General features: G+C 34.5%; 58 protein-coding genes, 2 other RNA genes, 6 pseudogenes and 3 riboswitches (1 of these 69 cut by a window edge). Of the genes and pseudogenes, 23 read left to right on the top strand and 43 right to left on the bottom strand.

From position 1 onward, the window contains the following. The 12 genes from AZF08_RS17565 to AZF08_RS30525 all read right to left on the bottom strand — a co-directional run. Positions 1-168, bottom strand: the beginning of a protein-coding gene (locus AZF08_RS17565) for a sigma factor-like helix-turn-helix DNA-binding protein (protein WP_033674089.1). The gene continues 288 nt to the left of window position 1, outside the view; only the first 168 of its 456 coding nucleotides appear in the window; the start codon lies at positions 166-168; the stop codon falls past the left edge of the window. Between the two features lie 57 nt (positions 169-225). Beyond that, on the bottom strand, positions 226-396 hold the full coding sequence (locus tag AZF08_RS30815) for a hypothetical protein (RefSeq protein WP_167332918.1): 171 nt from the start codon (positions 394-396) through the stop codon (positions 226-228). Positions 397-538: 142 nt separating this feature from the next. Then, a complete protein-coding gene (locus tag AZF08_RS17570; protein WP_033674090.1) occupies positions 539-754 on the bottom strand; it encodes a hypothetical protein in 216 nt (71 codons plus the stop codon). A 4-nt stretch (positions 755-758) separates the two neighbouring features. Next, a complete protein-coding gene (locus tag AZF08_RS17575) occupies positions 759-2,066 on the bottom strand; it encodes a replicative DNA helicase (RefSeq protein WP_033674091.1) in 1,308 nt (435 codons plus the stop codon). A 10-nt stretch (positions 2,067-2,076) separates the two neighbouring features. Further along, positions 2,077-2,817 (bottom strand): helix-turn-helix domain-containing protein, encoded by a 741-nt coding sequence (locus AZF08_RS17580; RefSeq protein ID WP_033674092.1) that lies wholly within the window; start codon positions 2,815-2,817, stop codon positions 2,077-2,079. Between the two features lie 132 nt (positions 2,818-2,949). Further along, positions 2,950-3,132 (bottom strand): hypothetical protein, encoded by a 183-nt coding sequence (locus AZF08_RS17585; protein WP_033674093.1) that lies wholly within the window; start codon positions 3,130-3,132, stop codon positions 2,950-2,952. Between the two features lies 1 nt (position 3,133). After that, the gene (locus AZF08_RS17590) at positions 3,134-3,334 is read right to left on the bottom strand and encodes a hypothetical protein (protein ID WP_033674164.1); all 201 of its coding nucleotides are present in this window, start codon (positions 3,332-3,334) and stop codon (positions 3,134-3,136) included. 91 nt (positions 3,335-3,425) lie between these two features. Further along, the gene (locus tag AZF08_RS17595) at positions 3,426-3,689 is read right to left on the bottom strand and encodes a hypothetical protein (RefSeq protein WP_033674094.1); all 264 of its coding nucleotides are present in this window, start codon (positions 3,687-3,689) and stop codon (positions 3,426-3,428) included. 76 nt (positions 3,690-3,765) lie between these two features. Further along, the gene (locus AZF08_RS17600) at positions 3,766-4,488 is read right to left on the bottom strand and encodes a Rha family transcriptional regulator (RefSeq protein WP_033674095.1); all 723 of its coding nucleotides are present in this window, start codon (positions 4,486-4,488) and stop codon (positions 3,766-3,768) included. Positions 4,489-4,532: 44 nt separating this feature from the next. Continuing rightward, the gene (locus tag AZF08_RS17605) at positions 4,533-4,733 is read right to left on the bottom strand and encodes a helix-turn-helix transcriptional regulator (protein ID WP_033674096.1); all 201 of its coding nucleotides are present in this window, start codon (positions 4,731-4,733) and stop codon (positions 4,533-4,535) included. A 175-nt stretch (positions 4,734-4,908) separates the two neighbouring features. Beyond that, a complete protein-coding gene (locus AZF08_RS31815; RefSeq protein WP_265182901.1) occupies positions 4,909-5,037 on the bottom strand; it encodes a hypothetical protein in 129 nt (42 codons plus the stop codon). Between the two features lie 162 nt (positions 5,038-5,199). Continuing rightward, positions 5,200-5,337, bottom strand: a complete 138-nt coding sequence (locus tag AZF08_RS30525) for a hypothetical protein (RefSeq protein WP_161486797.1) — start codon at positions 5,335-5,337, stop codon at positions 5,200-5,202. A gap of 941 nt (positions 5,338-6,278) precedes the next feature. Here AZF08_RS30525 and AZF08_RS17610 point away from each other — a divergent pair. The 3 genes from AZF08_RS17610 (at position 6,279) to AZF08_RS17620 (ending at position 8,336) form a co-directional block, all read left to right on the top strand. Next, positions 6,279-6,755, top strand: a complete 477-nt coding sequence (locus tag AZF08_RS17610) for a DUF5065 family protein (protein ID WP_033674097.1) — start codon at positions 6,279-6,281, stop codon at positions 6,753-6,755. 63 nt (positions 6,756-6,818) lie between these two features. Continuing rightward, on the top strand, positions 6,819-7,271 hold the full coding sequence (locus AZF08_RS17615) for a DUF5065 family protein (RefSeq protein ID WP_033674098.1): 453 nt from the start codon (positions 6,819-6,821) through the stop codon (positions 7,269-7,271). A 714-nt stretch (positions 7,272-7,985) separates the two neighbouring features. After that, positions 7,986-8,336 (top strand): helix-turn-helix domain-containing protein, encoded by a 351-nt coding sequence (locus tag AZF08_RS17620; protein WP_033674099.1) that lies wholly within the window; start codon positions 7,986-7,988, stop codon positions 8,334-8,336. 172 nt (positions 8,337-8,508) lie between these two features. Here the strand turns inward: AZF08_RS17620 and AZF08_RS28900 are convergent, their stop codons facing one another. Then, positions 8,509-8,742: a helix-turn-helix domain-containing protein gene (locus AZF08_RS28900; protein ID WP_082246040.1), complete on the bottom strand. Its 234-nt coding sequence runs from the start codon at positions 8,740-8,742 to the stop codon at positions 8,509-8,511. Between the two features lie 56 nt (positions 8,743-8,798). Continuing rightward, on the bottom strand, positions 8,799-9,932 hold the full coding sequence (locus AZF08_RS17625; RefSeq protein ID WP_033674101.1) for an AimR family lysis-lysogeny pheromone receptor: 1,134 nt from the start codon (positions 9,930-9,932) through the stop codon (positions 8,799-8,801). A gap of 1,368 nt (positions 9,933-11,300) precedes the next feature. Between AZF08_RS17625 and AZF08_RS17635 the strand changes: the two genes are divergently transcribed. Continuing rightward, on the top strand, positions 11,301-11,486 hold the full coding sequence (locus AZF08_RS17635) for a hypothetical protein (RefSeq protein ID WP_051725703.1): 186 nt from the start codon (positions 11,301-11,303) through the stop codon (positions 11,484-11,486). A gap of 93 nt (positions 11,487-11,579) precedes the next feature. On the opposite strand, the gene AZF08_RS17640 is transcribed toward AZF08_RS17635, so the two are convergent. Beyond that, entirely contained in the window at positions 11,580-12,308 is a 729-nt protein-coding gene (locus AZF08_RS17640; protein WP_033674102.1) for a YqcI/YcgG family protein, read from the bottom strand. A gap of 266 nt (positions 12,309-12,574) precedes the next feature. Between AZF08_RS17640 and cspB the strand changes: the two genes are divergently transcribed. Further along, positions 12,575-12,772, top strand: coding sequence for a cold shock-like protein CspB (gene cspB / locus AZF08_RS17645; RefSeq protein WP_033674105.1), 198 nt, complete (start codon positions 12,575-12,577; stop codon positions 12,770-12,772). Positions 12,773-12,893: 121 nt separating this feature from the next. After that, a complete protein-coding gene (locus AZF08_RS17650) occupies positions 12,894-13,142 on the top strand; it encodes a DUF2564 family protein (protein ID WP_033674106.1) in 249 nt (82 codons plus the stop codon). Positions 13,143-13,173: 31 nt separating this feature from the next. Here AZF08_RS17650 and AZF08_RS17655 read toward each other — a convergent pair whose 3' ends face one another. The 3 genes from AZF08_RS17655 to AZF08_RS17665 form a co-directional block, all read right to left on the bottom strand. Continuing rightward, a complete protein-coding gene (locus AZF08_RS17655; RefSeq protein ID WP_063177328.1) occupies positions 13,174-13,350 on the bottom strand; it encodes a zinc-finger domain-containing protein in 177 nt (58 codons plus the stop codon). 12 nt (positions 13,351-13,362) lie between these two features. Beyond that, positions 13,363-14,022 carry a ribonuclease H family protein gene (locus tag AZF08_RS17660; RefSeq protein WP_033674107.1) on the bottom strand — a complete coding sequence of 220 codons (660 nt, stop codon included), beginning with the start codon at positions 14,020-14,022 and terminating at the stop codon, positions 13,363-13,365. A gap of 153 nt (positions 14,023-14,175) precedes the next feature. Further along, on the bottom strand, positions 14,176-14,661 hold the full coding sequence (locus AZF08_RS17665; RefSeq protein ID WP_033674108.1) for a QueT transporter family protein: 486 nt from the start codon (positions 14,659-14,661) through the stop codon (positions 14,176-14,178). A gap of 6 nt (positions 14,662-14,667) precedes the next feature. Next, positions 14,668-14,712, bottom strand: a riboswitch (PreQ1 riboswitch). Between the two features lie 131 nt (positions 14,713-14,843). Here AZF08_RS17665 and AZF08_RS17670 point away from each other — a divergent pair. The 3 genes from AZF08_RS17670 to AZF08_RS17680 all read left to right on the top strand — a co-directional run bounded on the left by AZF08_RS17670 (position 14,844) and on the right by AZF08_RS17680 (position 17,111). Further along, positions 14,844-15,716: an aldose 1-epimerase family protein gene (locus tag AZF08_RS17670; RefSeq protein WP_033674109.1), complete on the top strand. Its 873-nt coding sequence runs from the start codon at positions 14,844-14,846 to the stop codon at positions 15,714-15,716. An 89-nt stretch (positions 15,717-15,805) separates the two neighbouring features. Beyond that, the gene (locus tag AZF08_RS17675; RefSeq protein ID WP_033674110.1) at positions 15,806-16,192 is read left to right on the top strand and encodes a reverse transcriptase-like protein; all 387 of its coding nucleotides are present in this window, start codon (positions 15,806-15,808) and stop codon (positions 16,190-16,192) included. Between the two features lie 13 nt (positions 16,193-16,205). Next, a complete protein-coding gene (locus tag AZF08_RS17680) occupies positions 16,206-17,111 on the top strand; it encodes a DMT family transporter (protein ID WP_033674111.1) in 906 nt (301 codons plus the stop codon). Between the two features lie 2 nt (positions 17,112-17,113). Here the strand turns inward: AZF08_RS17680 and AZF08_RS17685 are convergent, their stop codons facing one another. Further along, on the bottom strand, positions 17,114-17,374 hold the full coding sequence (locus AZF08_RS17685) for a DUF6123 family protein (RefSeq protein ID WP_033674112.1): 261 nt from the start codon (positions 17,372-17,374) through the stop codon (positions 17,114-17,116). A 246-nt stretch (positions 17,375-17,620) separates the two neighbouring features. On the opposite strand from AZF08_RS17685, the gene AZF08_RS17690 reads away from it, so the two are divergent. Next, positions 17,621-18,181 (top strand): cysteine hydrolase family protein, encoded by a 561-nt coding sequence (locus AZF08_RS17690; protein WP_033674113.1) that lies wholly within the window; start codon positions 17,621-17,623, stop codon positions 18,179-18,181. Between the two features lie 54 nt (positions 18,182-18,235). Here AZF08_RS17690 and AZF08_RS17695 read toward each other — a convergent pair whose 3' ends face one another. Then, positions 18,236-19,087 (bottom strand): GNAT family N-acetyltransferase, encoded by an 852-nt coding sequence (locus tag AZF08_RS17695; protein ID WP_082246044.1) that lies wholly within the window; start codon positions 19,085-19,087, stop codon positions 18,236-18,238. A 179-nt stretch (positions 19,088-19,266) separates the two neighbouring features. Here AZF08_RS17695 and AZF08_RS17700 point away from each other — a divergent pair, with 179 nt between their 5' ends. Continuing rightward, on the top strand, positions 19,267-19,722 hold the full coding sequence (locus tag AZF08_RS17700; protein WP_033674115.1) for a MarR family winged helix-turn-helix transcriptional regulator: 456 nt from the start codon (positions 19,267-19,269) through the stop codon (positions 19,720-19,722). A 314-nt stretch (positions 19,723-20,036) separates the two neighbouring features. Here the strand turns inward: AZF08_RS17700 and AZF08_RS17705 are convergent, their stop codons facing one another. The 7 genes from AZF08_RS17705 to AZF08_RS17740 all read right to left on the bottom strand — a co-directional run bounded on the left by AZF08_RS17705 (position 20,037) and on the right by AZF08_RS17740 (position 27,402). Further along, positions 20,037-22,016, bottom strand: coding sequence for an acetoacetate--CoA ligase (locus AZF08_RS17705; protein ID WP_033674116.1), 1,980 nt, complete (start codon positions 22,014-22,016; stop codon positions 20,037-20,039). A gap of 539 nt (positions 22,017-22,555) precedes the next feature. Next, complete coding sequence (locus AZF08_RS17715) at positions 22,556-22,696, bottom strand: FbpB family small basic protein (RefSeq protein WP_006094338.1); 141 nt, start codon at positions 22,694-22,696, stop codon at positions 22,556-22,558. A gap of 246 nt (positions 22,697-22,942) precedes the next feature. After that, entirely contained in the window at positions 22,943-23,809 is an 867-nt protein-coding gene (locus tag AZF08_RS17720; RefSeq protein ID WP_033674117.1) for a 5'-3' exonuclease, read from the bottom strand. A 132-nt stretch (positions 23,810-23,941) separates the two neighbouring features. Continuing rightward, on the bottom strand, positions 23,942-24,673 hold the full coding sequence (locus AZF08_RS17725) for a P-type ATPase (RefSeq protein WP_033674119.1): 732 nt from the start codon (positions 24,671-24,673) through the stop codon (positions 23,942-23,944). 396 nt (positions 24,674-25,069) lie between these two features. Next, positions 25,070-25,233: riboswitch (M-box (ykoK) riboswitch) on the bottom strand. A gap of 238 nt (positions 25,234-25,471) precedes the next feature. After that, entirely contained in the window at positions 25,472-25,858 is a 387-nt protein-coding gene (locus tag AZF08_RS17730; RefSeq protein ID WP_033674120.1) for a DUF350 domain-containing protein, read from the bottom strand. Then, entirely contained in the window at positions 25,855-27,087 is a 1,233-nt protein-coding gene (locus AZF08_RS17735) for a glutathionylspermidine synthase family protein (protein ID WP_033674121.1), read from the bottom strand. Before AZF08_RS17735 ends, AZF08_RS17730 begins: the two co-directional genes overlap by 4 nt. Positions 27,088-27,090: 3 nt before the next feature. After that, positions 27,091-27,402 carry a hypothetical protein gene (locus tag AZF08_RS17740; protein WP_033674122.1) on the bottom strand — a complete coding sequence of 104 codons (312 nt, stop codon included), beginning with the start codon at positions 27,400-27,402 and terminating at the stop codon, positions 27,091-27,093. A gap of 82 nt (positions 27,403-27,484) precedes the next feature. On the opposite strand from AZF08_RS17740, the gene AZF08_RS17745 reads away from it, so the two are divergent. After that, positions 27,485-27,934, top strand: a complete 450-nt coding sequence (locus AZF08_RS17745; protein ID WP_033674123.1) for a hypothetical protein — start codon at positions 27,485-27,487, stop codon at positions 27,932-27,934. A 270-nt stretch (positions 27,935-28,204) separates the two neighbouring features. On the opposite strand, the pseudogene AZF08_RS17750 reads toward AZF08_RS17745, so the two are convergent. The 6 genes and pseudogenes from AZF08_RS17750 to AZF08_RS17775 all read right to left on the bottom strand — a co-directional run bounded on the left by AZF08_RS17750 (position 28,205) and on the right by AZF08_RS17775 (position 31,137). Further along, positions 28,205-28,786 (bottom strand): annotated as a pseudogene (locus AZF08_RS17750) (hypothetical protein). Between the two features lie 223 nt (positions 28,787-29,009). After that, a non-coding RNA gene (gene ssrS, locus AZF08_RS17755) (6S RNA) lies at positions 29,010-29,193 on the bottom strand. A gap of 21 nt (positions 29,194-29,214) precedes the next feature. Further along, a non-coding RNA gene (ssrS, locus tag AZF08_RS17760) (6S RNA) lies at positions 29,215-29,398 on the bottom strand. Positions 29,399-29,513: 115 nt separating this feature from the next. Continuing rightward, on the bottom strand, positions 29,514-30,347 hold the full coding sequence (locus AZF08_RS17765) for a sulfurtransferase (protein WP_033674124.1): 834 nt from the start codon (positions 30,345-30,347) through the stop codon (positions 29,514-29,516). 2 nt (positions 30,348-30,349) lie between these two features. Further along, a complete protein-coding gene (locus AZF08_RS17770; protein ID WP_033674125.1) occupies positions 30,350-30,622 on the bottom strand; it encodes a YpbS family protein in 273 nt (90 codons plus the stop codon). 56 nt (positions 30,623-30,678) lie between these two features. Next, a complete protein-coding gene (locus AZF08_RS17775; RefSeq protein WP_033674126.1) occupies positions 30,679-31,137 on the bottom strand; it encodes a GNAT family N-acetyltransferase in 459 nt (152 codons plus the stop codon). 71 nt (positions 31,138-31,208) lie between these two features. On the opposite strand from AZF08_RS17775, the gene AZF08_RS17780 reads away from it, so the two are divergent. Next, a complete protein-coding gene (locus AZF08_RS17780; protein WP_017152456.1) occupies positions 31,209-31,463 on the top strand; it encodes a DUF3931 domain-containing protein in 255 nt (84 codons plus the stop codon). A gap of 3 nt (positions 31,464-31,466) precedes the next feature. Here the strand turns inward: AZF08_RS17780 and AZF08_RS17785 are convergent, their stop codons facing one another. Beyond that, the gene (locus AZF08_RS17785) at positions 31,467-35,126 is read right to left on the bottom strand and encodes a dynamin family protein (protein WP_033674127.1); all 3,660 of its coding nucleotides are present in this window, start codon (positions 35,124-35,126) and stop codon (positions 31,467-31,469) included. A 487-nt stretch (positions 35,127-35,613) separates the two neighbouring features. Between AZF08_RS17785 and AZF08_RS17790 the strand changes: the two genes are divergently transcribed. Continuing rightward, entirely contained in the window at positions 35,614-36,777 is a 1,164-nt protein-coding gene (locus AZF08_RS17790) for a DUF418 domain-containing protein (RefSeq protein WP_033674128.1), read from the top strand. Between the two features lie 20 nt (positions 36,778-36,797). Here the strand turns inward: AZF08_RS17790 and pbuX are convergent, their stop codons facing one another. The 3 genes from pbuX to AZF08_RS17805 form a co-directional block, all read right to left on the bottom strand. Beyond that, a complete protein-coding gene (gene pbuX, locus AZF08_RS17795) occupies positions 36,798-38,120 on the bottom strand; it encodes a xanthine permease PbuX (RefSeq protein ID WP_033674129.1) in 1,323 nt (440 codons plus the stop codon). A 2-nt stretch (positions 38,121-38,122) separates the two neighbouring features. Beyond that, complete coding sequence (locus AZF08_RS17800; protein WP_033674130.1) at positions 38,123-38,716, bottom strand: xanthine phosphoribosyltransferase; 594 nt, start codon at positions 38,714-38,716, stop codon at positions 38,123-38,125. 106 nt (positions 38,717-38,822) lie between these two features. Continuing rightward, positions 38,823-38,924: riboswitch (purine riboswitch) on the bottom strand. A 124-nt stretch (positions 38,925-39,048) separates the two neighbouring features. Further along, a complete protein-coding gene (locus AZF08_RS17805; RefSeq protein WP_033674131.1) occupies positions 39,049-39,795 on the bottom strand; it encodes a type I methionyl aminopeptidase in 747 nt (248 codons plus the stop codon). A 260-nt stretch (positions 39,796-40,055) separates the two neighbouring features. Between AZF08_RS17805 and AZF08_RS30020 the strand changes: the two genes are divergently transcribed. From AZF08_RS30020 to AZF08_RS28915, 3 genes and pseudogenes are all read left to right on the top strand, one after another. Then, positions 40,056-40,202 (top strand): cytochrome c oxidase subunit 2A, encoded by a 147-nt coding sequence (locus AZF08_RS30020; protein ID WP_153019549.1) that lies wholly within the window; start codon positions 40,056-40,058, stop codon positions 40,200-40,202. 29 nt (positions 40,203-40,231) lie between these two features. Beyond that, positions 40,232-40,705: a cytochrome c oxidase subunit II gene (locus AZF08_RS17810; RefSeq protein WP_033674132.1), complete on the top strand. Its 474-nt coding sequence runs from the start codon at positions 40,232-40,234 to the stop codon at positions 40,703-40,705. Then, positions 40,702-41,067 (top strand): annotated as a pseudogene (locus AZF08_RS28915) (cbb3-type cytochrome c oxidase subunit I); the annotation flags it as partial. The gene AZF08_RS17810 and the pseudogene AZF08_RS28915, both read left to right, overlap by 4 nt. Here AZF08_RS28915 and AZF08_RS17815 read toward each other — a convergent pair. From AZF08_RS17815 to AZF08_RS17830, 4 genes and pseudogenes are all read right to left on the bottom strand, one after another. Then, positions 41,049-41,498: pseudogene (locus AZF08_RS17815) on the bottom strand (GNAT family N-acetyltransferase); the annotation flags it as partial. The pseudogenes AZF08_RS28915 and AZF08_RS17815 sit on opposite strands and share 19 nt — an antisense overlap. Positions 41,499-41,633: 135 nt before the next feature. Then, positions 41,634-43,151 (bottom strand): carboxypeptidase M32, encoded by a 1,518-nt coding sequence (locus AZF08_RS17820; protein WP_033674133.1) that lies wholly within the window; start codon positions 43,149-43,151, stop codon positions 41,634-41,636. A gap of 206 nt (positions 43,152-43,357) precedes the next feature. Continuing rightward, entirely contained in the window at positions 43,358-43,744 is a 387-nt protein-coding gene (locus AZF08_RS17825; protein WP_033674134.1) for a hypothetical protein, read from the bottom strand. Between the two features lie 15 nt (positions 43,745-43,759). After that, complete coding sequence (locus AZF08_RS17830) at positions 43,760-44,587, bottom strand: hypothetical protein (RefSeq protein ID WP_033674135.1); 828 nt, start codon at positions 44,585-44,587, stop codon at positions 43,760-43,762. Positions 44,588-45,517: 930 nt separating this feature from the next. Between AZF08_RS17830 and AZF08_RS17835 the strand changes: the two genes are divergently transcribed. The 4 genes and pseudogenes from AZF08_RS17835 to AZF08_RS17845 all read left to right on the top strand — a co-directional run bounded on the left by AZF08_RS17835 (position 45,518) and on the right by AZF08_RS17845 (position 48,284). Next, entirely contained in the window at positions 45,518-45,853 is a 336-nt protein-coding gene (locus tag AZF08_RS17835; protein WP_063177329.1) for a PadR family transcriptional regulator, read from the top strand. A 256-nt stretch (positions 45,854-46,109) separates the two neighbouring features. Next, positions 46,110-46,451, top strand: a complete 342-nt coding sequence (locus tag AZF08_RS17840) for a DUF1048 domain-containing protein (protein WP_063177330.1) — start codon at positions 46,110-46,112, stop codon at positions 46,449-46,451. 170 nt (positions 46,452-46,621) lie between these two features. Then, a pseudogene (locus AZF08_RS28925) lies at positions 46,622-46,765 on the top strand (ATP-binding cassette domain-containing protein); the annotation flags it as partial. A gap of 289 nt (positions 46,766-47,054) precedes the next feature. Then, complete coding sequence (locus tag AZF08_RS17845) at positions 47,055-48,284, top strand: serine hydrolase domain-containing protein (RefSeq protein ID WP_033674139.1); 1,230 nt, start codon at positions 47,055-47,057, stop codon at positions 48,282-48,284. Between the two features lie 463 nt (positions 48,285-48,747). Here the strand turns inward: AZF08_RS17845 and AZF08_RS17850 are convergent. Both AZF08_RS17850 and AZF08_RS17855 read right to left on the bottom strand, forming a co-directional pair. Next, positions 48,748-49,239 (bottom strand): annotated as a pseudogene (locus AZF08_RS17850) (transposase); the annotation flags it as partial. Beyond that, positions 49,230-49,454: a hypothetical protein gene (locus AZF08_RS17855; protein WP_051725706.1), complete on the bottom strand. Its 225-nt coding sequence runs from the start codon at positions 49,452-49,454 to the stop codon at positions 49,230-49,232. The gene AZF08_RS17855 and the pseudogene AZF08_RS17850, both read right to left, overlap by 10 nt. A gap of 253 nt (positions 49,455-49,707) precedes the next feature. Between AZF08_RS17855 and AZF08_RS28935 the strand changes: the two are divergent. Then, positions 49,708-49,842, top strand: a pseudogene (locus AZF08_RS28935) (recombinase family protein); the annotation flags it as partial. 687 nt (positions 49,843-50,529) lie between these two features. Beyond that, positions 50,530-51,294 (top strand): serine hydrolase domain-containing protein (locus AZF08_RS17865; RefSeq protein ID WP_235604065.1); only part of this gene is annotated, 765 nt, incomplete at its 3' end.

Here is a 51,294-nt window from a genome sequence, read left to right on the forward strand (position 1 = left end):
TTTCCCACCTAATACACGTTCTTTCTCATAATTAACTACACCATTAAATTTAGGTGCGGTCATGTTCATATTTTTTATCAGAAACTTATGTTCTATCTCTAAATCTTGGATTTGAATCTTCAACATCTCAATTTCTTGCTCTAAATCCTGCATAAAAGATACTTGCATCTTACAGCCTCCTACTTGTATATATTCGTTTTATCTATTCATATTATTTCATTCTTTTTAATTTGTTTTATGCGCTTCATTCTCTCTTGATACATCATCAAATCGATCTATTTTTGTCATTATCAATTTTTCTAATTGTTTTTCACTAAGTTCCCATAATTGATAGTTATTAAATTTGTATACTCCGTTCTTAATTAAATACATAATTTTCTGATCTTTATTTACCATTTATCCTCCTAAGATTAAATTGTTATAACCCAATTTATTTATAAGGATATTAAGATTATAAATATAATTCTTTTGCTACTTTCCCCGTGAATTACACTACCTATTATCAAGATTTTGTATTCCTTCTAACATACACACTTATTTATAAGTTAGATACATCCATACCACGTTGTATCATATATTGAATTAAATATTGATTCATTCTTTTTCTAAATCTTGATTGATAATAGTAGTCGAGCTTACTAACATCCTCTAAAAAAGTTAGTACCTTTCGTTCAAATACAAGATATTCAATTAATAGCCATGCACTTACTATTCCATCTCTCTTTGCTTCTGTATAATAGTCTAATATTGTCATAACATCACATTCCTTTATCAAAATATAAATTTGTTTTTTTAACGAACTGAAATGGCAATGTCGCTACAAATCCATTACGGTTTTTTGCTATAATTAATTCAACATCATGGAATTCTTGTTCTTCTTGTTGCTCTCTATTGAAATATGCCGGACGATGAGGAAAAATAATTAGGTCAGCAATCTCCTCGATACTTCCAGATTCACGAATATCTGCCATTGTAGGTGCCTTGTCTTGCTTTCCCTCAATACTACGATTTAATTGCGCTACAAGTATAATTGGTACACTGTACTCTCTTTGTATTTCCTTTAACTGTTTCATAATGTATGTGAATTTGAGATGATTATTTTGAAACGATTCCTCTACATCGATATGACCTAGATGATCTATTGCAAAAAGATGCTTTTTACCAGGATTTTCCTTTACAATTTTACGAATTACCGTCCGAATTTGATTGATATTCTTTTCTGGACGAACGTTGATAGAAAGCTCTGCTAACTTACCACATGCTTTATGGTATTTCTCCCAGTATTGTTGCTTTCCATAAAAAAACTTATTCGGATTGTTCATTGTCGCAACAGGAATTTTTCCTTCTGCAGCAATCCATCTATCAATAATCTTATTTTCATCCATTTCACAAGAGAAAAATGTACCCATATAGTCCTTACTTTGATGTGCTCCACGCCGCATAGTTTCCAAAACAAATGCTGTTTTTCCTACTGATGGACGTGCTGCCACAATAATTAAATCTGATGGTTGCCAACCATCTAACCCTTTATCAAGAGTGTTGAATCCAGTAGGCGTTCCACTTATTCCATTTTCCGGCATTTGACTATGCATCAGAATTCGCTTCTTTAATTTTTCCTGAAACGAAGGCTGTGATTTAATAGTTGTGACCTGAACATTATTAATTTTAGATATAAGTGTATTAAGCTGCTTAAAACTATGTGTAAATTTTGATTTATCTTTAAACTCCTCAACTGTATGGAGTGCTTCCTCAATTGCAACAAACTCTATCATTCTTTCTTCTGTATATTTAAAATTATAATTAAACACTCCTAATTCGTACAAATTACTTAATGTATTTATCCCACCAAACATAGCCATCTTTTCTTTTCCAACTTGAGAGAGCGAGACCATATCAACAGGTTTTTCATCACATCGAAGTTCTTTCATTATCTTAAATAAATTTTTGTTATAAATATTTAAATAATGCTTTTGTTTTAATCTTGTTTCATCTATTAAACCATTGTCATGAATCATCATCCCTAGGCTACAACACTCATTTTCATAATGTACTTGATACTTGTCCATTCGATACACCTCAGTCTAATAAGTTATCTATAGAAAATTTGTCTGTTTGGTGCAAAACTGTTTGTGTTTTTGGTTTTATTTGATCAGCATACTCCAGATAACATTCATTGTTGAAGAAAGTAGTAGCATGTTTTATAAACCTTGTTTCTATCTCATTTCCTTTAATATATTCAGCATATCTTTGTGCCCCTAAACTTATCATTTCAATAGAATGTTTTTTAATAGCCAATTTAAATGATTTATAACCTAGTTTTTTATCAATCTTTTTAGGATATAGCCTCCATAATTGTTCAAATTCTTCAGAGTAATCCGAGTTTTCGCGTTGAATATTTTTTGTTAACTTAGTTTTGTTAAAATTAGTATTGTTTGTGTTCCCTTCGGATACTACCTCTGGTTTCTCTAAGACACTCCCCTGGTCTCTTTCCAATATCATATCTTGTTTTCTTGAGATACCAGGTGTTGGTAACAGGTGATACAGGTTAGAAAGATTGTCGCCTTTATCATCTTTTCTTGTTGTTTTTGCAATATATTTTTTCTCTACCAAAATCTTGATACACTCAATAATCTTTTTTTTTCCACATCCAACCTTTTTAGCAAGTGTATTAAGTGATGGAAAAGCTGATTTTGTTTCTTTATTTGCATACCTAGCGATTACAGCATAGGTTTTAAACGCGTAAACATCTAAGTCACCATTATCTATAACTTCATTTTCTATCATAAAAAATCCGCCTCGTTTATCAATAAAGTTCATAGATCCTCCTTCTCCACCCAACGCTCATAAAGCGTGTAAAGATTCATTCCATTACAAAATATTTATTGTGTTAGTACTATATATTATTTGATACAGTTCGCTTTACATCCCTTGCAAATCAGTTTGTATATTTTAAAAGGGAACTCGGTCCTCTTCTTCCTTTTGGCTTAATTCATATATTTCTTCTAATACTTGCAAACCATGTTCATATGCAAGTATCATCGCCGTTGAAAATAAATCATGATTTTGTTTATGTTTTTCAATTAATCTTAAAAAAATTCTTCTTTCTAAATGGAACTTTTCATCTAGACGCATTTTATTCACCTGCCACTTTCTTTATAGAATAATTTTCAACATAGTGTTTAATACATTCTGTCTCACAATGAAGATAATCTCCATCAAAGTCATAATAATTCTCACCAAAATAAATTTCACCTCGACACCCTTCACAATATTCTAGAAAGTCATTCCTACTAGAATCGAAACACTGATTGTAAGTCATTGGATTTTCAATCACCATCAATTTCTCCTATCTTTTGAGATAAAATAACTAGGAAACTAATAATTGTTTTATTTTATATATGAGGTTTAATAATTGAGGCTTTCTACTACAATTTATTCTTTTGTTTCGTAGGAGGATTAATTTTTATATTTTTCCTAACCCCTATTAAGCAATCATATTCTGTTTTTCTTCTAAACAACTCCAATAACTGTTTACGAGCTGCAGTACCTTCGGCTAGCCATTTCATGTATTCTTCTCGGTCTTTCATATGTAAAGCTACTATTTGCTTTTTTATTGTATGATTCAAAAGATGAATTAAACTATTAGCTTCTTTCTCATGATGTGGTAAGATCCTATTTCTAAAGGCCATACATGAATTCTCCTCTATTTGTTTTTACATATGTTCACTGATAATTGAAAAGTAATCCTATGTGAATTTCTTTTATTTATGCTGTTGCATTCTTCTTATTTAAAAGTTTATCTGCCACTCTTACTGCATCTTCTAACTGATTCGTAATCGCTAAGTATTGAGGAGCTGTTATTCGTTTCAGTGCATGCTTTTTTTTATAATTATTCATTTTCATTTTTAAATTTGTTCTATATGCTCTGTTATAGACAGATCTAAATACTCTCCATGCTTTTTGGAAGCTAATACCTTCATTCAAAGCCAAGAGCTGAATCATTTTATTTAAACGTTGCTGTAGACAACTCTCTGTATTAAGAGTATCAAGACTATTAATACGATGTTCTACAGTTCTTACTTGTTTCTCTAATTGTTGAATTATAAGTAAAATCTCTACCGGTATTTTTTCACAATTCCAATTACTCTCTTTTACATGTTTAAATTCTTTTAAAAATTTAATCTTCACTTTTAAAGCTTCTGCATTTATATCTCCCATTGTTACAAATGCAAATGCACTTTCTGTGAGTGTAAACTTAGGGTATTCTATTCCTTTAATGGTATAACTCGACTTAATAAAATTAGCTTTTGAAAAATCACTTTCCCCAGCTTCGTTTAATTTTTGAATCTGATTTACAATAGTATGTATTACAGATTTATGTTCTTCCTTCATCATGTAAGCAATTATTAAACTATCAGTAACAAGCTTATTTCCTTCCATAAATACCAAATTGCCAACTATATCTTCTCTCTTTTTTTCAACACCCATATATATCCCCTCCACTTTTATAAATCACAGGTTTACTTAAACTATTAAAAAAAAAGTTCTTTTGGATCTTCTTCAAGAGCAATTGCAATTTTTAATGCCAGCTCTATTTTTAAATTTCTTTTATTATTTTCTATATACCAATAGTGCATTTTCGTTATCCCAACCTTATTAGCAACCTCTTCATAAGTCCATCCTTTTTCTATTCTTTTTCTCTTTAATTTTTGCAAGGCGATTACCCCTTCCATTATCTATATTCTTATTATAAATAAACTACAAGTTTATTTCAAGTGTTTTTTAGAAAAAACACAACCAAAATTATCTTCAACAAAATATGTATTTTCCTGGTGATTTCAATATTTAATTAGAATGATATATAATAAAAAATATTTATTAAACATATACATTAAAAGAAAAAGCCCCTCACTGGGCTATCTTTTTTTCTATATATGTTTTGGAAAAACATGCTTTTAGAATTTCCTCAGTGTTAATTTTATTTCCCTCTTTTAACCATAGCTTTACTACTTCTTTAGCTAATTCTTGTTTATTCATCCCAATTCCCCCATATTCAACATGTAATTTTGTGATTTTTTCACAATGTTTCACTTTTTTGTTAAATATATAAAAAGCGAATCTCTCTAAAACGTAGGAATGACATCGTTCTAATCAAAACGATGTCATTCAACACTTCAATAATTTATAATATTTTTCGTATTACCAACCACCACCTGGATCAGTCATTTGAACTAAATGACTAACCTCATATTGTTTTGAATAATCTGTACTTTCCTCTTCTAGTACACATATGGATACTCCTAATAAAACAACTAGGAATATTAAAATTTTTTTCAATTTTTCCACCTCATTTTAAATAATTACTTCCTTTTCTTTTATAACTAAAATATTTAACCATATTCATTTTTCTTTCATTAAATTTTACGAATTTAAATTTGTTATAAGAAACAGAGTACTCACCTATTATATTTATACTCCTCATATTCTAAAGAATAAAAGATTTATAGTTTTACCTACCCAATTTCTTCTCCACTATAAATCTCTATATGAATATTTTACCACAAAATAGAACCTGTGTTCTAGTTTTAATTTAAAATATCACATAAATTTATTGTTATTTAACATACGGAAAAATGAAATTTATTCAGGAATAAGAAAACACTACGGAATATAGCAGTAAACTAATTACAAGAAGAACAACAAAATTTCTTCTCATCATTTAGATCATAGCTCAGGAAAATTGGGCTACATTCACATAAAAGAAAGAGGTATTTTAATGGTCTTAAAAGCCCAACAATGGGTAAATAGCACGTATAAAGATAGAGCGGGCTATAAAAAATCGAAGAAAATCCAAATCCTCACTGGGGAGACTTTGAGCCAAATGCATATATTCTTTATGTAATTTAATTAATACGATCTATTATCATCAATAGCATAAAAAAGAAGTATCTATCTAGATACTTCTTTTGATTCTAGTACAAATATATAATAAAAAATGAAAATTCTCTTAAAAAGTGGATGAAGCAGGTTTTGGTGCAAGAACTTCAGAACAATTATAAGGCACCTTTGAACTACCTATTTTTCTTTTACCCAATTTCATTTATAAAACACTATAATATGCAAATTTCTTTTAATTGTCACTATTTTCATACTTATTCACCTTATTTACATTTTAAAAACACGATATAATAATACACAGTATTCTTACCAAATGCTATTTTTGTTTTAATATTATTTTTCACCTAATTAATCTTCATAATAACAGGAGGTTTTTGAACATGGAAAAGCTAAAATCCGTGGCACTTATCGGAGCATTAACGATCGGTAGTTTTACAACAATCGGGGTATTCTCAACACCAAACCAAGCATTAGCTGCAACATCAAGCACTGTACAGAAAGCATCTCCTGTAGTAGACGACTGGAGATGGCAATCCTTTTTCCTACTTCACCACAATGCAGATTACCGAGCTGAGTTAGCTGTAGGAACACTAAGACACGGCGATACATTTGATGTTACATCTGAAGTTGGTGGCATCGACAACGGTATTATCAAAATATACCGTATAAATTATATAGGCGATGGTCTAGATGAGTTACAGCGATTCAAAACAATCCAAGGTGGAGAAGCAGGTCACCACTTCTATAGCAGATTCACTACACCTATCACAACTGTTTATACACCTGGAGATTATGTAGCTGTACTAAAAGTAGGCGATCATTACTATTACGGTGGTAAGTTCCAAATTACGAAATAAACAGTATTCCTATCAATTCCTACACTATATAAATGTCAAAATTAACTACAAGGAGAATTTTCTATGAAAAAACTAGGAACTATAGCTTTAGTTGGAGCATTAACACTTGGCGGTTTTACAGCAGCCGGAGTATTTACAGAACCTCAACATGCATCAGCTGCTAAAGGGGCATATGATGACTGGAGATGGCAAGAGTTTTTCTTAATTCACCATAACGCAGACTACCGACCAGAGTTAGCGGTAGGTCACCTTAGACATGGTGATACTTTTGACATTACTACTCAAGTTAATGGGACTGATAAAGGTATAATTAAACTATATCGAATCGATTATAGTGACAGCGATTATGGCGACCTACAACGCTACAAAACAATTCAACCATCAGATACAGGCGAGCGCTATTACAGTAGATTTACTACACCTATTACTAGTGCCTACGAGCCAGGCAGTTACGTAGCTGTATTAAAAGTAGGTGAAGACTACTATTACGGTGGTTCATTCAAAATTTCAAGATAATTGAAACTGACTCTCATGACATAGAAATGCCCCCTACATTCACTTGTGGGGGGTTTTTTTAACTCAAGCATAACCATAAGTGTTATAAAAAGTAAGAGTCCCCATTATATAGGTTTCTTTGTAACCACAGAAATTTTTTTAGCGATATTGATGAGATTACAAAAATAATTTCTGGAGAAGGTCAATGATTAAGGTAATACGAATGTAAACTCATATACTAAAGTTTATATTTATTTTAAAACATTACTTGTTTACTCTTAAATTAATTTATTTCATTGCTTTCTATGATTAACTTGCAATTACTACAACTTTGTATTCCCAAAAATAAAGAAGCTTCTTTTTTTGGCAATGATGAAGGAAAATCAATGTTGTTTGGATATGATTCTCTCCCCTATTAGGAAAGTCGCACAATATAGTTTGAACGTTTTTACACATGATGCTCTTGTAAATAAAAAATTCAAAGTATGATTTCCAGTCCTCGTTTCCATGCAAATCCTCGTTTATACATTGCTACATTAATTTATATTTGGTTAATCATGTTATCTTTTGACTACACTTTATTAATTCCTGCTTTATTAATTTTCTCTCAAATCTAAGTAAATCTGAGATTTATAATTTTTTTTGTAAAAATAAGATACATCACTTGTGGTAAACACATTGTTTACTTTATAATTTAGTAGGCACCAGATAATTTCTATAAAAGGGGGTTGAAAAATGATCGGAGAAATAATTAAAAAGCTAAGAAAAGAAAAGAATATAACTCAGGAACAATTAGGTAATGTTATTGGTGTTTCTAAAATGGCTATATCTTATTTTGAAAAAGGAAAAAAAGCCCCTGGTCGTGAAACATTAGAAAAAATAGCAGACTATTTTAATATTACAACTGATTACCTTTTAGGTAGATCAGATGATCCAGAACTTAATGAACACGAATCTAAGATCGTAACTGAAGAAGGAAATAATATTCTAAAGTTAATAGAAACTCTTCCTAAAGAAGAACGTCAAAAAGCATGGGAACAATTAGAAATGTATGTTAGCTATATAAAATCCAAAAAAAACAGCTAAACAAATAACTGCCTCATTAGGCAGCTTTTTTATTAGCTATTTTTTAATTCATTCTGCTTTTATTAAGAAACTATATATAAACATATGTTTTTAGCACTCGCTTATATATTTAAATATTTTTTACTCTTGAAATATTCACCACTAAATATTCTTTTGGGCTGTTTAAAGTAAATTAAAGCGCGATACTATCTACCTCTTTTAACCACCTAGTTATCATCTTTTGTTTAAATTGCGTTAGCTTGGTACAGCAAGAATAATAGATCATTCTAGTTTCATTATAAGTGTGGTCCCACACATCAATGAAACGGTTAAATATATAGTAACTACAACTAATAGTCCTAGCAATTAGAATTTCTAGTGATGTGTTTGGATAGATACGGAATTCATAATCCTTATTTACTAACAATAGTCACACCTTCATATTTTGAGGAGAAGAACTTCTGTCGGAAGAGCTAAAAACAATCAATCCAGACCTAAATATCTTTTAGGTAACTGCGAGTAAAAAATATTTCCCGTCTCTTCACACATTTCTAACGATTTTTTTATTAAATTTTTATCTTCTCTAGCTAAGCCCAAATACAATGTTTGAAAATCAGTAAGTTCTCCCATTTTATTTTCTAAATGTATTAGTAACTCTTCTGCTTCTTTATTTTTTCCTTGCTTTATTTTTAAATATGCCATTTCTGCACAATGGATCTCCTCTTCTAAGCTATCAATATTTTGTCCCCAATAAATAACCAGAAAATTCAATGTATTCTTGATGAGTTGTTTCTTTTTTGTCATTTTAATGTCAGAAACATATTCCAACGTTTCAAAACTTTTCTCTAAAAAGAACTTTGCAGTTTTATAATTTTCAAAAACATAAGATTCCCCCATTTTCAATAGCGCATTTACCTTTGGAATTATAAAAAATGGATTACATTCAAACGCCTCTAAAATTTCATTCCCCATTCTTCTCGTTTTATTTATATTTCCTCTTTGTAAGGAAATTACACAAATAGCCTCTTTAAATCTAATAGTAAAGCTATCTCTAATAAATTTATTTTTGATTCTTTTTATTTCCAATTCAATTTCTTGTAACCGCTCAAACAATAATCGATAATTTCCTAAATGATACAACATTTGACACATTAAAAGCTCTGTTAATATTTTCATCTCTAATGTCTTAGAACTTCTATGTTTTTTTACAATTAAATTATATAATTCTTTAAATTCCCATTGCTCTGTATACATTTTATAAATTAAATCGTATACACTAGCCCACTCTTTATTACACGTAGCATCAGAATTCAATTCTCTATCCACGACTTCTTTTAGCAATCCAAAATCTCCATGTAAAGAAAAATATTCCATAGCTTCACGTAAATTTCTTAATTTGTTTTTTTCTATATATCTTTTCATCAAATTTGTTTGTATAGCATTATCCTTATACAAACAGTTTAATGTTTTAGAAAAATAACAAAACCTCATTTGTGTCCTTCCATTTAAAACATCCGATACAACACTTTGAGTTACGCCCCAATATCTTGCTAATTCTTTATTTGTAATTTTTGCTACGTACAAATCATCGTTAATTTTTTTTAACAAGTTCTCCATCTTGTTCCTCCTAGAAACAAAAAGATACATATCCTATGCTTACGAAATAAAAGCATGTTTCCAAAGTAAATTTCATTAAATAAATCTTTAAAATTCTAAAATATATACGCACTTAGATGTAAAGTTACAACCAGTCTATCATTTTAAAATCATTAAGCTATCATTTTTAAAAAATATGCATAATTTCATATCTCGAATATACAGTATTAAAGATATGAAATTATGCATATTTATAGAGAATGTCTAAACATAGATTTCACAAGACAGGAACAAGCCTCTAAAACGCCTATGTATGACCAGGGGAAAAACATTAAAAAACGTAGCAGAACCGTCTTTGCTTATTGAGTTGGGATAGCATACCTTTATCCTACATATCAGCGATACCAGAAAGGGACTTTACTTTCGATAGCAATAATCTTACTAACACCACTTGTTTTTTCCATTAGGGGTTAAGCTATCGAAATAAAATACTTTTTTATCGTATAACGCTATACTAAAAACTTTTAATCACCCACAACACCGAACTCTAGTTCGCAAATGTTCTTTGTTGAAATTATATCAAATATGTGAAAGGGATGTAAAATAATATCCCATTAAGTAACAACTACGGTTAGGTTGTTTACTGAAAATATAAAATTCTATACCTCCAGATTGAACTGTCCCTCGAATCGAAGTCCATGATTCGGAGTTTTTATGTATTCCTGCATCCATGCCCTCATTATTATAAAACCATCGATAAACGTGAGGTACGGGAAATGAATAAATTATTTTTTATGAAATTCAAATCAAACAGCTAGAGAAGAATGAAAATGTGGTAAAAGTATCGGAACGTTCTATTACCTCCTACGCTGACTTTAACGTAAAGCTATGAAAAAAATCAGGGCGTGAAACGGCCTAATCAAGTATTCTTAGAGAATAGATTTGATTAGACATAGTTGAAAAAAATCCAAATAAATATTTAAAAAGCTAGAGAAATACGTATGAACAGTTTAGTGAAGAGAAATTCTACACACAACACCGTGGAAAAAGAAATAATGGTCGTCCTTCTACAAAAATGTTATCTTCCAATGACAAGTTAGAAAGAACAGAAGCACGTATTGCTTTTCTAGAAGCAGAACTTGAATTCTTAAAAAAGTTAGACAAACTCGAAAGGCAGGCGTTAAAGAAAAAGCGTTAGCACCACGTGAGAAAAAATATACACTCATTAAACAAACGAGTCGTCGCTTCAAATTCCCACGAATGGTACATTATTTTTGCGAACTAGCTGATCTGAGTCCAATTGGTTATTACGCTTAGCTTCATAAAATAGAAAGACGTATTGAAAAAGAAATGCGAATAAAACAATCTATGTCACGTAGGAGAAGCTGCTTGGATAATGCCCCGATAGAATCTTTTTTTGGTCATATGAACGATGAATTAGATTATAAAGATTATCAAATTTTTCAATCTCTTCAACGGATGATAGAAGAGTATAATTACGATCCGTTATCAGTGGACACTAAAAAAGATATCTCTGATACAATGCCGAAACCATCTTTTAAGTACTTATATTAAACGCCCCATTTTATAGGATACAGTTCAAATACACCCATTAAAATGCCCTTTTATATTCAAACTATACAAAAAAAGCCGTCTATACGACGACTTTCATTTATCTACTTTATGATGAAATGGACATTTCTCCTTAATTGGCTCGGTGTCATCTCCAATAAAATATTGTTTCCACTCCCTATGGTTTGGATCCCCATAATGACTAATATTCGGATGCTTCGGCAACTGATCCCACTTTTCAACTCGTTCCCTAACCATTTGTCTCGAATAGGAACCTTTTGGCCGATCTCCTTCTAATCCATCGAAAATAATTCGTGGTTGAAATCCAATAATAAGAGAATTCCCTAAATATCTTGTTTTTCTTTGTTTATAAGCAGGTGCATTTCCAAATGCAAACATTGGCTCTCCACCAAATGAAAACTCCCATAAGTAATGATCTGGATCCTGTGGAATTTCACTAGGCCATTGTTGTTCGTCTTCTTCGTGTAAATATTGTAGCACTCTCCAAAAATACCCTCGGTAATATTCAAGTGATTGCTCTTCACGTTCTGGTTCTACAAACAGAAAAAAACCTCGTCTTATAACTGGGCGTTCGTTCATCAAATGTAAAAAAGAAAGCATCGTATATGGTAAATGGCTCCAGTCATCATGGGAAAGAAACGAGTAACGAAGTTCATTTTTCTTTAAGGCTGTTAGGCCAAAGTAGCAGGGAAATGTCGCGTCTAATACTACGCTAGAAAAATTCCTAAACTCTCCCGAAATCCAATTTGGTATATCTTTCCTATTTTTCATTCCTTCATTATCTAATAAATACGACGGATTCATTCTCTCACCTCATTATGTACAGCATTCACTTAAACATATTAGAAAAAGAACTCGTCCTATACCATAAAAAACTTGAGCGGAAAATTATTTAAAAATACAAAAACATAAAATCGCTTACTTGACCAAATTCTACCATTTCATGTATATTTAAATTATCATTTAGCAGAATATTCAAGAATATAGCATTTTCAGTTTTATGAATTTGTAAATATTTCATCAAAATTCACTAAATGAAAAAGGAATCATTTTTTAGGAGGAATTGTAACATGCAAGGAAAAGTAAAATGGTTTAACAACGAAAAAGGTTTTGGATTTATCGAAATTGAAGGCGCTGACGATGTATTCGTACATTTCACTGCTATTCAAGGCGAAGGCTACAAAGCTTTAGAAGAAGGTCAAGAAGTATCTTTCGACATTACTGAAGGAAACCGTGGACCTCAAGCTGCAAACGTAGTAAAACTTTAATCCAACATATAACAGGAGGTTACCTTACTTAGGTAACCTCCTTTGTTATTCCTTTGTATATTTCCTTTTTACAGGGTAAAAACTATGTGAAATAAGGAAAAATATAAGGGAGGAATGACAAATGGGTTCACATGTAAATGATTTTGAAGAGGTAAAATTCCGCGTAGAAACAGCACAAAAAATGGTAGGTTCTGCAACAATCACAATGGATCCAGAATCGCTGCAACATGCAACAACAGCAGTCGAGTCTGCACGTTCTCAACTAGAAATAATGAAATCTGTTGCGACAGATTTAGATGAACCATTTTTAATAAATGAAGAAAAGAAACTAAGTCAATGCGAACATCAATTACACGAAGCTAAACATTAAAAAACATCCAGAGAACTCCTCTGGATGTTTTTTACGATAATTGCTCTCCATATTTCTTTAATTTTTCGCCTACCGTGCATTGCCGAATACAAAAAGAATGCGCGTAATATTTACTTTTTTCTTTTCTATAGTATTCCTGCACAAAACACCCTTCACAATACGTCTCTAATAAATCATTTACCTCTATAATGAGCTGCTTCTTATCCATCACCGCACCTCTCTATTCTACTATTTCCTTATGACTGTCGATTGCTGTACCTTCTAATGCTTGCGTAGCTAATTGATGTGCTTCTTTGTTTTGTTTTCTTGATATTGACTCACAGATAAGCTTCAATTTCATTTGCTTTGCTTTTTTTTCAATTTGATCTAAATAGTGATTCAGATGTTCATCATAGCACGGCCACTCTCCAGCTAATTGCTGAAGTACAACTTGAGAATCACCATGAAGCGTAACCGACTCATATGTAACACCTAATTCTTCTAATACATCCATTCCATATAATAACGCTGCATACTCTGCCTCATTATTATCATACATCCCTTCTATATAGGCATTACGACGAACTCGGTAAGTTTTCTGCCCTTTTTTATAATAAACACATATACCAAGTCCCGCTTCTTTCGTTTTGATGTCATATCCTCCATCAAAGTAAATGCTAATTTCTTGCGGCTCTTCTTCCACTTGTTTACTCAGCTTTTTCATTTCTTTTAGCGTCCATTCTGCTTCCATTTCATCGTAAAACACAAGTTCTTTTACTCGCCCTGTTTTCTCAAAATCCACTGCAAATTGAAGCACTTCTTCTATACTCATATAATCTGTTGTTAATTCTGTTTGAAGACCTTGTTTCGTTTTATATACCCAACTCATTTTATATTTCATATTGTTTTTCCCCTTATATAAGACTTCATACTTTTTATTTTATTATATTTTACCAAGAGCCACCGTATTATATTCGAATCAAAATTAGCGAGTCACGATTCATGAGAATACAAAAAAGAGTTACTACAAATTGTAAGCAACTCTCTCTACATTTTACATAAATCTCTTAAATTGTACTCGCTTATTAATCCAATACATAACCGGCATACCAATTGCCATCACAACAAATTCACCAGCTGCACATGTAAGCCAAGTAAGCAAGAATGGTAAACCAAATGCAAGATGAAGTTCAATCGCAATCATAAACATGGTAACTGTAAAGATAACTGTATTAAAGATCATACGTGCCCAAACACCTTTAATAAAGCGCATGGAAATAATAGTAGCGAGAAGCGCAAGAATCGATTGCCCTACTCCAAATACTAAATCATACGCAATCATAGGCGAGAAAAAGAGGTTTGTTAAAAATACTCCTAATACAATTCCATAAATCGATTTCTTATTAAATACAACGAGATGATTAAACATCTCCGAAATACGAAACTGTACACTCGTAAAGCCAAACGGCTGAATAAGCATAGAAACAGCAATATATAACGCCGCTAAAATACCATTACCAACTAATGTTTTTATATTCATAACAAAATCTCCTTAGTTTTTTTACGTGGGATGGTTTCGAACCACGTGATTCGTTTTTAAACAACAATTTTATATTGTACGCAATAGCCAACCATTCGTCAATAGATTCCTACCATCCACTACCCTTTTTTTCATAGACAACGTATAATAAAGCATATGAAAGATTTAGGAGGTTTCACTTCATGACAGCAACAATTCAAAATGAGAAAGTAATCGTTTCCATCTCTGAAAAAGGTGCAGAACTGCAGAGCGTTCGCTTAAAAGAAAACAACACAGAATATATGTGGCAAGGAGATTCAACATATTGGAGCCGCCGCGCACCGATTTTATTCCCTATTGTTGGTAGATTAGTGGATAATACATATTACGTAGATGGTAAACCATATTCATTAACACAACATGGTTTCGCTCGCGATCTTACATTTTTGGTAAAAGAGCAAAGTGAAACAAAGATCACGTATGTAGTCACTAGCAATCCAGAAACTTTACAAAAATATCCGTACGAATTTGAGTTACGTGTTTCTTATGAGCTAGACGAGCAAAATATACATGTTACGTATGAAGTAAGTAACCCTGCTTCAAAAGAAATGTTCTTCTCTATCGGAGCACACCCAGGATTCAACTGTCCTTTAGTAGAAGGTGAATCATTTACAGACTACTATTTAGCATTTAATGGATCTGAATATCTAGAAACAAGCGTTCTAGAAGGACCTTTTCTTTCAAAAGAAAAACAGCTAATCGCTGATAGTACAACAGAATTACCGCTTACATATGATTTATTCAAAAATGATGCCCTTATTTTTGAAAACATGAATACAAATGAAATTTCTATTCGCTCTCATAAACATAATAGGTTTGTAAAAGTAACATTTGAAGGCTTCCCATTCGTTGGTGTTTGGACACCAGAAAATGACGCTCCTTTCTTATGTATTGAACCTTGGTACGGAATTGCTGATGAAATAACACCAGCGAAAGAGTTTAAAGAGAAAAAAGGAGTGCAATCCTTACAAGCAAATGAAACATTTACATGTCGTTATAGCATTACAATTGGATAAATCATTTTCATAATTTTAACAATCTATCCCCTGCCTTTAAAAATTTCCGGACGGGGGATAACGCTATATAATAATGGGGGGCTTCAATTTTGATCGAAGTATATATTGATGGTGCATCAAAGGGAAATCCGGGCCCTTCTGGTGCGGGAGTTTTTATTAAAGGTGTACAGCCACCGGTACAACTATCACTTCCACTTGGAACCATGTCCAATCATGAAGCAGAATATCACGCATTACTTGCTGCATTAAAATATTGCAGAGAACATAATTATAGCATTGTATCTTTTCGCACAGATTCCCAGCTTGTTGAACGTGCTGTTGAAAAGGAGTATGCAAAAAACAAAACATATGCACCACTTCTACAAGAGGCACTGCTGTACATCGAGAAATTTGATCTTTTCTTTATAAAGTGGATTCCAAGTAGTCAAAATAAAGTTGCCGATGAATTAGCACGAAAAGCCATATTACAAAATTAACGGGGGTTTTAAAATGAAAAAAGAGTGGGTTGCTCCTCTTGCTTTATTATTTGTCTCCTTTATATGGGGAGCCACGTTTGTTGTCGTTCAAAATGCAATGTCATTTGTTGGTCCATTTACTTTTAATGGCGTTCGCTTTTTATTTGCTGGTATCATTTTATTATTCGTCCAAATTATTTTTACAAAAAAAACTTCAAAACAACAAATTCAACAGAGTAGTATTGCTGGAATAATCATCGGTTTCTTCTTATTTATCGGTTATTTATTGCAGACATTCGGCTTACTCTATACAACTTCTTCTAAAGCAGGATTCTTAACCGGACTTAGCATTGTTATGGTTCCAATTCTTTCATTTATCTTTTTAAAACAAAGGGCCACACCTTTCATCGTGCTCGGTATTACTGTTGCAACAGCAGGATTATATTTACTAACTGCTGGAAATGCTTTTCAATTCAACATTGGAGATATACTTGTTCTCGGCTGTGCAATTGCCTTTGCAGCGCATATTCTTATTAATGGTGTATTTTCTAAAAAAATATCACCTTTATTATTAAGTACATCTCAAGTATTATCTGTTGGGGTTTTCTCATCTGTCTGCGCTTTTTTATTTGAGGATTGGCAAAAATTATTTTCAATTTCTTTATGGACGAATGGTGCCTTTTTATTTGCTCTACTTGCAACATCCTTGTTTGCTACATCTATCGCATTTTTTATTCAAACATCTGCGCAAAAGCATACCTCTCCAACAAGAGTTGCCATCATCTTCGCAATGGAACCGGTATTTGCGGCATTAACAGGCGTTCTTTTCGCAAACGAGCAACTTTCTATTTCCTCAGTGCTCGGCTGCCTTTGCATTTTCTTGGGTATGATTTTTGTTGAACTTCCTGCAAAAACAAAAAAAGAAGCGCAGGCTACGTGAAGCTATGCTTGTAACTTCCGCATAAAAGCCTTTGCGCTTTTTTTATCAGTAATTTTTTCTTCTTTCAATCTTTCTAACAAAGCAACAAAATAACTACCATCAAACTGTAATTGATGTTTAATTGTCGCTTCAATCGCTGCGTTCACAATCCCATCAGATGCACCCGTATATCCTTGACCAAACATAATAAACCCTTGTGCTTCCTCCGATAATTTGAACCCTTTTGTATGTAAGAATGAAAGATAGTCTTGTACTGTTTGCATGCTGTTCCCACCTAATTTCAAAAAATTCTCCATTTCCTATCATACATGTTTTTAGGCTCTATGAGAATGAATTTTCTTTGACAATCTTTCTTGAATCCCCCCCTTATTTATATTGTAAGATATGGTGCGATGTGAAAATTAATAAAGGAGGAGTACACATTCATTTTATGTAAAAGAGGATTCTTCTATATTATCAAGAAATAAGTAAAAAGAGATACATAGATTTTAATAAGAAGGAGAGATTTAATGAAACAAGCTCTATTAATTATTGATGCTCAACAAGAACTTATTAACGGAAACGAACAAGAATCTGCAGTATTTCAAAAAGACGAATTATTAAAAAACATAAATATCGCAATTCAAAAAGCAAATCAATCAAATGCTCTCATTATTTTTGTAAGGGATACTGATGTTGCTTCCGGTGAGGGGAAAGGATTTCAAATACACGAAGAAATTAAAGTACCTCATGTAGCTCTAATCGTGGATAAAGAGGCAACCAATTCATTTTATAATACTTCTTTACATGCTATTTTAAAAGAAAAAGACATTAATCATCTTGTCATAGGAGGCTGCAAAACCGAACATTGTATTGATACTGCGGTTCGAACAGCAACCGTACAGGGATTTGATGTCACTTTAATAAAAAACAGCCACTCAACGACTGATTCTACCGTTTTATCAGCCCAGCAAATTATCGAACATCATAATAAAACACTACATGGTCATTATAATGTCGATCATTTTTCTATTGTTAGAGATGTCGAGGAAGATCTATTTTCTCCCATTCATGATCAATATCGGGAATAGTGAACTCTCATTTATAAATTAAAAGGATTCCTTTTTGAAAAAAGGAATCTTTTTTCATCCAAATATCTGCGCAGCAATTCCATACAATTCACCATTTCGTTTCAAAAGTTGATCGCCGTTTTTCATCATAATTGGCGGTTGATTCACTCTTTGAAAACCAGTTGTTTCTAACACTTTCATAAAAGCATCGTTCCCTTCTGGCACGTCAATTCTCAGTCTTCCGTTATAACCTTTTATCAAATGATGAACAACTTCAATTGCGATATTATCATTTGGTGCAACAATTGGTCCCACTATCCGATTTTCCGGAGTTTGTACACTCATTCCGTATCCTACAATATAATTACCTTTATCTTTTACAACTACACATTGCTGACATTGTTCGATTCTTTTCTTAATAAAATTACTCCTATTTACCCCAAACGCACCCTCATCTAATTTAACAATCCTACATAGATCTACTTCATCATACTCTACAAAAATATGGTTTTCAGTTCTATCATATTCTTTAGATACACTATACTGATTACATATGTATTTCAAAACATGACTAACAACTTGGAAACCTAATTTCTCATATAAAGGTTTCCCTTCTTCTGTAGCAATAAGCATAATAGGTGTCTTTTCTGAAACACTTCTTATGCAAGCCTCTGTAATTTTTCTACCAATTCCTTTTCCTTTATACTGCGGATTTACAATGACCATTCCTATAGACGCTAACTTCTCTCCATATAGGATGATAGCTGCACTGGCGATTATTTCCCCTTGCTTATTCTTTCCACCATATACAATTCCTGATTGAAAAATTGTTCTTATTTCTTCTGAACTATAATCCCATCCTACTGATTCAGATAAATTAATAAGATACGGTATATCTTTTTCCTCAATTCTCTCTATTGTCATCAATGTATTTCCTCCCCTTCTATTCGCAAAAATTAAAATCTCAACGCCTAAAAATGACGTAATATTAAAAATATTATCCGTTTTATATTTATTTTTTTCAAGATTCATTGCTTATCCATTGTATTTAGTTTAATATTGAACTATTCATAAATGAACTATTAGAAAGAAAGGATAGGTCAGTTATGCCGAATAACAACTTACAAACAGCCACAAAGGTTATGCAATCATTTTTAGCAATTCAAAAGACAACTGCAACATTCACACAACAAAATGCCGTTAGCTTAGGACTAACTGTATCCCAAATAGGAATTTTAAACACAATTTATGCCAAACCAGATCTTACTTTAAAAGCAGTCACAAAATTGCTGTCTTTGCCTAAAAGTACCGTCAGTGTAAGTATTGAGGGTCTCCTTCAACTCGGATTTATAGAAAGAGAACAATCTCAAGAAGATCGACGTGAAATTAAATTAAACATTACATCAAAAGGAAAAGAAGTCGTCCAAAAGTCTATTAAGAATTCATCTTCTTACCGCGCGATGGCAACCGCATTAGAAAAGATGCCTGAGGAAGATACCCAAACTTTATTACGTATTCATAGCCAGTTACTTTCTTATTTACAAGAAGTTGACTGTAAATAAGAAAGTAACACATAGAAAAAGGGCAAAAACACACGATATAATGTTTATTCCCTTTTTCTGTTCTCATTACTATGCCTTTTTAAATAATTGGAATGCAATTGAAATTTGAATTAGAAATGTTCTTGTTTTTCACAAAAATAGGAGTTCATCAAGTTTGCATCCCCCTACGATATTCCAATAACATGTCTTGGCATCTTCGTAAACTAACATCGCAACCATTTCTTCGGGGCTAGTTATCGTCGGTTTTCTACCATGGTCATCTACATAGAACACCAAAATGATATCACTCGCTCAATAGATAAACAAGAAAACTATTATTCTTGCTCATTGATAATTTGTGCTAAATCTATGAAGAATCTTAATGATTCAGGATTAACCATAGAACCTGGATTGACTACTTTTTCTGCCGGAAATCCTAGTAAAATTTTACGAATTGGGACTTCTAATTTTTTTCCACTCAATGTTTTCGGGATTTGCTCTACTACATAAACTTCGTCAGGAACAAACCGAGGTGAAACCTTTTCTTTTATTTCAGCTTTTATTATTTCTTTTAAGTTATCACTCATATCAACCCCAGGTTTTAACACGACAAAGAGCGGCATAAATGATTTTCGTCCAAGGAGCTCTAAATCAACCACTAAACTCTCCATAATATCATTTAAGGACTCAACTATACGATAGATTTCACTCGTCCCTAGGCGTACCCCTAGCCGATTGATGGTGGAATCTGACCGCCCGAAAATAACACAGCTCCCTTTATCATCAAATTTGATCCAATCACCATGTCTCCAAATCCCTGGATACATCTCAAAATAACTTTCAAAATAACGTTTATTATTGTCATCCCCCCAAAAATAAATAGGCATAGATGGCATCGGTTCCGTTATAACCAATTCTCCAACTTCATTAATAACTGAATTTCCCTCTTCATCAAAGGATTGTACGTGTGCCCCTAAAGAACGAGCTTGTATTTCTCCCGCGTAAACAGGCAATATAGGAGAGCCACCAACAAATGCAGTACATACATCCGTTCCTCCGCTCGTTGAAACAAGCCATACATCTGTTTTCACATTCTCATATACCCATAAGAATCCTTCTACAGGTAGAGGTGAACCAGTTGAACAAATAGATCTTAGCTTTGAAAAACTGTGTCTTTCTTTTGGCTCAATCCTGAATTTCATACAAGCACTTAGGAAACCGGCACTTGTACCAAAAAAAGTAACGCCAACTTCTTCTGCAAGATCCCATAATACATGTATACTAGGATAAGATGGGCTACCGTCATATAAAACAATCGTTCCCCCACTCAAAAGACCACCCACTAAAAGATTCCACATCATCCAGCCTGTCGTTGTAAACCAAAAAAACACATCATCTTGGGTAACACCCTGTTCAACTAATAATGTCTTAAGCTGTTCTAATAGTATTCCACCTTGACTTTGTACGATTGGTTTTGGCAACCCAGTTGTTCCAGAAGAAAATAATATCCAAAGAGGATGATCAAATGGTATCTTCTCGAAAACAAGTTCACACTCACCCTGTAAGATCTCATTCCAATACATTGTATGATTATTCAAAGCAGTATCACTACTGTTGATGTAGGGAATTAAAATCGTCTTCTTTAAGGTAGGCAGACTTAATTGAAGCTCTGAAACATTTGTTATTCTATTCTGAATTTTACCGTTGTAAGAATACCCATCAACCGCAAATAAAATCGTCGGTTCAATTTGCTTAAACCGATCAATAACGGTATCCGTCCCAAAATCCGGAGAACAGCTGGACCAAATAGCTCCAATACTGGCACATGCCAAAAAAGCAATTATAGTTTCAGGAATATTAGGCATATAAGCAACAACACGGTCCCCAGCTCTAACTCCTAATCCCTTTAGGGAATTTGCAACCATTGCCGTCTTTTCCTGAAGTTCTTTCCAGCTTATTTCTATTCTCGGAGTGATTTCTGATTGAAAAATTACTGCTGATTTATTTCCCCTACTACTTCGAAAGACATGTTCCGCATAGTTTAAAGTAGAACCAGTGAACCATTTTGCCCCAGGCATCTTTCTTGATTCCAAAACTTGATTATATGGTGTGTTAGAACTGACATGGCAATAATTCCAAATGCTTTCCCAAAATGATTCAAGTTCTTCAACAGACCATTCCCATAATTCTTTTTGATTTCCAAAAGATAAACCCTTCTCTTGTTTAAGCCATTTCATAAAAACACTGATACCTGATTTTTCTATTTGTTGCTGTGATGGCTCCCATAATAAAGCCCCTTCAGTAACCGTTTTCATTATTATTCCTCCTAAATTATCCATTTTTTATGAAGTAAATAATAACTATATACAGCATGTGTTCTTGAAAAACCTTTTTTCAAAACAGTGAAGCTAATTATTTAATAAAAATTCCTGCTAATACCTATTATTTAATTTAACCGTAATATCATAACGAATTATTTCTTTAATATTTCATTCAGCTCTTTCTGAAATATCATACTTTCTAAATTATTTTTTGCATTCTCTCCATATCATAATCCAAAATAAACTCTCTTACACCTGACTGAAACATAATCATGGCACCATACTTCTCTTGAAACCATTTTTGTTGTCTTAGTAACTTGAACTTTTTATTAACAATTCTTTTTTTGATGAAATACAAAGAATTAACTGCACGGCCATCTCTCCCATTAATTCCCCCACTTTTTCCCCTTCTTTCTATGTTACAAGCCCCTCTTGAAAGCGTTATCGATATATAGCGTTCCTATAGTATATATTCATATATAAAACCTCTTCAAACTATAAGTAAAGAGGTTTTACATAAAATTTCATCTTATTCAATTACTCGATACACGATACGATACATGCCTTTTTTCAATTTTCTCTTCTATTTCTCTTATGTTCTCTTTATCACTCAATAATAATTGTTTGTTCTCTATTAATAATTGTTTAAAGGATTTCCTTATTTTTTTTCGCATGTTTCTTTTCCTCCTTCACTATTACAAATAACTTATCAAAGGATTATTTATATAAAAGATAAGTGATTATCTGTGTAGTTTTATAATAAAAGATTCGTGTGAAATCTATTTGAATTCCAAATGAAAACTATGTATTTTTTCTGATAACTTTATTAATTAAAAGAAATGACAAAAAAATAACGCCTAATCAACATATATTTGATCAGACGTTATCTATAGTGGTAAGCAATCTCTCTAGCATTGCTTTTACAGCATATTTATAAATATTTCTGGTCTTCCCCAGTTCATTTGCCCGCAAACAAATCTCATTTTTTCTTCATCAATTGTATGAAGACCTTCTTCAAGTGAGCATGAAATCGGAACCTCACAATGAATTTGCGCTAATTGTAATGATATATTTAAGTTTTCTAAATCACTCTCAATTTTTGTACGCTGTGCTTTCGTTAATGACGCTACATTTTCTAAAACAGTCGCTACTGTTCCATGTTCTTGGATTAACTTGTACGCTGTTTTCTCTCCAATACCTTTTACACCTGGATAGTTATCACTTGTATCTCCCATAAATGCTTTCGCATGAACGATTTGCCAAGGCTCTACCCCTTTTTCTTCCATAATCTTCTCTGGTGTATAGTACTCATAGTTCCCAATTCCCTTACGAAGAAGCATAACTGTAACGTTCGTATCAACGAGCTGTAGTAAATCTGTATCACCGGTTAATATATATACTTCTGCCTCACTACAATATTCTTTCGCTAACGTACCAATGCAATCATCTGCTTCATAGCCTTTCAATCCAATTACAGGAATAGACAGATGTGAAGTCATTTCTTGCACTAAATCGAATTGTGGAATTAATTCTTCTGGTGGCGCCGCACGGTTTGCTTTATAATTTGAGAACGATTCCGTGCGGAATGTCGTACTTCCCATATCCCAGCACGTTACAATATGTGTCGGTTCAATCGCTTGCGCTGCTGTTAATAAATGTTTCATATAACCATGAATCCCATTTGTTGGGGTACCATCTTGTCGTTTCATAAATTGTCCATAGACACTTGTTGCGTAAAAAGCACGAAACAATAGTGCCATACCATCAACTAACAATACTTTTTTCATAATTCCTCTCCTAATAAAAAAATAATAACCTCACGTCATCACGTAAGGTTATATAAATAGATTACCATTCTACGTTTCTGTTCAACTCTACTTATTATACAATGTTTTTCTATATTTAGCACCATTAACGGTTTAAGATGTTTGACCACAACATGTATGAAGCAAACCAGAATACGTGTTTTTACCAGTTGAAATCACAACAGCCTTTGCACTTCCATTTACAATACGTGTACCTCTAAAACATACATTTTCAAGTTGAAGTGGATTGTAATCTTTCATACGTTTTAATGGAATAAATCTTTTGCGTTCAAGATGGTAACAACTTTCAAACTTCTCTACATCCATTTCTTTCCCTGTTAGCATAGATTCATTTACTAATAAGTCTTCTGCATAAATAATACGTACATCAGCTGGTACTGTATCACCTGCTGAAAGAAAAACCATATCTCCAGGAACAAGTTCTTCGACTGGCAGCTTCATTATTTTTGATTCATTATTCATCCCTGGAACTGTAATTCCTTCCACTCTAGAAACAGTAACTGTTACCATTTCACATTCGATTTCCTGATCAGTACGTTGTTTTGAAAATGCAGGAATCATTTGGCCTAATTTCATCATTACATCAGAAAGAAGTGCTCGTTTAGAAGTTAATTCATTTTTCCCATACACATGAATGCGTTTCTGCGCTTCTCTCACAGAAAGACCCTCTCTTGTTGTTTTAAAATAAGCAAATACAGATTTCACGTCTCTTGTTGCTATTTCAATCAACAAGTCTCTATTTTTTTGAAGCATCGATTGTTCTTTCATCACTTTTTTACTTTGTTTATGAGATATGTTACCCACAAGTTTGTTTACATATAACATACTATCGTCTCCTCCTTTACAACATAGGAAGAAACGCTTTGTTTTCTCAATTTATCTCACTTTGACAATGCATATTTCTTCACATTCAGTCAAAGTGTCTACGCTCAACTTATAATTATTTCAGCTCATAACTATATGCTGATCGCTATCTTATGATAAATATAGAGGGAGGAACAAATCGTTTCCTGCCTACATCATATATTTTTATTTTGAAGTATATGGGTAACGGAACCGAGTCAGAATTTGACATGCTCCTCACCTCCTCATTTGTTTTTTAGTAGTTATTTATACTATGACAGTACGCATAGCTTGTTAATAAAAAGACCTCTACTCGTAAACGAGTAAAGGTCTGGTACATACACAAATAAGCGATTCCTAATCATTTTAGAAATCCACGAACCTCTCCCTCGCCGAGTTTTAGCACTGTATAGCATAGGTACGTTACCAGCTACGTTAAGAAAAACCTTAATTCGATCATTCCTGTTGACCCATTGGCGTCTCTCGACATTTTTGGGCAGTAGCATTTCTCTATACAGGAGCCTCACCTAACAGAGACTTATTTTTTTATTATATAGAAAATGTTACTCCTATTTAAAATAGATGTCAACACCTTGGATTCAAACTTTTCCTTATTACAACAAGTATTTCCTAGAAAATGAATCGAATAAAAGCACGCCTATTCTAGTACTAATTGTTTAAGATTTTGTATGCTCCTCTTCTCAAGATTACACGCTTGGAGAAAGTACGTTTCAATATCTCCATATATTTCTACAATTTCATAATAAAACGTAAGGTTTTTCAATATGTTAAACACCCAGCAATAACAACTCCGATGGAAATTGATAAAAACATAAGGAAAAGTCCGACAGCCTGGTTATCTTCTTCGATGCTTTGATTGATATTAAAGCGTGGTGTGAGCCATTCAGCTAAATAAAACACAATAATTTGCGCTAAAACTCCAATCGCTCCCCATAAAACCATATCCATTAATGAAACAGAATGAGCAGCAGTCGAATACAAGACAATAGCAAGCCCAAGCAGTCTTCCTCCAAGTGCATAGCTTGCTGCTTTATTCCCTTTAGCCATTAACGAAAATTCCTTCACTTTTGTTGTAATTTCCATAAGAAAAAGACCAATACATAAAAGACCAATTGAAACTGCTAAATAAAGTAAGAAATTTATCATTTATAATCCTCCTTTTTAATTCCTACAGGTAAATAATAAGATTCATTCCCCGTAATTTTTTCACCAGCACGTATACCAATACTACTTGGCTTTCCAGCAATTAAAAATGATCCAAACACATATGACAACTTCTCTTTCCCCTTTTCTGTCTCAAGAGAGACAACTGGAAGCTTTATATATTTTTGAAATACAGGAAGCTCTTTTTTATACGTTTGATATGAATTTTGATTAACAATATTAGTATCTTTATCACGAATTGTAACCGTGTCGCCTTCTCTACCGAACGAAGGTTTTTGAACAAAAGAACTTTTTCCTAAAAATAAATCTGGCTCTAAGTAAGTAGGAAGCATATATTCTTTAATCCATTGTCGTTCCTCATTTGTATAAAAAGCACCTACCTCAGCTAATCCCCAAATCAAGCATTGAATTGATTTCGGCTGAAGTAGAAAGGATGAAAGCGGATTGATAATAAAGAGCTTCCCTTTCTTTACAAGTTGCAGTAGCTCAATCCCTACAAAATCTCCGGTTTTCGGATCCTGGTCCTCAACTAAGTCTTCAATAGGGTATGTCTGGCGATACAAAATATCAATTGGAACACCATCTCCGTCGAGTAAAGCATCTTCAGTAATTCTGAGTTCTGACATTGATACCATTTTGTTTTTAACCTGACATAGCTGACTCAAATACACAGTCGTATTCCAATCTTCTATATGTTCATGATGGGCTGTAAAGACAACCTTTGGTCTTTCTATTCCTTTAGCAGCCTCCATCACAGCTTTTGTGATACCAGAAGAAAGAAGCCGTTCCTGATTCTTATTCGGATCATGATAATCTAATTCTTCGCAAATTTTACCATTCATTTGGAAGCATTCCACAATAAAAGTTGGGGTATCACTATTAAACTCAAGCATTTTGATACCACCATCCGTCAAAGCAAAATCAAAACGTGAAATAACAGATTCAGGAAACAGAGATTTCATTCTAATAAAAGGCAGACTTGAAGATGGAAAACCAAATTCAAGAAGCTGAGAGTCAGACAAGGTCCGAAGAAGTCTAGCAGTCTTAAAAAATACTTTTCCCATTCGTTCTGTCGCTAACTGCAAACCTTGAATCGTTTGTTCTGTTATTTCAAAAACATGAAAAAGGCTATACTCACTCCCGTATAAGTCAGACCAAAAGTGAGGGAAGCTTGAGTAAAATTGACTTCGTTTCTTTATGTAAAGCGACATAATCTAACCTCCGAATCCACCCTTTGAACCGCTTCCAATTCCCCCTTTAAATTCGGACGAAGCTTGATAGGACTTAAATTCAGAAGAATTTTTGAAGGTTGATTTATTTTGATAGTATCTACTAGCGTAATAATAATGCCCATGATAACTTGAACGGCTGTCATCGCATCGCCACACGCCAAGTTCATCATCCCAATCCCAATCAGCACAACTCTTATCTTTCGGTTTTGGAGGGAGATCTTCTGTACAGCCAGATAAAGTGCTAGTCATTAAAGAAGTAAGAACACCTGTTACTAACCATTTGGTTTTTGTCACTTTCCAACGCTCCTTTATATATTATATTTTTATTATAAAAGAATTCATGATAAAGTAGAAGAAAAAGGAAGAGGGATTACAATTGCGGTTAGAATATCGACTCAATGATGAAGCTAAACAATATCCTGCCCTATGGAACTATGCGGATATTTCTGTTTCTGAAGCCGTCGCAAGGATGACTTGTGAGTACTTCATTAAAGAAGGGGATACGTATGTCGTAACAGCGACCGCGATGGATCCCGACAGAACAGCAGTATTATATGTCCAAAAAGAAACGTTCTTCGATGATCCTTCAGAACCTACATATTCCCATATAGGTTTTGAGATTAGAGAACTACAAGGAGCAGATTCTATTTTAATAGAAAGTAAAGATGTGTGGAATCATGAAGAAATCTTATCGTCTCTTCATTCAGATATTCTGTATATTCAAAGGAATGGAATGCCTATGGAATTCACCTTAGATTCAAGAGAGATTGATGAAGACCGAAAATGTTATGTTTATTATGGAAAATTTACAGGTGAACACAGATAACATTCAAGTAAAACTCCCATCATTGGGGAGGCATTTGATTTCTAATATTTTTATGCTTTCCACACAATGAAATTCCAACCATTTCTAGTTGTGCAGAGATAATAAAGTTGTTTAATTTTAATCCTAGAAATGCAATAACCACCTACAAGTTAATCTAGTAGGTGGTTTTAACGTTGTTTAAAAATAAGTTTTATTTGTTGCAGCCTTTAATTTAAAGGAATAATAAAGTTGTTTAATTTTCGGAAAGCGAATAATTAATAATCGTCCCCTTTAAGCCTCATTAAAACATTTCGATAATTTAGTAACCATATCTTTATAATTCATAAAAAAGTTTTAGGTAGGTAAAATGGCAGAGCAAGAAGAAATGTTTTCTTCAGCTAATACACATTCGTCATAAATTAAACTAATATGCAATTGCTTTAAAGGCTCTATTTGGTTTTGTTCAAGGTACAAAATCAAGTCATTATAAAGCTGTTGTCCATACTCATCGACAGAACGTTCTAATGAGAAGCCACCTGCTAAGCTTGTCCACCATACTTCAAAGCAACGAACAATTTCCTTAAATGATTCTTCATTAGATAAATCTGCTTCAAATAGATGCTCATAAAATATATGATTCTCCTCGTAAAAAGTCTGCATTTCATTTTTCTCATTAGCGATTTGTTTACGAAGCGTGCTCCATAATTCTTTAAAGTTCGCTTCAAAATCATTGGAGAAATTTAATTTTCTTGCTATGTAAGGAAACTTCAAATTTTCTTTTTCCTCTTTTTGATTAAAATAAATATTTTGAATATAAATCATAAAATTTAAACAATGTGACATGCTAGTATATATTGTAAACGAATCCTTCATTTCCATTTCCTCCCCAATACTGCCCTTTTATTAATTAACCGAATATCGAAATATCCTTTTATTATACAAATAAATTAAAGAAGATGGTATAAAAATCCAATTCTATACCATCTTTTAAACAACTATTTTATTTTTTAAAGGACTTTATTATTCGTGAGCACTAGTGTACCGAAAAAAGTTTCCTACAACAAAAAAACCTTACGTATAAAACGCAAGGTTTTTATATAGCCCCACACATGCCGTTCTCTCTAGATGTCCATAAACCTGCTCTCACAGGTGGATGCTCTCACAAATGCTTTCAGCTTCCTTCTTAAAAAGATGGCATGCTGTTAACATTTAGATATTGAACTTCCATATTATACTTATTGGTTTAAGACATACATAAGCTACGTACACCGTAGGAATTTTATATAATGTTAGTTGAAATAAGACCCCCGCACGTGCCGTCCCTCGTAAATGTCCAAAAACCCGCTACTCGCAGGTGGATGCCCTCACAGTTACCGTACATCTTCCTCCACAAGGGAAGGCTTGATGATGGTCGCTAAATCTTGAGCTTCCGTATAACTAACATCGGTTTTAGACATAAATAAGTTACGTACACCGCAGGATGTTTTATTTGCTTGTCGTTATATTATCACATTGCATGCAATGTGTAAAATATAATGTTCTAAAGCAACTTCTTGCTTGTGACCTTATTTTAATACAAAATATTTTCCCATGCAAGAGGTTACTGTCCTTCTTTTGCAATTTGGTTTTTTGGATAAGAAATCCAATCACTCCAGCTTCCAGCATATAACTTGACGTTACGAAAACCAGCCGATTGTAACGCTAATACATTTGGACATGCTGAAACTCCAGAGCCACAATAGACTATTGTTTCTGTCTCTTTATTCAGATGACGAAAACGTTCTTGTTGTTCAGCCTTATTTTTGAATTGTCCTCCCGCTGTAATTCCATCTTTCCAAAAATAGTTTTCCGCTGTTGGAATATGACCAGCTTGAGAATCAATAAGTTCTTCAATTCCAGCATAACGCTTCGGCTCTCTAGAATCAATTAACGTTACATCTACATTTGTACGAATTTTTTCTTTCACATCTTCCATCGTTACAAGTAAATTTTCTTGTATAACTGGTGTGAACTTCTTTTGCACAATAGCTAAAGCTTCCGTTGTTGTAGGTAAGTTTTGTTCCTTCCAAGCTGGCAAACCACCATTTAACACATATGCTTTTTGATGTCCTACATATGTTAATAGCCACCAAAGACGCGAAGCCATTGCACCCGCTTGACTATCGTACGCAATAACTGTCGTATTTTCATCAATACCAGCTTGAGAAAGTTTTTCTGCAAAATCCTCAACATTTGGAAGTGGATGACGTCCACCATGCTCCTTAACGGGGCTTGATAAATCAAGATTCAAATCAAAATATACTGCATGAGGAATGTGTTCTTTCTCATACTGTTCTCTTCCCCAACTTGGGTTTGCTAAGTCAAAACAACAATCGACTATACGGACATGTTCATCTTCTATATGATCACGTAACCATTCGACTGTAACAATCATACTTAACGACCTTCTTTCTCTTGCAAGCGACCTACATACTCCATAACCATATCTTCTGTTACAATTTTACGTTGCGGTGCAACACCTCGTTTAGCAAGATTATTGATTTGCTTTGTTACCATGTTAATGGCATCCAATGAGAAATGTTTTCCATTTGATGCAAGTGATACCGCCGCTTCAATTGCCGCTTCACGCTGCGCTTCTAGCTGTAAAAATGTTGTAACAATTTCATTTTGTTTACGAGAATGTGCTGTAATTGCTTTATGTACTTCCATCTTCTCTTCCCCCTAAGTAATGTATATTTCCATGCCAGTGCTTCACTAAAAATAGACTACATGAGTTCCATTGTAAGCCGAATCATATCACGGCATACAATCCCATTTTCAATAATCTCTTCTTCATAATGCTTCGAAAAGTAATCAAAATCAATAGAAAAAATACGAAAACCACATTTTTGATATAATGTGAGCTGTGAAATACTAGAATTTCCTGTCCCTACTTCGAGTTTGTGCATATGATGTTCCTTAGCAGTTATGATCGCATGTTGTAACAACTGTCTACCAATTCCTTGTCCTTGTAACTCCTCTAAAATGGCAATATTCATAATTTCCATTGTTTTAGGCCTTGTTTCAAGCAATACATATACACCTATAACGTTTTCTTCCTTTTTTGCAGCATATATAAGCCCGCGCTGTAAATATAAATTAATTTGCTGTTCACTTGGATCAGCGAGCAACAGTAACGACTTAGGTGCCACGTCTTTAGAAATCTGTTCTATTACAATCCCCATAAAAATTCTCCCTTCTCTATTGTTCTAAACCCTCCTTGTCTACCATAAGTAATACAAAGGAGGGATTCCCCATGGACAACAATGAGAAAAAGTGCAACGTCATCTCGATTGATGGAAAGAAAAAGAAAAATGGAACATATTCCTATCCAAAATTAGTTGTAGAAGGAAAAACATATGAGTTTTCCTCGTTCGTCTTATGCGGTGAAACGCCAGACGGAAGGCGCTTAGTTCTTACCCATATGATTTCTACAGATGAATTTGCAGGATTCGTAAAATCACTGGATGCTGTATTGCAAAAGAAAATTGAGCGAATCTTTTTTTCATAATGTTTACAAAACATGAATTTCTTTTTCAATTGCTGCTAATTGCTTCTGCAATTGTTCCTTACTTTGTTCATATAGCGATACATCAATTGTTTCCGCTAAAGCAAACAATACACTTTCGTAATATTGTTCAACATCTTGCCCCATCACTCTTTGTACTAGGTTCCATTTCGTCTCCCATTCTTGCTTATAATGATGGATAAATAAATCTTCCTCATCCATTACATATTGGGATACAAAAGGCTCCAATGTTTCCTTAGCATCTTCTTGCATTAGAGCTTTATCATTTTTCTCAAAGAAACTTTTCTCATTTTTAAAATGAGATAATGCCTGTTTGAAATTTTTTATTTCTATAGAAGGAAATGGATCTTTATGTGCAATAACTTTGTATTCATAATCCACTATTCCATTCATAGAAACAAATTCGTTTTCCGCCTTACATTTCACTATAATTTCACGCTGTGCAAGCTGCATAGCTTCACCAATCCATTTTTCAAGGCGTAGTGATGTAGCTCTCATTTCTTGCAATAAATCGTGTTGAATAAATGATACAAGTTCCATCGTACATTCTTGAAGCTGAGTTTTCACATTTCCATCTGTTCGCAGTGAAGCTGGATTAATAAATTCAGTAAACACATCGTTATAACGTAAAAACAAGCGCTGTTTTACATAATACAACAGTTCTTTCACTTCATTGTGCATTGCCTGTTCTTCTGCCAATACACTATATGATGAAATGACACGAAGCAGTTCTTCACGTTCTGCTTCATATTTTTTTGTCTGTTTTTCCTTCTCATCATTTCCTTGCTTTGCTCCCTGTATCATATTTGTAAGAAGCTGCTGTGCACTTTGCAAAGCGCCATACAAAGAATGGACAGACACAAGCATTAAATCTCGCATCATAAAGGACGTGAATGACTCCTCAAACTTTGCAATTCCCGAATTTTGCAAAATACCGTACTTTTCTTTTGGAATACTCTTTTCTTGTTTTTCCTCAAGTGCACATAAGCTTGAAATTGCAAATAAACGTGGATTTCGAATACCATATTGTAAAAGCTGGTCTGCAATATATCCTTTTACCATCTCTAATTCTTCCTCAGACTGAGCTAAGTCCGCTGCATTAATTAAGAAGAACATTTTATCAAGCGCAAATGTATCTTTTACACGGCCAAGCTGAATTAAAAATTCACGATCCGCTCTTGAAAAGACATGATTGTAATATGTTACGAATAAAATTGCATCCGCATTTTTAATATATTGGAATGCAACATCTGTATGGCGAGCATTAATAGAATCTGCTCCTGGCGTATCAACGAGTACAACCCCTTGTCTCGTTAAAGCACAATCATAGTACAGTTCCATATATTCAACAAAACATGATTTTTCTTCATTCGCTACATAATCAGAGAATTCTTCTAATGTAACTTGTACTTGGTCTCCCAAATGATCAGAAACTGCATGATATCCTCTTTGTACCGCACGTAAAAAACTAAATGTTGCTTTTTGTTTTCCACTTGGTGACGAGTATTGTAGGATTGTATCAATTTGTGATAGCGCCTCTTCAAATGTTGCTATTTCACAATGAAATAATTTATAAACGGCTTTCATATCTTCTAGTAAAGCTTGCTTTGATTTAAATTGAACCACTACTGTACCATGAGGTTTTTCTTCCGTAACCGGTAAAATCTGATTAATCGTCGCCGTTGTCGGATTTGGTGATACAGGCAGTACATTCTCACCAAGCAATGCATTTGCAAATGATGATTTCCCTGCACTAAAAGCCCCAAATAACGCTACTGTAAATTGCTTTGCTTCAACACGCTTTCTCTTTCCAACAACTTCTTGATGTAAATGCTTAAGTGTAGGAAGAGGCTCTAGTATAATTTCTGCTTGCCTTACTTGTTCTAATATGCGATGAATATTTAATTTTGCTGTAATCTTTGTATTTGCCTCACTATAAGAAACGCTATTGCTTGGTACCTCGTGTTCTTGTAGTGTAAACTTTTCGTTTACAACCTGCTTTTTACCTTGTAAAACTTTTTCTATATTTAATCCGTCTGGTACATGTACACGATCGTACCAAATACCTTGCAAATAGTTCTCGTATTCATCATATGCCTTAATATATTGTAATTTCGTTTCTTTCGCTGTCTGTAAAACAGTATACTGCTCAATCTCTTGTTCGATATGAGCAACCTCTTTCTGCACCTTCTTTTGTAAAGCAATCGTACTTTTTTCAAAAATTTGCTGTGACTTTGTAAAATATCGTTTCTTCAGCTCATTCGCAACATCCGCTGTATAAAGTAGCAAATAATCGCCTGTAAATCCTGCACCTTGTTTAATCGTTTCTGCTAGCAATTCAGTACCAAAAGAAATGTGCAGTGCGTATACGTCTTTGCCGATTTCTTCTGTAAACACACCTTCATCCTTTAAGAAAGACACAATAAACTCTTTTACATGAAAATCAAGCTGTGTTTCAACTATTTTTTTCAGTTCTGAATAAAAAGCATCTAAACGCCGCTGTTTTTCTTGCTCTGTTTTTCCCTTTGCAAATAGCAAACCAACTTTAAATTTTGTTAGTTTTGTTTCTAAATATTGATTTGCTAACTCTCTCATTTCAAACGGCATTAAGTAAGCGTTATCTAATATTGCTTGAAGGCTATTCACAAATTTATTTTTTACATCTGATTCTTTACTAGCAACACGTCGTTTATTTTCAATGAGCTCTTCCTTCTTTTCAATTACGTCTGAAATCGATAACGTTGATGCTAATTCTGTTTGATATGGCATGAGTTGTTTTTCATTTTCTGAAAGAACGAATGCAAAATGTTCTTGTAGTAAATATTCGGTTTCCCTTTTCATACCATTTCTCACATACTGCCCACGCTCTTTCATAATAGAAGAGAGTAATCCCTCTAATCTTTGAATTTCATTATACGGATGGTTCATCATGCGTAACGAAGTATAAAAAATGCCTTCCACTTCAATATCCCAGTTAGAAAATGATTGTTTCACACTCTTTCTATAGTCCTCAAATGACAACTCATTTTCTTTATGCTTATCGATTTGATTAACAACAAGATAAACCGTTTTATTACGTTGTTTCAATTCTTTTACAAACTGCAAATTCACTTCTGATTGAACATGATTATAATCCATCATATAAAAAATAACATCTGCAAGATGGAGCGTTGATTCCGTCGCCAATTGATGTGCATCGTCTGTTGAATCAATTCCAGGCGTATCAACAAGCATGACGCCATCAGGAATTGGTGCATCATTTCGATAAATATGAACACCGATTATTTCATCACCATTTTTACAAAGCTGCTTCAATTCTTCCGCTGAGTATGCACCGTCATATTCGTATTGCTCTCCAGATTTTACTGTAACAACGATTCGGTCTTGCCCTTTTTCAATTTTAACAACGTTCGCACTTGTCGGAATCGGACTTGTTGGTAATAACTGCGCTTTATATAAGTGGTTCATCATTGTCGATTTCCCAGCAGAAAAATGACCGCAAAAAGCAATCATGAGTTGTTCTTGCTTATACTTTTGAATCACTTCAAACAACTTCAAAGTATTTTCCGTATCACCGTTCTTCTGCCATTCTTCATAAAAACAAACAAGTTTTTGTATACTGTTTGTCTGTACTATGTTTGTCATCCCCTTGTTCCCCTTTATCCCAAGATGTATATACCCTCTTATCATACTAAATTTTCAGGATATTCTCACCAAAAATAAAAAATCCCCTTCATTCTTTTTACAGATGAAAGGGATCTTATGTTAGATTGTTCATTTTGTTGCTCCTACTCCATTTAATACATACTTTGTAACGACAGCATATACAGCAACCGTTCCTGCAACAAATGCATATACCATATGTAATACACCATCCTTTTGATAATGATTATCACTTTTAAATACATTTTATCATTAAAGAGAATCATTATCAATAATTTTCTTCAAAAAAGAAAGCTCCTTGGGAAAAGGAGCTTTTTACTGCCTGTTTTAAAGGAGTTTAAAACTTGTTGTGCACTCTTATTATATCTCATATCAATCATCTTAACAGTCTCAAAAATTGGAAATGTCCTCTATCTCCTTCTCCTTACATTTTGTATAATAAGAGGGATTTAATTAAAGGAGGAACATAATGACACAAACTATTTCACAAGGCGAGAGGATTCATTCTATTGATATTATTAGAGGGATTGCTGTATTCGGTATTTTTCTTGTTAACTGGCCTGTTATCGCTGGCGTTGACTCTCGTGATATCACAGGAAGTTATGAAGGATTAGACAGTTATATTCGCCTGTTCTATGATATGTTTATTCAAACAAAGTTTTATACTATTTTTTCATTTTTATTTGGATTAGGTTTCTACATTTTTATGCAACGCGCTGAGGCGAAAACAGATCATCCCAAAACATTATTTGTTCGTCGTCTTCTTATCTTATTATTATTCGGATTTACACATTACGTCCTCTTATGGGATGGGGATATTTTACATAGTTATGCAATCGCAGGATTTTTCTTATTATTATTTTATAAGAGAAAGCCTCGTACAATTTTGATATGGGCATTAATTCTATTAGGAATTTACCAGTTTCTCACGCTATTAGCTAGTCTATTCTTTGCGTTTTTACCCATAGAGGAATTACGAACTTCCCTGCCAATTATGCCTTTAGAAAATTGGGGCTTACAAGTACAAGATCGCTTTACAGCCTTTTATTCTGAAGCAATCCAAATAAACATTTCCATGCTTCCAGAAACAGTTGGATTGTTCTTACTCGGCTTATATGTTGGTAAAAAAGATATATTCCGCCGAACGAAAGAATTAGATCCAAAACTAAAAAAATGGCAAATCATTATGTTCACTTTAACATTACCGATGTGGTTCTTTATGATTCGTTACTTTGTAACAAAACAACCATATGAACCAATCTACATGACCGGCTTTACAATGTTTAGCGGGAAAACATTATTTATCTTTTACATTTTCACACTCATGCGTTTATTACAGCGAGAAAGATGGCAAAAGCTATTCCGTCCATTCCAATATGTAGGACGGATGGCACTAACAAATTACATTTCACAAACAATTATCACATTGGTCGTGTTTGGTCTATTTTTCAAAAACTCCTTACCAGTACCATTATGGGTAGGTCCACTGTTTTGCATTGGTTTTTATACATTACAAATCTTTATTAGCCGCTGGTGGCTCTCCCATTACCAATACGGCCTGCTCGAATATATTTGGCGCCTAGGTACATATGGAAAGATGATGCCACTAAAAAAGAAAAGCAAGGTCTCTTAACGAGAACCTTGCTTTTTTACTTACGCTTCCGATGCAACACTTTGCATTGGAACTTGTTCTTCTTTTGTTTTCGCTTTTCGCTGCGGAACCATATTAAATACGATATTTAAAAGTACCGCTGACGCACTTCCAAGTACAATTCCGTTATCTGTTAAAATACGAACACTTTCTGGAAGCTGCGAGAATAATGTTGGAACTACTGTGACACCAAGTCCGATTCCAACAGAACATGCTACAATTAATAAATTTTCTTGCTTAGCAAAGTCTACGCTACTTAACATTTTAATACCATATGCCATAACCATACCAAACATCGCTAGCATAGCACCGCCAAGGACTGGTTTTGGAATAACCGTTGTGATAGCTGCAATTTTAGGAATAAAACCAAGAATGATTAACATGCCACCGCACGTATAAATGATAACTCGATTTCGTACACCCGTTAACTGAATAAGACCTACGTTTTGAGAATACGTCGTATATGGAAAGGCATTAAAAACACCGCCCAAAATCATTGCTAATCCTTCTGCACGATAACCCTTTGTTAACTCTTGCTCACCGATCTTTTTGTTACAAATATCCGATAAAGCAAAATACACACCAGTTGCTTCAACAATACCAACACAAGCAACAAGAATCATCGTAATAACCGGCGTTAATTCAAAGGTGGGTGTACCGAAGTAAAATGGCTGAATACCATGGAACCAATCTGCTTCCCCAACAGCTTGTAAGCTCACTTTCCCCATAAACGTTGCAATAATCGTACCAAATAAAAGACCAAGTAATATAGAAATTGAACGGATAAAACCATCAAAGAAACGATACATAATTATAATAAATAATAAAACTCCAAATGCTAATGCTAGATTTTCTAGACTCCCAAAATCTTTACTTCCTACTCCCCCAGCCATATCATTAATAGCTGCTGGAACTAGTGTAACTCCAATGACTGTAACAACAGAACCAGTTACCACAGGTGGGAACAATTTCACTAGCTTTCCAAATAGCTTTGCGAAAATAACAACGAATAACCCTGCTGCAATAATCGCCCCGTATATAGAAGAAACACCGTACTGCTTACCGATTGCAATCATCGGTCCAACTGCTGTAAATGTACAGCCTAGTACAACCGGCAGGCCTATTCCAAAAAAGCGATTCGATAGCGCTTGTAAAATCGTTGCGACACCACACATTAATAAATCGATAGATACTAAGTAAGTTAATTCTCGTTGATTTAAGCCAAGTCCCCCGCCCACAATAAGCGGAACAATAATTGCGCCAGCATACATCGCTAGCATATGCTGCATGCCAAGGGATGCGATTTTAAATGGGTGTTGCTTCATGACTATTTCACCTCCGCAGTCGCTTGCTGAACAAATGTAACAGTATCGTTATCAAGTGATGCAATTTCTGCTAGTGATTCTACACGAATACCACTCTCACGCAGTTTCTTTCCTCCATCTTGAAATGCTTTTTCAATTACAATACCAATGCCTGCAATACTTGCTCCAGCTTGCTCCACTAAACTTATTAAGCCTAAAGCAGCCTGACCGTTTGCTAAAAAGTCATCAATAATTAAAACACGGTCGTTTTCATCAATATGATTTCTAGATAATGAAATCTCATTCGTTTCTTGTTTTGTAAATGAGTATACTTTCGCAACATACATATTATCTTGTAACGTTAACGATTTACGCTTTCTTGCAAAGATTACTTTCACACCAAGTTCTAACGCAGCCATAACCGCTGGTGCAATTCCTGAAGATTCAATCGTCACGATTTTTGTAATATTCTCTTCTTTAAAACGCTGTGCAAATTCTTTTCCGATTTCTTGCATAAGTACTGGATCAATTTGATGATTTAAAAATGCATCTACCTTTAATACATCACCAGATAAAACCTTACCTTCGTTTAAAATCTTTTCTTGTAATACTTTCATGTTTGTTCCCCCTCTTATGCAAATAAAAAACTCCAAAAGCAGCCACCACTCGTTACAAGTGAGAGACGTGCTTTTGGAGCTTCGCAAAAAAGAATGCTAAACCAGCAATATATTCGTCCTCACTCATAGTCAAAGTATTTACGGTACTTCGGTAGAAACTTGCAGGCCATATCCCCGCGATTATATGAGTGTAGCTAACCTATTTATTTATAGGAGGATTATAACGCACTTTTTTTATTTTGAAAAGTATTTCTAGAAAAAACACGTACAAATTTTACAAAAACATCATTTTCGTTCGAGTTTTGATAACTCTTACATTTTGTATTTCCTCGTTAAATAGTCGTCAGAATAACCGGTCCATCCTTTGTAATTGCTACCGTATGCTCATACTGTGCTGATAGCTTCCCATCCATTGTCCTTGCAGTCCAGCCATTTAAATCTATTTTTGAATATCTCATACCTACACTTACAATCGGCTCAATTGTTATTACCATTCCTTCTTGTAACTTTGGTCCTTGACCTGATTTTCCAAAGTGAAAGATTGCTGGCTCTTCATGGATTACCTTACCAATTCCATGACCAGTAAAATCCCTTGCGACAGAAAACCCCTCCGAAGCTACATAACTCTCAATCGCATGCCCAATATCTCCAACATAATTTCCCGTTACCGCTTGCTCAAGCCCTTTATATAAAGCATTTTCCGTTACTAGTAATAACTTTTCTGCCTCTTTAGAAATATCTCCTACTTTATAACTCCATGCAGAGTCAGCAAGAGCACCATTTAAATTCACTACCATATCAATCGTAACAATATCTCCTTCTTTTAAAGCTTTATCAGTTGGAAATCCATGACACATTTCGTCGTTCACAGATGCACATATTGCATATGGATAATCATTGTATCCTTTTTGTTCAGGCGTTGCACCATGCTTGTCTAAATATATTTCAACAAATGTATCAATTTCCAACGTAGTAATACCTGGTTGTATCATTTTTTTAATTTCTTGATGACAAGAGGCTAACAATTTACCAGCTTCACGCATCAAATCTATTTCTCGTTTCGTTTTTATCGTAATCATGAAATCGCTCCTCGTTTATATCCAAATACAATCATACACATCTCTCTCGAAAATTTCAAAACAGCACTCATTTCACATTTTCTTCACAATTTCACACTCCAAAACTTATAATAAGTCGTGATTTTACAATTTCTCATCATAGACATAGTTTTTATTGTATTAATGAACACTTTTTGAAAGCATATTCGGACGTAATTAAATTATCTAAATTTTTTGTATTATAAAATTGTAAGATTTCATTTATCCAAGGAGGGTTAACCATGGGGGAACATAAATTACATCAACAAGAAACCGAACGCGATCAAAAAAGTTCATTAAAAGGAACTTTAATCTCCGTTTTCTTTGTTGGATTTTTCATTATTTTCACTTGGTTTAGTGTCTATCAAATTTTTGTTAATCGGCTATAATATATTGTTTTGAAAAAGGGGATGGGGATATGCACTTACATAAATACGAAAGAATCTGGCTTATTTTCGGCGTTGGTTCACTCTTCGTATTTTTAGCTGTTTTAGGAATCAGTGCCTTTTATATGGGAAACAAACCACCGAGTTGCTTAACGACCATTGATCCAGAAAAGGTCCATGCAACAGCACCATTTGATCACCCTGGTGTCAAGAAAGTTGGTAAAGATCATTATCAAGTGACCATCGTTTCACAAGCATTTTCTTTTACACCAAATATAATTAAAGTACCAAAAGGTGCAAAAGTAGATTTTGTCGTTGCAACAAAAGATGTTGTACATGGTTTTGAAATCGCAGGGACAAACGTCAATATGATGGTTGAACCTGGATATGTAAGCACAGCTTCACAAGTTTTTCAAAAATCTGGGGATTATTTAATTGTCTGTAATGAATATTGTGGTACTGGCCATCATATGATGAGCACGAAAGTAGAGGTGACTGAAAAATGATTGCACTGCAAGATAAAATAAGTAAACGAGATGCAAAATTAGCAATGGCTCATATTCACATCGCATTTATCGCCCTATTTTTAGGTGGTTTATGTGGATTACTACAAGTTCTCGTTCGCTCAGGGAAATTCAATTTACCTGCTGGTATTGGCTACTATCAAGTTTTGACAACACATGGTGTATTACTTGGGCTCGTATTGACAACTTTCTTTATTATTGGTTTCTTATTTGCTTGTATGAGCAAAACAACTGGTGTCCTATCAAAAGGTGTCCGAAGAACAGGCTGGATTGGCTTTTGGCTTATGACAATCGGAACAACAATCACTGCTATATTTATCCTATTCAAAAACTCAAAACAACTACCATTTGTCTCTTGAACAAACGTACCAACCACTTCAAACCCTACTTTTTTATAAACTTTTATTGCCCTTTCATTAAATGTTGCCACTGATAACGTTATATACTTAGGTTAATATGTTTCTTTACAAAAACCTAAGCCAGCCTTTATAAAATTCAATCCAAGGCCATTTCCTGTCATATCCGGTTTCATCCCCAGACCAATATCAACTGTATGAATATCTATTTTATTAAAACTAAAAAAGCCAAATACTTCACTATTCTCACAAACAACAAATGTATTTTCTCCGCGCATTTTAGAATCTAAAAACTCGGCTAAATCTTCTTCATCAGCTTCCATATTATAAAAAGAATATTCCCCTTCATAATGCCAATTATATGCAATATCTTCCGCTTGTTCCTGCCTCATCAATTCGAAAGTATAAATCTTTCTCATCTCCTTTACGCTATTATATTTGTCACATCATGGATTATAATTGGTACGCCATAATGATAAAAAAGGACGAATAAATGAATTTTCGTCCTTTTTTATCATCTTTTTGGAATTTCATGTGAATGATTTTATTTTTTCTTATAGTCCATAGATTTCTTTATATTTCGCCTCTAAATAATCAGCTAAATAATTCGCATTTAGTCCTTCACCTGTTACATCTTCTAAAATTTGTAATGGTTTTTTCGTTTTACCATATTGGTGAATATTTTTTGTTAACCATTCACGAATTGGTATCACATTCCCTTCTTCTAATAACGCATCAAAGTTTGGAATTTCTTCTAACATCTTATGTTTAAATTGCGCTGCATACATATAGCCAAGTGCATAAGATGGGAAGTAGCCAAACGATCCATCTGACCAATGTACATCTTGCAGTACACCCTGCGCATCCGTTTCTGGACGTATACCTAAATAACTCTCCATTTTATCATTCCACGCTGTTGGCAAATCTTTTACTTCCAATGTTCCATCAAATAATTCTTTCTCCAGTTCATAACGGACCATAACATGAAGAGGATATGTAAGTTCGTCTGCCTCAATACGTATAAAGGAAGACTTCGATTCATTAATAGCATCGTAAAATTCATCTACAGATACATTTTCAAATTGCCCATCACTAAATTGTTTCAATACATCATAATTTTTCTTCCAAAATGATTTATTACGTCCAATAAAGTTTTCAAAGAATAGCGATTGCGACTCGTGAATTCCCATTGATGTACCTTCACAAAGTGGCGTTCCTTCTAATTCCTCTGAAATATTTTGCTCATAAACAGCATGTCCACATTCGTGAATTGTTCCGAAAACTGCCATACGAAAATCATTCTCGTCATAGCGAGTCGTAATGCGAACATCTCCTCTGTTTAATGTAATTTCAAAAGGATGTATGGTTTCATCTAGACGGCCAGCCTCAAAATTATAATTTAATTGTTTTAGTAACTCTAAAGTAAAATTCTTTTGTTTTTCTTTTGAAAAATGTTCAAATAACACATTTGTTTTTAATTCTTTATTTGATTCGGCAATATCTTTTACCAGCGGAACAATACGCTCACGTAATTGTCCAAATACATGGTCTAATACTTCTACCGTAATACCTGGCTCATACATGTCTAAAAGCGTATTATATTTATAAGTCTCATAACCCCAATATGTAATAAATTTCTTCTTATATTCAACAATTTTTTCTAAGTATGGTCGGAACATTTCAAAATCAGATTGTTCACGTGCTTCTCCCCACACACTTTCCGATTTTGCTTGTAATTTGACATACTCTTCATACTCGGCTTGTGGAATTTTTTTATTTCGATCATACTCTTTACGGCACTCTTCCACAATTTTCTTCGTTGTTTCAGAAATTTTATTATCTGCAATTAGCTGTTCTAATTCATTTAAATACTTTTCCATTTCTTCAGACGTTGATAGTGCGAATACTTCTGATGAGAGCATTCCTATTACTTCAGAGCGCTGATCCACACCTTTCTTTGGAGCTCCTGTTCGTAAATCCCAAAACATAAGACTTAATGCTTCACCATAATTATCTATTTTTTTCACATGCGCTAAAAATTCTTTTTCTATTTCATATGTAGTAATTGTCATATCACATATAACCTCCTTTTTCTACCTCAACTTTATTTCGACATAAAGATATAAATTCCTTTTCTAATAAAAAAACTTGGCAAATTGAAGTGAATACAAATAGTGGGACATGAACAAAACACCTCCTTAATTCACATACTAAAAAATGCGAATTAAGTCGTGGTGTTTTGATGTGCGTCCCGTTTTAAGGGTTCACTTCAAGTTATTTATAAAGGTTTTTTTTCTTCCCATATATCTTCAATTTCATTCTTTGGAATCCATTTTTTATATAACCCTCGTTCCCAAGGTACTTCTGAAGGAGAAAAACCTACTTCTTTTGCGATTGAAGAGCTAGCTCCACCTAATAACACTCGATCCCCTTCCATCTCCCAGATTTGAAAAGTATGCCTCTTATACTTGGCATACTGTTCTATATAATAAACTTCATCTAATTCATCCCGCATAACAAAATTTTGATAATTTCCTTTTTCATTTAATTCAAAATCATCTGGAGCCAGTGACTGTTCTCTAACAAACAATTTGTATATTTTATTATCCTTCGTAATATATTCGTATTCCTGTCCTCTATATACAGCCCGTTTCCCTCTTCTCATATTATTTCTCCTAACCTATTTAATCACACTAATAAATTTTTTACCCTCTTCACTATATACAGCTATCAATTTTTCTCCATTTTTATTGATTTCATAAAGTTCTGCACTCTCATGTAAATCCAATTTATCTTTATTTATAAATTCAGGTATGACATAGTTCTTACTTTTTGTAAAACCATTACCGGTAAATGGTTCTTTTTGTTCTACATCCATAAAATCTATACTTGTATCACCGTTTAACATTTTAGTTGCTTCTTCCTTATTTTGACCACCGAATGGAATTTTGAAATTATCTGGGACTGTAGCTTTATATCGTATTGCCAATGCTGAACTTGAAGTTAAGTACTCATTCGGCCACTCCGGTGTACCTTCATAATCCAATCTTAAACCTTCAACTATTTTATCATAATTATTTAGGGTTTTCGTATCTGACACTTTGGCAACAAAACCACCAATTTTAATTTGCTCACCGTTAGGAGGTTCTTTAAATAACCATTCTTTTGCGCTTGGTGGCAATACTTTTTGCATCATTGTATCTTTCGTTATTGTAGGGACACTTCTTCGTATTTTTTTAATCTTTTCTACTTCTTCAGAAGCAAGACTATTTATTGGTTTGAGCCGAACTTCATTGAAACTAGCAAAACTTAAATGAGCATCTTTCAACACATTTTCAATTGTTGAATTAAATGCTTCTGTTTCATTTCTATTTTCGACTGTAACTGAAACTGTTTTGTTCTCCTCTGGCTTTTGATAAGATTGATTTACCTTTTCGCTTCCACAAGCGGACATGATTAATACCGATGCTAATACTCCTACAAGGCCCCATTTTCTCTTTTTAAACATATTATCCCCCTTTTTTCTCAACCCAAATTTATCAACTTTTTCCCGATTGCTTTCGCTATTTTAAAAGAAACTAATGAAATAGGAAAAATCCCCTCTAACGATTAAGCTAAGTGTAGCTTCACTCATTTACCTGCTTTATTAACTACATAACGTTCAATCTCTCCTTTCGCGGGATAGATTCAAACAAATAAATCTTACATATATTTATAGGTATGGGCGTTAAGTTTGTCACTTGATAAATAACGTATTAGACGAAATTTTTTCTTTATTCGAAAGTAAACTTTTGTATATTAGTTTACTTTCATTCTCTTGATTTTACTGGGTTTATTACAATTCATTCATATTTTATAAAATCACTAATAAAAGTATACTTTCAAAACATGATAAATAAAGAAGAAGAAACACCCCTGAACAAAAAAGAAAAAGCTAGATTCATGCTAGGCTTTTTTATATAATTTTCGAAATCGGAAGTTGTTTATAAATGATCAGTTCTTATATTTTATAATAGTGCCGTTTGTATCTTTAAATTCTAAAACAGTCGTAATAAGAATAAACATTTACTTTTCTGCTGAGATTATTAAGAACATAGGTCTACGAAGTTCTTCTTTCATTTCGGAAATACTCTTTAACATTTCTTCGGAAGGAAGCTGTATCCAATGGGGATAGCTGGTTTTAAAAATATTTAGAAAATCCAGTTGACAACCGGTCTACTATGTATTACGATATACTTGTAATATGTTACACTGAATAGTGAGGTTGCAAAAATATTTTTAAGAAAAATATTTGACCACCTCTTCTACTTAGTGATACAATGTACATGTGATAAGTAATACTGAATAGCATGATTTCCCAAAAGCTATTCAGTAAAAATTTCCCTTAGTACTAAGTTATACTGAATATAGGTCAGACAAAATAGAGGAGGCTCTGAACATGGAAAATTTAACTGAAATGCTGAAGGGTTCGCTGGAAGGCTGCGTGCTGGAAATCATCAGTCGCCATGAAACCTATGGCTACGAGATTACCCGCCGCCTGAACGAGCTTGGGTTTACCGAAGTCGTGGAAGGGACGGTCTACACCATCCTCGTGCGATTAGAAAAGAAAAAACTAGTGAACATAGAAAAGAAACCGTCAGATATGGGGCCGCCCCGCAAGTTTTACTCACTTAATGAGGCTGGCCGCCAGGAACTTGAATTGTTTTGGAAAAAATGGGATTTTGTATCAGAAACCGTCAGATATGGGGCCGCCCCGCAAGTTTTACTCACTTAATGAGGCTGGCCGCCAGGAACTTGAATTGTTTTGGAAAAAATGGGATTTTGTATCATCAAAAATTACCGTCTTAAAGTCAATCTAGCTTCATAAGATATTCCGTCCTATATTTTTGGAGTGTCTTGTTCAGCTTTATAAAAAAGGAGGAAAAATAACATGTTGGAAATGTTCAAAAAAATGATTGGTGATAAAAAAGAATACAGGATGATGATGGCACGGGTTGAAGACAGCTTTATAAAAAAGGAGGAAAAATAACATGTTGGAAATGTTCAAAAAAATGATTGGTGATAAAAAAGAATACAGGATGATGATGGCACGGGTTGAAGACCTGCCAGAGGACTACCAGTTTGTATTTAAGAAAATTCAAAACTACATGTGGAATTTCTCAGCGGGCAACGGGATGGATATGCTGCACATGCAGTATGAATTAATCGAGTTGTTCGAAGCCGGTGCAGCGGAAGGCAGACAAGTGCTGGAAATCACTGGGGACGACGTGGCGTCCTTTGCCGACGAACTAGTAGCAAACGCTAATACCTATGTCGCCAAGTATCGTGAAGATTTGAATCAGAGTATCATGAAGCGATTGGGAAAAAAGTAAATTCAATAGATAATACCGACTGAATAGCTGGTTACAAATGTGAATTGCCACCTTCGCTATTCAGTTATATTTTTAACCTGGTAGTAAGTTATACAGATTATCAGTCAGACTAAATAGAAGAGTATAGGCAATCTAGCTCCGCAAGGCGCTTTTTATAAGGAGGAAAAAGTATGAGCAATGCAGCGATTTCTGTAACAGGGTTAAAAAAATCCTTTAAAGACAAGGAAGTCTTAAAGGGGGTGGATTTTGAGGTGCGGCGTGGCGAAATTTTCGCACTGCTGGGCTCAAATGGAGCGGGCAAGACAACGGTTGTAGAATAAACGTCTGATGAACACATGGCTCTATGCTAAGTGCAGGACATATCTCGATTCTGATAACCCAGAAAAGGAAGTGAGTCAGATTTTGATTGCCAATATTCATTTTCTTTGATGCATCAAATCCACCTTTTTGACAAAGGGCTTTCAAGCATGAATAACAAAAGAGAATTTGTAGTTTTAAAACAATAGGGCTGATAAAAAAGTAAAAAGAGGGAAACCAAATGAAAAAGATTACAACAGAAGATTTTCGTTCATCAGAAAATGGGAAAAAAAGGAGAGATTCATGATGGGACAAAGTAACAAAGGCTTTTCCGAAACAGGGCTGCGCAAAATGCGCAACGTACTGGCGCAGCATGTCGATTCTGGGAAGATTCCTGGGCTTGTCGCCCTAGTCAGCCGAAACGGTGAGACGCACGTCGAAGCGCTCGGTACAATGCGGCATGATGGTGGTGCACCGATGCGACGTGACACGATCTTCCGGCTTGCGTCCACTACCAAGCCGATCACGGTTTCTCCGGTAATGATCCTGCTCGACGAATGCAAACTGCATTTGGACGAGCCAGTAGACAAATGGTTGCCCGAACTCGCCAACCGGCAGGTGCTGAAACGCCCCGACGGTCCGCTGGACGACACCGTTCCGGCACGGCGTCCGATCACTGTACGAGACCTGTTGACCTCCACATTCGGACTTGGAGTGGATCTGACTTTGATGGGCTCCCCGATCCAAAATGCGATCTTCGAAAATGGATTATTCGACGCGCCAGGGATGGAGTTGCCAGAGCCCGATGAGTGGATGCGAAGCTTGGGCACACTCCCGCTGAGCTACCAGCCTGGAGAACGGTGGCAGTACCATGTCAGCCTCGAAGTGCTTGGCGTGCTCATTGCCAGGGTCACAGGTCAGACATTCGAGTCGTTCCTGCGTGAACGCATCCTCGATCCGCTGGGGATGAAGGACACCGGTTTCTACGTGCCCGAGAGTAAGATTGACCGTCTGCCACCCGCCTGTAACCCTGATCCGCAGACGGGAGAGTTCATCGTGTGGGACGAGGCCGCAGGCGGACGTTACAGCAAACCTCCAGCATTCCAAGCAGGCGGCGGTGGGCTGCTCTCGACCGTCGATGACTATCACGCGTATTTACAGATGCTGTTGAACCAAGGGATGCACGGGAACAAACGAATCCTGTCCCGACCCGCAGTCCAGCTGATGACCACCAACCGACTCACGCCAGAACAACAAGCATTCCGAGAGGACTTGGCTAAAAACAACGTCCATTTGTCGTTTGGCCAAGGGATACAAGGCGGCTGGGGCTTTGGGATGGCGGTGCGTACCTACCTCGGAGACTACGCGTCCATCGGACAGTTCGGCTGGGACGGCGGAACCGGTACCGCAGCTTACGCTGACCCGGACAAACAGCTCACCGGAATTCTGTTCACCCAAGTTGGGATGTCCACTCCGGATTCAGCGCATGTTATCCAAGACTTCTGGACCACGGTCTATCAAGCAATTGAAGATTGAAGATTGAAGACTGAAACCGAGCCCGCGGTTCGTCGTTCGTTTAAAAAAGGCTGGTGAATTTCATCGACCTTATTGGGGCGGAATCAGGACGTGACGCGGAGTTGGTTGGACGGAGTGGAAGCGGGCAGGGGCATGGCCGCAAGTCCTTTGCCCAGCAGGGATATAACGAGGTCATCAATAATTTAATTACATCTACATTACGGGTGGTGTCAGCTTCGCTGGTACTACCCCCAATAGGGGCTTAGCTTAACAAGCCAAATTAAAAAGTCGGTTCCTAATGAAGTGAAGTGACCCCATAAAGTTAGACAGGTTATTTCATTAGGCAACCTTTTGGGCATGAGTCCGGTATTGTACGAGGGCACTGAAAAACTTGCGTTTTTTATAAATAAATTCATTATAGAGAAAAATAAGGCGCTTTTTGTTCAATTTTGAACAGGAAACGCCCTATTTTTTTGTCTATTTATTACTCTTTTTCATTCAGAAGCTTCAAGATTCTTTTTAGATTGACAGCGAATATCGTCGTTGCTCCCTGAATTTGTATGCCAAATAAACCCGCAGCCGATGCTTGATCGTACCCGTGTTTATTTTTTAACTCACTATTTTTTGCTTCGATTTTATAGCGTTCTCGAGCTAAGCGTTTAAATTCTTCTGTTTCTTGAAAAGCTTGTTGGTCTAAATGTTCCTCTGATTTAATGGCAACAGAATAGGTTTTATTTTTTGCGCCTTCTTTAAAACATCCTTCTCGGAGTGGACAGACCTTACATTTTTCAACGTCAAAAAAATAAACCATTCTTGCACTTGCTCCTGGATGTGAATCTGGTTTTTTACTTTTTCTTTTTGCTAAATGTCCTGCTGGACATACAAATAAACCTGCATCTTTATTAAAGTCAAATCCTTTTCCGTTTGCTCGCCCATTTTGAGTAATCATTGGATTTAACTTAGAAATCAATTGTAAGAAACCACTTCATTATTAAACAAATCATAAATAACAGATAAAAAAATTGTTTTTCCATCCCAAATTAAATGAGTGATATCTGTTACCCATTTTTGATTTGGTTGGGCAGTACTGAAGTTTCTTTTTAATATATTGGGTACAATTACATTCGACTTAGCATAAGCGTAATTACGTTTCTTTTTACGAATAACGGCTTGTAATTTCATTTCTTTCATTAACCTATAAATCCTTTTATTATAAGGATTTGATAGTGCCAAAAGGTACACCTTTAAGAACTACATAAATCCACAAAAAAAGTAGCGGTCCAGAATATCAAAAATATATTTTATGAACGTTCAAAAATAAGAAATACCTTTAGGTATATGTTTACATTTTTCATGAAAAACAAATCGTTTGTAAAGGTGGGTTTGATTAATTTTTAAACGTTTATTTTTAATGAATACCTTTATAAACGAAAGTGGTATAATTATGGTAACAAATATAAGGGGAATACCAAAAGTGGCTAATATTTATGGATATATACGTGTAAGTACAAAAGATCAAAATGAACAACGACAATTACATAAGATGATGGAACGAGGGGTGGAAGCTCGACGTATTTTTGGAGTGTTTCATGCAGCACAATGTCATTTGTGTTGTATCGCAAGAAGAAAAATTACATTAGAAAAGAGCCGGAATTCACCTGTTAAGAGTAAACCGAATCTTTAATATTTAAAGGACGACAAAAAGAAACATAGAAGTGAAAAACCTCTGTGTTTCTTTTTGATTAATATATGTATTGGAAAATACTTTGAACTTTCGGGCACAGATGCTCCTTCTACCCTATTATAGAAGCTATTTTGAACGTAAGGAATTTGTAAGGAATAGGTAAGGAAAAAGAGATTTTCATTATGTATGATAAAAATATAAAGAGGCGTGAAAGGCGGAACAGATATGACCTATATATGAAAAACAAACCAGTAACAAGAGTGTTTCAAGGAAAAGAAGTAATTTCTGGGGTTAACATACATGTGGAAAAAGAGGGATTTACCGTTTGTTAGGACAGAATGGCGTTTGTAAAAATAATAATTATGAAGATGATTACAAATTCAATGTTGACCTTTTGTCATTGGTGGAGATGATAGCTGTGTGGTTAGTATAAAACAGCAAGCAACCACCTATACAATGTGAATAGAGGAGAGAAATGCCTTATGAAAACACGTAGTCAAATTACATTTGCAAGTCTGGCCCTTTTAATAGCTGGAAGTTCCCTGTTATACACAACGCCAACCTCAATTGTAAAAGCNCCTTATGAAAAYACGTAGTCAAATTACATTTGCAAGTCTGGCYCTTTTAATAGCTGGAAGTTCCCTGTTATACACAACGCCAACCTCAATTGTAAAAGCAGAGCCCACTCAAAATGTATCTAGTTCGTYACAMACAAGCACTGAGCGAGATCGTAATTCCGTCAAACAAGCAATGCGGGATACATTGCAATTTGGATTCCCGGGGATACTTACTAAAACTTCTGAGGGTGGAAAAACGTGGGGGTATGCCGCTGGGGTAGCGGATCTGAGCACCAAGAAACCAATGAAAACAGATTTTCGCTTTCGCATTGCCAGCGTGACGAAGACGTTCACCGCAACGGTTGTACTTCAATTAGCTGGAGAGAACCGCCTGAATCTAGACGACTCCATCGAAAAATGGTTGCCTGGTGTCATTCAAAGAAACGGATATGATGCTAAACAGATTACTATCCGGCAGATATTGAAYCATACAAGTGGTATCGCTGAATACTCAAGGTCAAAAGAMGCTGATTTTTTTACGRATACAAAAAAATCGTWTACSGCTGAAGARYTAGTGAAGATTGGACTTTCGATGCCCCCAGACTTTGCCCCAGGAAAGGGCTGGTCCTACTCAAACACAGGATACGTATTACTAGGTATCCTTATTGAAAAAGTAACCGGAAACAGYTATGCGGAAGAGATTGAAAATCGGATTATTGAACCGCTTGAATTGTCGAATACATTCCTACCTGGCAATTCAAGCGTTATTCCAGGCACCAAGCATGCCCGT

Source organism: Bacillus gaemokensis (genome assembly GCF_001590835.1).
GTDB classification, from domain to species: domain Bacteria; phylum Bacillota; class Bacilli; order Bacillales; family Bacillaceae_G; genus Bacillus_A; species Bacillus_A gaemokensis.

What these genes read in the sequence shown, in the direction of transcription:
- AZF08_RS30815 (WP_167332918.1), bottom strand. Translation starts at nt 396, where the DNA reads ATGGTAAATAAAGATCAGAAAATTATGTATTTAATTAAGAACGGAGTA.
- AZF08_RS17570 (WP_033674090.1), bottom strand. Translation starts at nt 754, where the DNA reads ATGACAATATTAGACTATTATACAGAAGCAAAGAGAGATGGAATAGTA.
- AZF08_RS17575 (WP_033674091.1), bottom strand. Translation starts at nt 2,066, where the DNA reads ATGGACAAGTATCAAGTACATTATGAAAATGAGTGTTGTAGCCTAGGG.
- AZF08_RS17580 (WP_033674092.1), bottom strand. Translation starts at nt 2,817, where the DNA reads ATGAACTTTATTGATAAACGAGGCGGATTTTTTATGATAGAAAATGAA.
- AZF08_RS17585 (WP_033674093.1), bottom strand. Translation starts at nt 3,132, where the DNA reads ATGCGTCTAGATGAAAAGTTCCATTTAGAAAGAAGAATTTTTTTAAGA.
- AZF08_RS17595 (WP_033674094.1), bottom strand. Translation starts at nt 3,689, where the DNA reads ATGGCCTTTAGAAATAGGATCTTACCACATCATGAGAAAGAAGCTAAT.
- AZF08_RS17600 (WP_033674095.1), bottom strand. Translation starts at nt 4,488, where the DNA reads ATGGGTGTTGAAAAAAAGAGAGAAGATATAGTTGGCAATTTGGTATTT.
- AZF08_RS17605 (WP_033674096.1), bottom strand. Translation starts at nt 4,733, where the DNA reads ATGGAAGGGGTAATCGCCTTGCAAAAATTAAAGAGAAAAAGAATAGAA.
- AZF08_RS31815 (WP_265182901.1), bottom strand. Translation starts at nt 5,037, where the DNA reads ATGAATAAACAAGAATTAGCTAAAGAAGTAGTAAAGCTATGGTTAAAA.
- AZF08_RS17610 (WP_033674097.1), top strand. Translation starts at nt 6,279, where the DNA reads ATGGAAAAGCTAAAATCCGTGGCACTTATCGGAGCATTAACGATCGGT.
- AZF08_RS17615 (WP_033674098.1), top strand. Translation starts at nt 6,819, where the DNA reads ATGAAAAAACTAGGAACTATAGCTTTAGTTGGAGCATTAACACTTGGC.
- AZF08_RS17620 (WP_033674099.1), top strand. Translation starts at nt 7,986, where the DNA reads ATGATCGGAGAAATAATTAAAAAGCTAAGAAAAGAAAAGAATATAACT.
- AZF08_RS17625 (WP_033674101.1), bottom strand. Translation starts at nt 9,932, where the DNA reads ATGGAGAACTTGTTAAAAAAAATTAACGATGATTTGTACGTAGCAAAA.
- AZF08_RS17640 (WP_033674102.1), bottom strand. Translation starts at nt 12,308, where the DNA reads ATGAATCCGTCGTATTTATTAGATAATGAAGGAATGAAAAATAGGAAA.
- cspB (WP_033674105.1), top strand. Translation starts at nt 12,575, where the DNA reads ATGCAAGGAAAAGTAAAATGGTTTAACAACGAAAAAGGTTTTGGATTT.
- AZF08_RS17650 (WP_033674106.1), top strand. Translation starts at nt 12,894, where the DNA reads ATGGGTTCACATGTAAATGATTTTGAAGAGGTAAAATTCCGCGTAGAA.
- AZF08_RS17655 (WP_063177328.1), bottom strand. Translation starts at nt 13,350, where the DNA reads ATGGATAAGAAGCAGCTCATTATAGAGGTAAATGATTTATTAGAGACG.
- AZF08_RS17660 (WP_033674107.1), bottom strand. Translation starts at nt 14,022, where the DNA reads ATGAAATATAAAATGAGTTGGGTATATAAAACGAAACAAGGTCTTCAA.
- AZF08_RS17665 (WP_033674108.1), bottom strand. Translation starts at nt 14,661, where the DNA reads ATGAATATAAAAACATTAGTTGGTAATGGTATTTTAGCGGCGTTATAT.
- AZF08_RS17670 (WP_033674109.1), top strand. Translation starts at nt 14,844, where the DNA reads ATGACAGCAACAATTCAAAATGAGAAAGTAATCGTTTCCATCTCTGAA.
- AZF08_RS17680 (WP_033674111.1), top strand. Translation starts at nt 16,206, where the DNA reads ATGAAAAAAGAGTGGGTTGCTCCTCTTGCTTTATTATTTGTCTCCTTT.
- AZF08_RS17685 (WP_033674112.1), bottom strand. Translation starts at nt 17,374, where the DNA reads ATGCAAACAGTACAAGACTATCTTTCATTCTTACATACAAAAGGGTTC.
- AZF08_RS17690 (WP_033674113.1), top strand. Translation starts at nt 17,621, where the DNA reads ATGAAACAAGCTCTATTAATTATTGATGCTCAACAAGAACTTATTAAC.
- AZF08_RS17700 (WP_033674115.1), top strand. Translation starts at nt 19,267, where the DNA reads ATGCCGAATAACAACTTACAAACAGCCACAAAGGTTATGCAATCATTT.
- AZF08_RS17705 (WP_033674116.1), bottom strand. Translation starts at nt 22,016, where the DNA reads ATGAAAACGGTTACTGAAGGGGCTTTATTATGGGAGCCATCACAGCAA.
- AZF08_RS17715 (WP_006094338.1), bottom strand. Translation starts at nt 22,696, where the DNA reads ATGCGAAAAAAAATAAGGAAATCCTTTAAACAATTATTAATAGAGAAC.
- AZF08_RS17720 (WP_033674117.1), bottom strand. Translation starts at nt 23,809, where the DNA reads ATGAAAAAAGTATTGTTAGTTGATGGTATGGCACTATTGTTTCGTGCT.
- AZF08_RS17725 (WP_033674119.1), bottom strand. Translation starts at nt 24,673, where the DNA reads ATGTTATATGTAAACAAACTTGTGGGTAACATATCTCATAAACAAAGT.
- AZF08_RS17730 (WP_033674120.1), bottom strand. Translation starts at nt 25,858, where the DNA reads ATGATAAATTTCTTACTTTATTTAGCAGTTTCAATTGGTCTTTTATGT.
- AZF08_RS17735 (WP_033674121.1), bottom strand. Translation starts at nt 27,087, where the DNA reads ATGTCGCTTTACATAAAGAAACGAAGTCAATTTTACTCAAGCTTCCCT.
- AZF08_RS17765 (WP_033674124.1), bottom strand. Translation starts at nt 30,347, where the DNA reads ATGATTGTTACAGTCGAATGGTTACGTGATCATATAGAAGATGAACAT.
- AZF08_RS17770 (WP_033674125.1), bottom strand. Translation starts at nt 30,622, where the DNA reads ATGGAAGTACATAAAGCAATTACAGCACATTCTCGTAAACAAAATGAA.
- AZF08_RS17775 (WP_033674126.1), bottom strand. Translation starts at nt 31,137, where the DNA reads ATGGGGATTGTAATAGAACAGATTTCTAAAGACGTGGCACCTAAGTCG.
- AZF08_RS17780 (WP_017152456.1), top strand. Translation starts at nt 31,209, where the DNA reads ATGGACAACAATGAGAAAAAGTGCAACGTCATCTCGATTGATGGAAAG.
- AZF08_RS17785 (WP_033674127.1), bottom strand. Translation starts at nt 35,126, where the DNA reads ATGACAAACATAGTACAGACAAACAGTATACAAAAACTTGTTTGTTTT.
- AZF08_RS17790 (WP_033674128.1), top strand. Translation starts at nt 35,614, where the DNA reads ATGACACAAACTATTTCACAAGGCGAGAGGATTCATTCTATTGATATT.
- pbuX (WP_033674129.1), bottom strand. Translation starts at nt 38,120, where the DNA reads ATGAAGCAACACCCATTTAAAATCGCATCCCTTGGCATGCAGCATATG.
- AZF08_RS17800 (WP_033674130.1), bottom strand. Translation starts at nt 38,716, where the DNA reads ATGAAAGTATTACAAGAAAAGATTTTAAACGAAGGTAAGGTTTTATCT.
- AZF08_RS17805 (WP_033674131.1), bottom strand. Translation starts at nt 39,795, where the DNA reads ATGATTACGATAAAAACGAAACGAGAAATAGATTTGATGCGTGAAGCT.
- AZF08_RS30020 (WP_153019549.1), top strand. Translation starts at nt 40,056, where the DNA reads ATGGGGGAACATAAATTACATCAACAAGAAACCGAACGCGATCAAAAA.
- AZF08_RS17810 (WP_033674132.1), top strand. Translation starts at nt 40,232, where the DNA reads ATGCACTTACATAAATACGAAAGAATCTGGCTTATTTTCGGCGTTGGT.
- AZF08_RS17820 (WP_033674133.1), bottom strand. Translation starts at nt 43,151, where the DNA reads ATGACAATTACTACATATGAAATAGAAAAAGAATTTTTAGCGCATGTG.
- AZF08_RS17825 (WP_033674134.1), bottom strand. Translation starts at nt 43,744, where the DNA reads ATGAGAAGAGGGAAACGGGCTGTATATAGAGGACAGGAATACGAATAT.
- AZF08_RS17830 (WP_033674135.1), bottom strand. Translation starts at nt 44,587, where the DNA reads ATGTTTAAAAAGAGAAAATGGGGCCTTGTAGGAGTATTAGCATCGGTA.
- AZF08_RS17835 (WP_063177329.1), top strand. Translation starts at nt 45,518, where the DNA reads ATGGAAAATTTAACTGAAATGCTGAAGGGTTCGCTGGAAGGCTGCGTG.
- AZF08_RS17840 (WP_063177330.1), top strand. Translation starts at nt 46,110, where the DNA reads ATGTTGGAAATGTTCAAAAAAATGATTGGTGATAAAAAAGAATACAGG.
- AZF08_RS17845 (WP_033674139.1), top strand. Translation starts at nt 47,055, where the DNA reads ATGGGACAAAGTAACAAAGGCTTTTCCGAAACAGGGCTGCGCAAAATG.
- AZF08_RS17855 (WP_051725706.1), bottom strand. Translation starts at nt 49,454, where the DNA reads ATGAAAGAAATGAAATTACAAGCCGTTATTCGTAAAAAGAAACGTAAT.